General features: G+C 63.6%; 39 protein-coding genes, 1 rRNA gene, 4 other RNA genes and 15 pseudogenes (2 of these 59 cut by a window edge). 19 read left to right on the plus strand and 40 right to left on the minus strand.

What is annotated here, in order from left to right:
• Positions 1 to 29: ribosomal RNA gene (locus J5I97_RS19065) — 16S ribosomal RNA — on the minus strand (it extends 1,518 nt beyond the left edge of the window).
• A 715-nt stretch (positions 30 to 744) separates the two neighbouring features.
• Between J5I97_RS19065 and J5I97_RS19070 the strand changes: the two are divergent.
• Positions 745 to 884, plus strand: a pseudogene (locus J5I97_RS19070) (benzoate/H(+) symporter BenE family transporter); the annotation flags it as partial.
• A 173-nt stretch (positions 885 to 1,057) separates the two neighbouring features.
• On the opposite strand, the gene bphP reads toward J5I97_RS19070, so the two are convergent.
• The 7 genes and pseudogenes from bphP to J5I97_RS19100 form a co-directional block, all read right to left on the minus strand.
• The gene (gene bphP, locus J5I97_RS19075; RefSeq protein WP_208588185.1) at positions 1,058 to 2,962 is read right to left on the minus strand and encodes a bacteriophytochrome BphP; all 1,905 of its coding nucleotides are present in this window, start codon (positions 2,960 to 2,962) and stop codon (positions 1,058 to 1,060) included.
• Complete coding sequence (locus tag J5I97_RS19080; protein ID WP_208588186.1) at positions 2,959 to 3,552, minus strand: biliverdin-producing heme oxygenase; 594 nt, start codon at positions 3,550 to 3,552, stop codon at positions 2,959 to 2,961. The genes bphP and J5I97_RS19080 overlap by 4 nt, the downstream gene beginning before the upstream one ends.
• Positions 3,553 to 3,652: 100 nt before the next feature.
• Positions 3,653 to 3,904 (minus strand): annotated as a pseudogene (locus J5I97_RS20720) (tetracycline resistance MFS efflux pump); the annotation flags it as partial.
• 9 nt (positions 3,905 to 3,913) lie between these two features.
• Positions 3,914 to 4,389: pseudogene (locus J5I97_RS20725) on the minus strand (MFS transporter); the annotation flags it as partial.
• A 174-nt stretch (positions 4,390 to 4,563) separates the two neighbouring features.
• On the minus strand, positions 4,564 to 6,726 hold the full coding sequence (locus J5I97_RS19090; protein ID WP_208591833.1) for a lytic murein transglycosylase: 2,163 nt from the start codon (positions 6,724 to 6,726) through the stop codon (positions 4,564 to 4,566).
• Between the two features lie 383 nt (positions 6,727 to 7,109).
• A complete protein-coding gene (locus J5I97_RS19095; RefSeq protein ID WP_208588187.1) occupies positions 7,110 to 7,316 on the minus strand; it encodes a hypothetical protein in 207 nt (68 codons plus the stop codon).
• A 235-nt stretch (positions 7,317 to 7,551) separates the two neighbouring features.
• Positions 7,552 to 7,941, minus strand: coding sequence for a YchJ family protein (locus J5I97_RS19100; RefSeq protein ID WP_208588189.1), 390 nt, complete (start codon positions 7,939 to 7,941; stop codon positions 7,552 to 7,554).
• Positions 7,942 to 8,126: 185 nt separating this feature from the next.
• On the opposite strand from J5I97_RS19100, the gene J5I97_RS19105 reads away from it, so the two are divergent.
• Positions 8,127 to 8,906 carry a sulfite exporter TauE/SafE family protein gene (locus J5I97_RS19105; RefSeq protein ID WP_208591835.1) on the plus strand — a complete coding sequence of 260 codons (780 nt, stop codon included), beginning with the start codon at positions 8,127 to 8,129 and terminating at the stop codon, positions 8,904 to 8,906.
• Positions 8,907 to 9,019: 113 nt separating this feature from the next.
• Here J5I97_RS19105 and J5I97_RS19110 read toward each other — a convergent pair.
• The 10 genes and pseudogenes from J5I97_RS19110 to J5I97_RS19155 form a co-directional block, all read right to left on the minus strand.
• Positions 9,020 to 9,857: pseudogene (locus J5I97_RS19110) on the minus strand (Wadjet anti-phage system protein JetD domain-containing protein).
• A 130-nt stretch (positions 9,858 to 9,987) separates the two neighbouring features.
• Positions 9,988 to 10,122, minus strand: a complete 135-nt coding sequence (locus J5I97_RS20320) for a hypothetical protein (protein WP_279631218.1) — start codon at positions 10,120 to 10,122, stop codon at positions 9,988 to 9,990.
• A gap of 207 nt (positions 10,123 to 10,329) precedes the next feature.
• Positions 10,330 to 10,405: non-coding RNA, sX9 sRNA (locus tag J5I97_RS19115), on the minus strand.
• Between the two features lie 133 nt (positions 10,406 to 10,538).
• A pseudogene (locus J5I97_RS19120) lies at positions 10,539 to 11,239 on the minus strand (DUF4194 domain-containing protein).
• Positions 11,223 to 12,694 (minus strand): annotated as a pseudogene (locus J5I97_RS19125) (DUF3375 domain-containing protein). The pseudogenes J5I97_RS19120 and J5I97_RS19125 overlap by 17 nt, the downstream one beginning before the upstream one ends.
• A gap of 285 nt (positions 12,695 to 12,979) precedes the next feature.
• Entirely contained in the window at positions 12,980 to 13,579 is a 600-nt protein-coding gene (folE, locus tag J5I97_RS19130) for a GTP cyclohydrolase I FolE (RefSeq protein ID WP_371885866.1), read from the minus strand.
• Between the two features lie 203 nt (positions 13,580 to 13,782).
• On the minus strand, positions 13,783 to 15,144 hold the full coding sequence (locus tag J5I97_RS19135) for an MFS transporter (protein WP_208588193.1): 1,362 nt from the start codon (positions 15,142 to 15,144) through the stop codon (positions 13,783 to 13,785).
• Between the two features lie 136 nt (positions 15,145 to 15,280).
• Positions 15,281 to 15,356, minus strand: a non-coding RNA gene (locus tag J5I97_RS19140) — sX9 sRNA.
• Between the two features lie 48 nt (positions 15,357 to 15,404).
• Entirely contained in the window at positions 15,405 to 15,752 is a 348-nt protein-coding gene (locus J5I97_RS19145; RefSeq protein WP_238135587.1) for a hypothetical protein, read from the minus strand.
• A gap of 173 nt (positions 15,753 to 15,925) precedes the next feature.
• Positions 15,926 to 17,059, minus strand: a complete 1,134-nt coding sequence (locus J5I97_RS19155) for a hypothetical protein (RefSeq protein WP_238135588.1) — start codon at positions 17,057 to 17,059, stop codon at positions 15,926 to 15,928.
• Positions 17,060 to 18,076: 1,017 nt separating this feature from the next.
• Here J5I97_RS19155 and J5I97_RS19160 point away from each other — a divergent pair.
• The 3 genes from J5I97_RS19160 (at position 18,077) to J5I97_RS19170 (ending at position 19,783) form a co-directional block, all read left to right on the plus strand.
• Positions 18,077 to 18,153, plus strand: a non-coding RNA gene (locus tag J5I97_RS19160) — sX9 sRNA.
• 324 nt (positions 18,154 to 18,477) lie between these two features.
• On the plus strand, positions 18,478 to 18,684 hold the full coding sequence (locus J5I97_RS19165) for a hypothetical protein (RefSeq protein ID WP_208588197.1): 207 nt from the start codon (positions 18,478 to 18,480) through the stop codon (positions 18,682 to 18,684).
• On the plus strand, positions 18,671 to 19,783 hold the full coding sequence (locus tag J5I97_RS19170) for a type II toxin-antitoxin system RelE/ParE family toxin (protein ID WP_208588198.1): 1,113 nt from the start codon (positions 18,671 to 18,673) through the stop codon (positions 19,781 to 19,783). Before J5I97_RS19165 ends, J5I97_RS19170 begins: the two co-directional genes overlap by 14 nt.
• 39 nt (positions 19,784 to 19,822) lie before the next feature.
• Here J5I97_RS19170 and J5I97_RS19175 read toward each other — a convergent pair.
• From J5I97_RS19175 to J5I97_RS19185, 4 genes and pseudogenes are all read right to left on the minus strand, one after another.
• A pseudogene (locus J5I97_RS19175) lies at positions 19,823 to 20,236 on the minus strand (IS3 family transposase); the annotation flags it as partial.
• A gap of 68 nt (positions 20,237 to 20,304) precedes the next feature.
• Positions 20,305 to 20,460, minus strand: a pseudogene (locus J5I97_RS20730) (transposase); the annotation flags it as partial.
• A 136-nt stretch (positions 20,461 to 20,596) separates the two neighbouring features.
• Complete coding sequence (locus tag J5I97_RS19180) at positions 20,597 to 21,874, minus strand: HipA domain-containing protein (RefSeq protein WP_208588199.1); 1,278 nt, start codon at positions 21,872 to 21,874, stop codon at positions 20,597 to 20,599.
• Positions 21,871 to 22,071 (minus strand): helix-turn-helix domain-containing protein, encoded by a 201-nt coding sequence (locus tag J5I97_RS19185; protein ID WP_208588200.1) that lies wholly within the window; start codon positions 22,069 to 22,071, stop codon positions 21,871 to 21,873. The genes J5I97_RS19180 and J5I97_RS19185 overlap by 4 nt, the downstream gene beginning before the upstream one ends.
• A gap of 476 nt (positions 22,072 to 22,547) precedes the next feature.
• Between J5I97_RS19185 and J5I97_RS19190 the strand changes: the two genes are divergently transcribed.
• Entirely contained in the window at positions 22,548 to 24,155 is a 1,608-nt protein-coding gene (locus J5I97_RS19190; RefSeq protein WP_208588201.1) for an alpha/beta hydrolase, read from the plus strand.
• A gap of 83 nt (positions 24,156 to 24,238) precedes the next feature.
• Here the strand turns inward: J5I97_RS19190 and J5I97_RS19195 are convergent, their stop codons facing one another.
• Positions 24,239 to 24,643 (minus strand): antitoxin Xre/MbcA/ParS toxin-binding domain-containing protein, encoded by a 405-nt coding sequence (locus J5I97_RS19195; protein WP_208588202.1) that lies wholly within the window; start codon positions 24,641 to 24,643, stop codon positions 24,239 to 24,241.
• Positions 24,644 to 24,956: 313 nt separating this feature from the next.
• Here J5I97_RS19195 and J5I97_RS19200 point away from each other — a divergent pair, with 313 nt between their 5' ends.
• From J5I97_RS19200 to J5I97_RS19210, 3 genes are all read left to right on the plus strand, one after another.
• Complete coding sequence (locus J5I97_RS19200; protein WP_208588203.1) at positions 24,957 to 25,412, plus strand: hypothetical protein; 456 nt, start codon at positions 24,957 to 24,959, stop codon at positions 25,410 to 25,412.
• Between the two features lie 349 nt (positions 25,413 to 25,761).
• The gene (locus J5I97_RS19205; protein ID WP_208588204.1) at positions 25,762 to 26,307 is read left to right on the plus strand and encodes a hypothetical protein; all 546 of its coding nucleotides are present in this window, start codon (positions 25,762 to 25,764) and stop codon (positions 26,305 to 26,307) included.
• Between the two features lie 2 nt (positions 26,308 to 26,309).
• On the plus strand, positions 26,310 to 27,197 hold the full coding sequence (locus tag J5I97_RS19210; RefSeq protein ID WP_208588205.1) for a hypothetical protein: 888 nt from the start codon (positions 26,310 to 26,312) through the stop codon (positions 27,195 to 27,197).
• A gap of 105 nt (positions 27,198 to 27,302) precedes the next feature.
• Here the strand turns inward: J5I97_RS19210 and J5I97_RS20735 are convergent.
• From J5I97_RS20735 to J5I97_RS19240, 6 genes and pseudogenes are all read right to left on the minus strand, one after another.
• Positions 27,303 to 27,461 (minus strand): annotated as a pseudogene (locus J5I97_RS20735) (DUF2306 domain-containing protein); the annotation flags it as partial.
• A 254-nt stretch (positions 27,462 to 27,715) separates the two neighbouring features.
• Entirely contained in the window at positions 27,716 to 28,618 is a 903-nt protein-coding gene (locus J5I97_RS19220) for an RluA family pseudouridine synthase (RefSeq protein WP_208588206.1), read from the minus strand.
• Between the two features lie 174 nt (positions 28,619 to 28,792).
• A pseudogene (locus J5I97_RS19225) lies at positions 28,793 to 29,918 on the minus strand (IS3 family transposase).
• Positions 29,919 to 30,105: 187 nt separating this feature from the next.
• Positions 30,106 to 30,911, minus strand: a protein-coding gene (locus J5I97_RS19230; RefSeq protein WP_208588207.1) for an IS5 family transposase whose coding sequence is annotated in 2 segments (ribosomal slippage) — positions 30,106 to 30,581 and positions 30,581 to 30,911 — 807 coding nt in all. Because the reading frame shifts where the segments join, the coding sequence is not laid out codon by codon here.
• A 226-nt stretch (positions 30,912 to 31,137) separates the two neighbouring features.
• Entirely contained in the window at positions 31,138 to 32,043 is a 906-nt protein-coding gene (locus J5I97_RS19235) for a hypothetical protein (RefSeq protein WP_208588208.1), read from the minus strand.
• Between the two features lie 62 nt (positions 32,044 to 32,105).
• Positions 32,106 to 32,633 carry a hypothetical protein gene (locus tag J5I97_RS19240; RefSeq protein ID WP_208588209.1) on the minus strand — a complete coding sequence of 176 codons (528 nt, stop codon included), beginning with the start codon at positions 32,631 to 32,633 and terminating at the stop codon, positions 32,106 to 32,108.
• Positions 32,634 to 33,072: 439 nt separating this feature from the next.
• Here J5I97_RS19240 and J5I97_RS19245 point away from each other — a divergent pair, with 439 nt between their 5' ends.
• The gene (locus J5I97_RS19245; RefSeq protein ID WP_208588210.1) at positions 33,073 to 33,405 is read left to right on the plus strand and encodes a hypothetical protein; all 333 of its coding nucleotides are present in this window, start codon (positions 33,073 to 33,075) and stop codon (positions 33,403 to 33,405) included.
• Between the two features lie 541 nt (positions 33,406 to 33,946).
• Here the strand turns inward: J5I97_RS19245 and J5I97_RS19250 are convergent.
• The 5 genes from J5I97_RS19250 to recC all read right to left on the minus strand — a co-directional run bounded on the left by J5I97_RS19250 (position 33,947) and on the right by recC (position 44,431).
• Positions 33,947 to 34,237, minus strand: a complete 291-nt coding sequence (locus tag J5I97_RS19250; RefSeq protein ID WP_002803896.1) for a HigA family addiction module antitoxin — start codon at positions 34,235 to 34,237, stop codon at positions 33,947 to 33,949.
• A gap of 18 nt (positions 34,238 to 34,255) precedes the next feature.
• A complete protein-coding gene (locus J5I97_RS19255; protein ID WP_016902142.1) occupies positions 34,256 to 34,537 on the minus strand; it encodes a type II toxin-antitoxin system RelE/ParE family toxin in 282 nt (93 codons plus the stop codon).
• Between the two features lie 461 nt (positions 34,538 to 34,998).
• Complete coding sequence (recD, locus tag J5I97_RS19260) at positions 34,999 to 37,134, minus strand: exodeoxyribonuclease V subunit alpha (protein ID WP_208588211.1); 2,136 nt, start codon at positions 37,132 to 37,134, stop codon at positions 34,999 to 35,001.
• Positions 37,131 to 41,030 carry an exodeoxyribonuclease V subunit beta gene (gene recB, locus J5I97_RS19265; protein ID WP_208588213.1) on the minus strand — a complete coding sequence of 1,300 codons (3,900 nt, stop codon included), beginning with the start codon at positions 41,028 to 41,030 and terminating at the stop codon, positions 37,131 to 37,133. The genes recD and recB overlap by 4 nt, the downstream gene beginning before the upstream one ends.
• On the minus strand, positions 41,027 to 44,431 hold the full coding sequence (gene recC / locus J5I97_RS19270; protein WP_208588215.1) for an exodeoxyribonuclease V subunit gamma: 3,405 nt from the start codon (positions 44,429 to 44,431) through the stop codon (positions 41,027 to 41,029). Before recC ends, recB begins: the two co-directional genes overlap by 4 nt.
• Positions 44,432 to 44,835: 404 nt before the next feature.
• Between recC and J5I97_RS19275 the strand changes: the two genes are divergently transcribed.
• From J5I97_RS19275 to J5I97_RS19300, 6 genes are read left to right on the plus strand one after another with little or no spacing between them, the layout of a single operon-like run.
• Entirely contained in the window at positions 44,836 to 45,630 is a 795-nt protein-coding gene (locus J5I97_RS19275) for an ABC transporter ATP-binding protein (protein WP_208588217.1), read from the plus strand.
• Entirely contained in the window at positions 45,630 to 46,379 is a 750-nt protein-coding gene (locus J5I97_RS19280) for an MlaE family lipid ABC transporter permease subunit (RefSeq protein ID WP_208588219.1), read from the plus strand. Before J5I97_RS19275 ends, J5I97_RS19280 begins: the two co-directional genes overlap by 1 nt.
• A gap of 11 nt (positions 46,380 to 46,390) precedes the next feature.
• On the plus strand, positions 46,391 to 46,924 hold the full coding sequence (mlaD, locus tag J5I97_RS19285; protein WP_208588221.1) for an outer membrane lipid asymmetry maintenance protein MlaD: 534 nt from the start codon (positions 46,391 to 46,393) through the stop codon (positions 46,922 to 46,924).
• Positions 46,921 to 47,583 (plus strand): MlaC/ttg2D family ABC transporter substrate-binding protein, encoded by a 663-nt coding sequence (locus J5I97_RS19290; RefSeq protein ID WP_208588223.1) that lies wholly within the window; start codon positions 46,921 to 46,923, stop codon positions 47,581 to 47,583. Before mlaD ends, J5I97_RS19290 begins: the two co-directional genes overlap by 4 nt.
• A complete protein-coding gene (locus tag J5I97_RS19295; RefSeq protein ID WP_208588225.1) occupies positions 47,573 to 47,872 on the plus strand; it encodes an STAS domain-containing protein in 300 nt (99 codons plus the stop codon). Before J5I97_RS19290 ends, J5I97_RS19295 begins: the two co-directional genes overlap by 11 nt.
• A gap of 10 nt (positions 47,873 to 47,882) precedes the next feature.
• Positions 47,883 to 48,968 carry an MlaA family lipoprotein gene (locus J5I97_RS19300; protein WP_208588226.1) on the plus strand — a complete coding sequence of 362 codons (1,086 nt, stop codon included), beginning with the start codon at positions 47,883 to 47,885 and terminating at the stop codon, positions 48,966 to 48,968.
• 529 nt (positions 48,969 to 49,497) lie between these two features.
• Here the strand turns inward: J5I97_RS19300 and J5I97_RS19305 are convergent.
• The 3 genes and pseudogenes from J5I97_RS19305 to rmuC all read right to left on the minus strand — a co-directional run.
• Positions 49,498 to 49,808 (minus strand): annotated as a pseudogene (locus tag J5I97_RS19305) (glutathione peroxidase); the annotation flags it as partial.
• 210 nt (positions 49,809 to 50,018) lie between these two features.
• Positions 50,019 to 50,096: non-coding RNA, sX9 sRNA (locus J5I97_RS19310), on the minus strand.
• Positions 50,097 to 50,265: 169 nt separating this feature from the next.
• Complete coding sequence (gene rmuC, locus J5I97_RS19315; RefSeq protein ID WP_208588227.1) at positions 50,266 to 51,852, minus strand: DNA recombination protein RmuC; 1,587 nt, start codon at positions 51,850 to 51,852, stop codon at positions 50,266 to 50,268.
• A gap of 251 nt (positions 51,853 to 52,103) precedes the next feature.
• Here rmuC and J5I97_RS20740 point away from each other — a divergent pair.
• From J5I97_RS20740 to J5I97_RS19330, 3 genes and pseudogenes are all read left to right on the plus strand, one after another.
• Positions 52,104 to 52,478 (plus strand): annotated as a pseudogene (locus J5I97_RS20740) (glutathione S-transferase); the annotation flags it as partial.
• Positions 52,459 to 52,671 (plus strand): annotated as a pseudogene (locus J5I97_RS19325) (hypothetical protein); the annotation flags it as partial. The pseudogenes J5I97_RS20740 and J5I97_RS19325, both read left to right, overlap by 20 nt.
• A 139-nt stretch (positions 52,672 to 52,810) precedes the next feature.
• The gene (locus J5I97_RS19330; protein ID WP_208588228.1) at positions 52,811 to 54,226 is read left to right on the plus strand and encodes an amino acid permease; all 1,416 of its coding nucleotides are present in this window, start codon (positions 52,811 to 52,813) and stop codon (positions 54,224 to 54,226) included.
• 186 nt (positions 54,227 to 54,412) lie between these two features.
• Here J5I97_RS19330 and J5I97_RS19335 read toward each other — a convergent pair whose 3' ends face one another.
• The 3 genes and pseudogenes from J5I97_RS19335 to J5I97_RS19345 form a co-directional block, all read right to left on the minus strand.
• On the minus strand, positions 54,413 to 56,161 hold the full coding sequence (locus tag J5I97_RS19335; protein WP_208588233.1) for a sensor domain-containing diguanylate cyclase: 1,749 nt from the start codon (positions 56,159 to 56,161) through the stop codon (positions 54,413 to 54,415).
• A 126-nt stretch (positions 56,162 to 56,287) separates the two neighbouring features.
• Positions 56,288 to 56,518: pseudogene (locus J5I97_RS19340) on the minus strand (helix-turn-helix domain-containing protein); the annotation flags it as partial.
• Positions 56,519 to 56,647: 129 nt separating this feature from the next.
• Positions 56,648 to 57,671 (minus strand): annotated as a pseudogene (locus tag J5I97_RS19345) (glycerate kinase); it runs 100 nt beyond the window's last position.

The following is a 57,671-nucleotide window of genomic DNA, read 5'->3' on the forward strand; positions in this document are numbered from 1 at the left end:
CTCTGAGCCAGGATCAAACTCTTCACTTAAAATTACATGTCCGAAGACAAATTACTTTAGCTGCAGAAGTTCAACCACTGACAACTTATCGCTTGCAAAGCAATTAATATGTTGCTTTTTGATTAAACGTCTGCAAGATGGACAATCATCCTTCCTGCAGGCGTCCGCACAAATTACCTGCGCACACTGTCAAAGAACATGGGGAGTGGCCTCAGCGCCGTTCCCGTCAGCTTCGTCGTTTCCGTCGAAGCGAGCCGCCCATTATAGCGGGCTTTTTCTTGCCGTCAACACCTTACATCCACACCTGGTTGACGCTGCTTTGTTTACCACCCGAAGCCTTTCAGCGTACCGAGCCGGCCATACTAGCAGGCTTTGCATCTCTGTCAACCCAGCGAAGAGACTGTTGACGCTGCTGCACTTCAGTCCGCTAACACTGCTCTCCGTGCACCTAACCTTCATGCGTTTCGTCAATATCTTGTGATATTTCCGATTTGTACCGTTCGTTAATTCCAATGCCGTGACAAGCACCGACCTCACGAGCGAGGGCGCGAATTCTATCGAGACTGCGCAAAAGTGCAAGCACTTTTTGTCAATGACATGACATCAGGCGTCACTTCGGCTAATTGCGGCGCACCGGTGGGCTAAAACGTTAGGGCCACACCTCAGACAAGCGCTGCAGTATCGGATGCGGATGGCCGGCACGAAAATGCTTGGGTCAGATAGAGCGATCAGGATGCACGCAGCCTGCTCCGCAATCTGTCCCTGCCTGCGATTGCCGCAGGCTTCGTCAACGTGCTGGCAGGGTTTGCCAACTCTGTGCTGTCGTGTTCAAGGCGGCGCGGCATCCAGGCGCCGATCAGGCACTGATTGCGTCGTGGATGTGGACGCGGCACCCTGCCTAGGTGTACTGCGACGTTGCACTTGGCACGGCGCCAGATGACGTCGCAGCCGTCGGCGACTGATGCTCTGGCTTGATGGCACTACCACGCGACCACTGCGGTTGTGCGTGCAGCCCACACCTACCGGACAACGGCCCGCCCACTGTGGGCAGCCATACTTATTCAGGATCGCGTAACTGCAGCAACCAGTGGGCAGTAACACCGCTGGGAGTGGGGAGCGGTTCGAGGTGGAACTGGCGATAGGCCGGCGCGCCGTCCTGCGCGCGCAGCGGCAAGGTGACGTAGGCGGCACGGCCGAGACGCAGCGCGTCTTTGAGCAATTCCACCTTGGAGGCAGCGGCGTCGTCGGCCAGCAAAGTGAGGATGTCGCAGCCGATCAGGTCGGCGACTTCGACTTGGCTGAGTTCGGCAAACGCCAGATTGACGAACATCAGCCGGTGCGCGGCGGCGGTTGCGCCGCGTTCGATAATGGCCACGCCGTCGCGCAACCGCGACAGCGAGGCTTCAAGCAGGGTGAAATCCTGTTGGAAGCGCTTGCGCTCCATCAACTCGATCAACACGCGCAGGCTGCGCGCCGATTCCAGATGCAGTGGCGACCAGCGGCGCGCGCGGCCGCGCACGGTCTGCTGCCAAAGATCGAAACTCTTGCGCGGCGACAAGCGTGAGTTGGGGATGTCCTGCAGTTTGGCCAACTGTGGGTTGCCGGCCCATTTGACCTGCTGCACCTGCTCGCGGCGGGTCCACAGCAAGGCGCTGCGCGATTGCGGCATCAGCGGTACGAAGACGAAGCCAGCGGCCAGTGGCGCGAGATCGGCCAGCTCCGGGAACATCTCACCGATCGCGTCCACATGCAGGGCGCCGACGGCGTCCTCGCGCAGGGCGTCATGGTGCGCGGATTCAAGATGGTCGCGGATGCGCCGCAGCGCAGCGACATCGGGGGTGCTGCCATGGCGGCTGATTTCTTCGCCATGAAAGACCGCAACACCGTCGGCATCGACCACATCCATCAGGTCCGGTGCCATGTCGGCGAGCATGTCCACGGTCAGGTGCTCGGCGTCGTTGAAATCGGTGATCAACTTTTCGCGGATGGTGAGCAGCACCGATTCCATCCGCGCGCGCGCGACTGCCTGCAGCGCGCCGATGCGACCGGCCAGCGAGCGGGTGACCGCATCGGTGGCTTCGCGCATGGCGTGGCTGGTGAACTGCGGGCTGTAGTGGTGGCAGGAAATCAGCCCCCACAGCGCGTCGTTGACGACGATCGAAGACACCAGTGTGGCGCTGACGCCCATGTTGGCCAGGTATTCCAGATGCACCGGCGAGACGCTGCGCAGACTGACGTCGCTCAGGTCCACCGGGGTGCCCAGGCGCGGATGCAAGATGGGTTCGATCGGCGACGGCCGATAACTGACATCGGCGATCTGGCGGACGCGATTGCGCAGGTACAGCGCGCGCGCCTGCGCCGGAATGTCACTGGCCGGGTAATGCAGGCCGAGATAGGCCTCCAGCTCGGGTTGACGGGCTTCGGCGATGACGTCGCCGTTCCATTCTTCGTCGAAGCGGTAAATCATCACCCGATCGAAGCCAATCATGCTGCGCAGGCCCTTGGCCGCGCGAACTGCAGCTTCTTCGATGCCGGAATCGCGCTCGATGCAGCGCAACAGGGGCAGAGCTTCGCGCAGGGTCACGTCCCTCAAGCGCGCGTCGCGTGGTTCGATTTCGACCAGCCATTGCTCCGGATACAGATGCCAGGCGGCGACCCAAGGGTGATCGGTGGGAGCGCTGCGCTGCGGAAAGCGCACGTCGGCATGCAGCAGGTGCTGAGCTTGTTCGGCGACTGCGAACGGCTGCGCGTCCGGCAGTTCCAGCACCTGCGCGTAGGGCATGCCCAGCAGCGTGTCCATCGGCACGCCGAGCAGCTCGGCGGCGGAGCCGCTGGCCTGCACGATGCGGCCATCGGCCGGTTCGATCACCAGCAGCACGCCATACGGCTGGATCAGGCCGGGGATGTGGATCGGCTCACGCGCGCAAACATTCATATCCAGGGGTTCGGTAGGCTGATTCACAAGTGCGGCTCCGCTGCGAGGCAGGTATGGAAGTGGGCAAACATGGCCTGCGCCCCGTCGATGGCGGCAGCGCGCGCGGAAGGAGTGTCTAGGCGTTGGTCAAGCACCGCCTGGAAGCGACGCCAGCCGGCCGGATCCTCGTCGGCCAGCTCGAAATAGCGCAATGCATCGGCCAGAGCGGGGTGGTGCTTGCGCACGCTACGTGCGATGACACGTCCACCCAGTTGCGAGCCTTCGATGACATAGAGCATGCCCCAGCGTGCAGCGTCGTTATCGGCTACGGGCGCGGCGACCGGGGGGTCTGGCTGCTGACCGAGCATGCGCAGATCTTCGCGCAAGGTCGGCACGCGGTGGCGATACTGCCAGCCGCTGCCGACCAAGGTGCTGAGCCAGTCGCTCAGTTGATGTTCGAGACCGGCCAGCAATGCGTGATGCCGACGCAGGATCTGCGCGTAGGCAGTGCGATCGACCCGCCCCTGCCCCAGCGCCTGCATCAGCGGGACCGCTTCGACCAAGCGATGGGTGTCCTGGGTGGCGTGGCGCAGCGCGAGCGCAGCCGATGACGGCACAGCCAAGGCGTCAGAAAACATAAGGGCTCAAGGCGGTGCCGCGGCACGAAGGGCATCAGCCTAGCAGCGCCTGCGCAAATCAGATAAGGCGGGCGCGAGCGTAAATATGAATAGTTTGGAATCATCCCAGCGCCGCGGGCGCACTTACGCCGGCCCGCCCTGCCCGTTTCCAGGCAATGATCCAACCTGTGGCGAACGACACCCCGGCCAGCAGCCAAGGCGCGCCGGGCAGAGGCAGCGGAGCGCTGCGGCCGATGAACCAGGCGAACGCGTTGGCGAACAGCAACGGACCGGCGATGCCAGCCAGGCTGACCAGGCTGGTCAACGCGCCCTGCATGCGATCTTGCGCATAGGCGACGACCTCGCGGGTGGAGCGAACAGTGCGGCGATCGCCCAGCCAGCGCACCAACCAGCCGACCAGCACCGCATTGACGATGATGCTGCATACGCCGGCGCCGGCCAGCACCCAGCTCACCTCGCGCGGGCCCTAGTCGTGATGCTGGGATAGACGTGGTGCGCCAGGTTGGCCAGAAACACCACCGAGGCCAGGTCGAACACCTGCGGATAACAGCACAGCAATTTGAGTGCGCCTGGCGGGTTGGCATGCGACCAGTCCAGCAGCGACGTGCCACGTTGGGCGGAAAGCGACTCGAGCAGCACGAACCAGCCCTACAGCACATTCAACAGCGCCAGCCCCACGGCAAACCAGAACGGCCAATGCAACCCGATGCTGCCCAGCCAACCGCCGATCAACAGGCCGGCGACAAAGCCAATGCCGAATGCGGCACCGAGCATGGCGAACGCACCGGCCCGTTTGTCGGCGGGGGTGACATCGGCGATGCAGGCATTCGCGGCGGCCATGATGGTGCGCGATCAAAAAATCTTTGACGCGACCCTTCACCGGGCTTGATGCCAAACATAGTTGCTCATCCGCCCTGAGAGACGCCTTTGCCCCCGTGTAGGGGCTGTAGGGGCCAATGTCCCGGTAGGAGGAGAAAGTCTGGGTGCACAAGCCAGAGGCGATTCTTGTGGCTATTCGACACTGATGGTCTGAGTCAGCGTGTGGCTAGCGCCGGGGGCCAGTTCGATCACGTCCGGGCCGGCGTTGGCTGCTTCCAGGCAGACATAGTCGCGCCAGCCCTCGCCGACGTCGGCCATTTTGGCGGCCGCGTCCTCGCCCGGGTTCCAGGCAACCAGCGCGCGGCTGCCTTTGGTGGCGATGACGATGCGGCGGCCGAGTACCGGGTCGGTCAGGGTGTAGCGGCCACCAGCGTTGATATAGATGCGGTCGCTACGGCCTGGATCGCGTGGGTCGCGCAAGGTCCAGTCGCCTTGCTGATGGTGCACGTTGGCGTAGTTTTCGTATTTGTCGATGTAGTCCAGACCATCCAGGCCCTGCACGCTGACCTTGAGCGCGTCGCCGACGCGGAAATAGTTGTGCAGTGCCTGGGTGAAACGCACCGGGGCCTGGCTGACGTTCTCGGTGATCAGGCGTTGTTCGAGGGTGCGGCCGATGCGCACGGCCATGCGCAGGCTTAGCGCCAGGTCATCGAAGGTGGGCGGAGTCAGCGTGAGCACCATGGTGCCGTCGTCTTCGCGGTGGCTGGCGGTCAACTGCCACGACACGGTGCGCACGAAACCGTGTGCGGGTACGTCGCCGGTCTGGTCCTGGCGACCGAAGTACGGCCAGCACACCGGTGTCCCGCCGCGGATCGGAGTGGGCGGCTGCCGGGCGCTGGGCGAGAGCCACATCACGTCCTGCCCGCCCTTGGGCACGAACGACAGCAACTGGGCGCCGAACAGGCTGATGGCCGCAGTGGAGAACGCGGTGTCGATCAACAGCGAGGGGAAACCGTGGAAATCGCCTGTACGCAGGCCGGTCAGGTCGGACATGGGGGGTGCCTTCTGGACGATGGGGGATTGAGCAAATGCGGGATAGGCGGCCGGCAGCTTGAACGCGGTCGCACGGATGGCGGCGGCACCGGTAACCGGCCGCACGGCACGTAAGGCGCTGAGGATGCGTTGGCCGGGGCGGCCATCGGCCGGTTGCAGACCCAGCCGGGTCTGCTCGACCTGAATGGCACACCGGGTGGCGGTGCCGACCATGCCGTCGGCCTCGCCGATCAGATGACCGCGGGCGAGCAGCAACTGCTGCAGTTCGCGTCGCTCTGAGCGGCCCAGACCGGGGTCGTCGGTCGGCCAGGCTCCGATCAGGCCGGCGCCACCGCGCAGGCGGTCGGCAAGCAAAGCGATCGACAGCGCGTAGCTTTCGGCTGCGTTGTAGGCGTAGATCGCGTCGTAGTTGCGCAATACCAGAAACGCCGGGCCGGTTGCGCCGGCCGGCAGCAGCAAGGCGGCCGGGGTCTCGGCAGGCAGACCGCTCGGCGCCAGCGCTTTGCCATCGGTGCCGAGCAGGCCGGCGTTTTGCCATGCCTGTAACGGTTGGCGCCGGGTGCGACCGGCCTTGCTGGCATCGAAACCGGCGGGCAGATGCACTTCCATGCCCCAGGCGCGCGCGCGCTCCCAGCCAGCCTTGACCAGATAGTTGGCGGTGGAGGCCAGCGCGTCGGGAATGCTGGCGACCAGATCGCGGCGGCCGTCGCCGTCGCCGTCCACCGCGATGCGGGCGTAGGTCGAGGGCATGAACTGGGTCTGCCCGAACGCGCCGGCCCAGGAGCCGGTCAAGCCGCCCGGGTACAGGTCGCCTTGTTGCAGCAAGCTGAGCAAGGCGAGGAATTCGCTGCGAAAGAAGAGTTGGCGGCGGCCTTCGCACGACAGCGTGGCCAGCGACACCAGCAGCGGGCGCTTGCCGGTGACGCGACCGTAGTCGCTCTCTACGCCCCACACCGCCACGATGGTAGCCGGGTCGACGCCGGTCTGCTCGGACAGTCGGGTGAGCAGGTCACGATGGGTAACCAGCATTGCTTGGCCATCGGTCACGCGCTGGCTGTCGACCAGACTGGCGAGGTAGTCCCAGATCGGGGTGGTGAACTCGGGCTGCGCATCCAGCAGCGGCAATACGCTGGGATCGGGCGCCAGATCGGCGGTAAAACGCTGGAAGCTGGCGGCCTCCACACCCTTGGTGGCAGCCTGGATCTGCAGGCCAGCCAGGCAGCGGTCGAAGGCCGGATCGGCGCAGGCGACCAGCGGCGGCATTCCAATCAGGAAAGGCAATACGCGCCGAGGCAGCGTCATAGGGCGGTGGCCGGCGTGGAGGGAGGTCATGCGGCGCAGCGCTCCTGTCGCGGCAAGTCGAGCCGGGAGCATAGCCAATCTGGCCGGTTGGAGGCGTGCAGGTGAGGGTGACGCTGCGACGCCGTGGGCCGCTGCACGTGATCGGGCGTCGAACGCGTAGCTTGGCGGAAATGCCGAGGGCGGGCTCATCTGATTGGAGCGTTTGAGACCAAGCGGCGAACTCGTGCGGGTGGCCCGACCGATGCGCAGCGAATGGACATGATCGAGCGCTTCCAAAAGTACATGACGAATGGCCAGCAGGCTGGCATCAATGATCGTGCGCGAAGGTGTGCAGCACCGATTCGGCCTGCCTGCTGGCGGCACAGGCCATCGGACAGGCGCGCTTAGCTGCCGTCGCCGCTGATGCCCGTGAGCAGCGACAACGTGGGTGTCGAGGGGCTGGCGTCGGCGACGCGGCGGATGCGTGCGGGGCGCGGGGCGTCGTGGCGCGGGCCGAACCAGATCATTGCGCTGGCCAGGCAGGCCGGCAGCACGATCGCAAAAACGGCCACCGCCAGGAGCACCCATTGCCAGAGATTGAAGGTTGCCATGATCCGTGTCCGCCCCTGCGGCGAAGTTCGCAAGCGCGACAAGCTTCCGGGATCGGCTGCGAACGTGGCGTCGACAAACCGCATGCAGCGCTGTCGTTGGGCGGGCTGTACGGCTTCACGGGCTGCGCTCTGGCGGTCGGGATCGGCCGGGTCTGACTGGATCACGCGCCAGCCACGCCCGCCGGTCGGCCGGCACCATGGCGTGACGCCATCCTGTTTCGAGCCCGAACGATGCTCAGCGCGCGTCGAGGTAGTACCAGTGCCCATCTTCGCGCACGAAGCGGCTGTGTTCGGTCATGCGTACCGCGCTGCCACCGCCGATGCGATAGCGGGCCAGGAACACGACTTCGGCGGTGTCGGCGCCAGTGACGATGGCGCGCTGCACGGTCAGACCGAGCCAGGTGGTGCGGCCGCCCTCGTCCAGCGACAGTTCGGGCGGGCGCGTGGATGGATGCCAGCTTGCGAGCAGGTAGCCCACATCGCGGCGCACGTAGGCGCTGTAGCGCGCGCGCATCAGGGTTTGGGCATCGGGCGCAGCGGCACCGGCGTGGTACTTGCCGCAGCACTGGGCGTAATCGCCGGTGAGATCGCAGGGACAGGGTTCGGTGGGTGCAGGGTTCGGCATGAGGCGATTGTGCCTGAGGGGATTGGGGATTGACGAGGCAGCAAGCAAGCGTCGACGGGTTACTCGGTCGGAGCAGACAGGCGCATTTTCAATGCCAGGCAAGCTTGGCACTTCTCCATCCGCCGCTGCTCTACGCACGCGCTATGTCGGTGCGGCCGCTATGCTGTCGCCCCGTCGTGCGGAGCGTGGCCTTGCTGGAATTGATTCCCACCCAATTGCCGTGGCTGCTGTGCATCGCGTTTGTCGCCGGGCTGGTGGATGCGGCGGTCGGCGGCGGTGGCTTGATCCAGCTGCCGGGGTTGTTTGCCACCTTGCCGCAGCAGGCGCCGTCGCTGATTCTGGGCACCAACAAGTTCAGCGCGATGTTCGGCACCGGCGCCTCGGCATGGCGGTATGCAGGCAATGTGCGCTTTCCGTGGCGGCCGGTACTGTACGCGACCGTGGCGGCATTTACGTTTTCGTTTCTAGGCGCGACCGCGGTCAGCCTGATGCCCAGGCAGGCGGTGCGGCCACTGATCCTGGCGCTGTTGATCGCGATGCTGATCTACACGCTGATCAAGAAGGATTTCGGTGCGCTGCATCGCCCGCGCGCGATCGGTCGACGCGAACTGGCTACTGCGCTGGCGATGGGCGCGGCGATCGGGTTCTACGACGGGTTCTTCGGTCCGGGCACCGGCAGCTTTCTGATCTTTTTGTTCATCCGCTTTTTGGGGCTGGATTTTCTGCGTGCTTCGGCCGCGGCCAAGGTGGTGAATTTAGCCACCAACGTCGCGGCGCTGTCGTTCTTCCTGCCCAGCGGCCAGGTGATGTTGGCGATAGGCATTCCGATGGCGGTGGCCAACGTGGCCGGCGCAGTCGCGGGGACGCGGATGGCACTGCGCGGCGGCACACCGCTGATCCGCACGTTGTTCCTGGTGCTGGTGGTCGTGCTGATCGGCAAGATGGGATGGGATCTGCTGCGCTGAGCGCGTGCACACACGCGTGTGCTCGATGGGTAAGCCAATCATGCAATGCAATTTATTTAGCCGCGCTAGACATCTCATGCTCAATATCGATCGCGCACCTGCACGACGACCGCTCAATCGGCCAAGGCGGCCTGGATGCACGGCCAGGCGTAGTCCCAGGCGATACGCTCCTGCTCCAGGCGAGGAGAAGGCCCGAACCGGCCGCTGCGCAGCCCTGCGTACAGGCGCTGCTCCTCGTCGTTGAGCGCATCCAGGCGCTGCGCCCGATGCTGTTTGCATTCGTGCCCCCACAGGGAACGCGGGGTAGCCTTCAGAGTGGCCTGATCCATCAACACAGCGACGGTCGGTGGCGCATACGTGCGCAGGCGATGCAGGATCGCCAGGCCGTGGGTGTCGATGTCGCCCCAGTAATACAGCGGCAACACGCGTAGCCAGTCGATGCTGCGCACTACTCGATGGCGTAGCCGCGCGCCGGCGGGCGCCGCGCGGCGATCTGCGCGATCGGTGCGGTGATGTCTTCCAACCCACCCACGTGTTGACGCAGCGCCGGATCGAGCAAGCGCAGGCGCACGCGATCCGGCGCTGCGCGCAGCCCAGAAAGGCTGGCCAAGCTGCGCGGCCCGGCGATGCCGCGCAGGCCTCGCCAAGCGCGGCAGCGGCTTGGGCCGCATCGTCCAGCACCCAAACTTGCGGTGGACGTTGCGGCCCCAGTTGCGGCCAGGCCACCTCGCGATAGTCCACACGGCCCGGCAGTTCATTGCGGTTCCAGCTCTGCAGCCAGTGGCCGAAGGCGTCGAACCTTGCGATGGCCTGGGCCTGGGTCGGCACCCGCAGCGAGATGGGTTGCGGCGTGCCCTCGCCGATCGGCCACTGCCCGCGTGCGCGCTGCCATTGCCCGCGCAAGGCGTGCAGCGCGGCGGCAGGCAGCAGCATGGGCGAGGCTGCGGCCATCAGGGTGCGTTTGCGGCGGCGCGCTTGCGACGCGCGTGCGCACTACGCGTGAGGGCATCCGCTGCCGGCACGCATGCACTACGCACCAGGCCCAGCGCTGCAAAGGCGCACTGCACGCGGCCTGCACCGGTCATGGGGTGGCCGGTGCGAGGCCGTCGTCGGCAGACGGCTCGACCGCCGCCGCCGCAGGGACAGGGGCAGGCACTGCGCTGCGCGAGCGCTCGCGCAGCTTGAGCCGGCGTGCCTGTTCGTCGTATTCGATCACAGGCCGTTGAAGGTGCCCCAGTTGTGGACCTGCAGGCGGCGCATGCGGAACTGCTGCAGGCGCGGGTCGGGCAGATCGTCGGCAAACAGGCTGGCAGGCGTGGAAGAAGAATTCATTGCGACAGTTTAGGCCGTGTCATGCATCTGAGAAGCAGCGCGGTGTTCGTCGGCAAACCTCGATCGACGTTGCCTAGCGCGGGCTTAGAGCGGCTAAAAAATGTAGCGAGCAGTCGCCAGGTGGGTGCGGGCGGCGCGGAGGAACCGCGGCGATAGGAGTGGTACATGCCGATTCCGAGCACCGGCCGCGCCCGCCTGGCGGTGAGCGCAGTCGTTTCGTCAGCCACTCTTAGCCGCTGCAAGCGCCGACACCGTGCCCGATAGCCGGCACTTGCAGATGTGCGTCATCGCACGGCGATGCTAGGACTGGCCCACCTCGACGACGCTACCGGGCTGCTCGCGCAATTGGCGATAAACCTGCGCCAGCGCGGACACGGCCTCTGCGGAGAACAGCAGCTTGAGCGTCGGCGAGACCTCATAGCGATTGTCGTCGCCGCGCAGGCGGGTAAGCACGTGGTTATCCTTCATTTTCTGGATGGCGTTGCCGACCCGGCGCATGAAGCCGGCGCGGTCGGTGGACAGGTTTTTCTCGTACACCGCCAGTGCTTCGCTCAGCGCTGCGTCCTCGACCACCGCACGCACGCCGCGCGCATCGGCTTCGGTCAGTTGCTGGCGCAGATGCAGCAACAGCACTGAGTCGATGAAGGTCAGCGGCGAAGAACGCAACAGCACCGGCGCTTCCAACTCGCCGGTCTCGGCCTGACGGGTGAACGCGACGCCGGCTTGGCGGTCCAGCACCAACTCAAGGAACAGGTCGGCCAGACTGCTGCGCACGGCCGCTTCATGTCGCAGCAACGCCGGCCACAACGTGCTGTGGCGCTGCACGTCCACGCTGGGCCCGCTGAGCAGCTGGCACAAACGCGTCGGGCATCTGGCGCAAGCCGGCCGCTGTCGCCAGGGAACAGACCGGTGCCGGTGTCCGCACCGCTGCCTGCAAGATCATCAGCATGGTCGGCCTGTGCCTGATCGTCTGCCGCGGCGTTGTCAGCCTGCCAATTCATTGCGTTTCTCCTGGCTAAACCACACTAACGGGATACGCGCGCGCCGCCATTGACCATCGCTGCCGCGCCATTGCGCGGTCTCGCTTTGGTGTGCGTCGACCTGACCATGCCGCGTGCCCAGCGACAAATAGCCGATCACGCTGCCCAGGCCCTGCTCGGCATACCGCTGCGCCAGCACCTGGGCGATCGACAGCTGCGCGTGATCGCCCAACAGCGCGTACAGGTTGCGGCGCAAACTGCGGAAATCGATCTCCGACTGCGCGACCAGATCGCCCACGCTGTCCAGCGAAATGGTGGCCGCATCGTTGCGCTGGATGCTGCCATCGACCTGCGCCTGACGCGGATCGTGCAGGCGCCATTGCGACAACGAGCGCAGCCGGCTGGTGGTCAGGCTGAGATCGCACCCGATCAGGTGCTGCGCGCGCAGGTGATCGCGCAGGCCAAGCGCTTCGGCCTGGGCCTGCTTGAGCAACCGATTGAGCCGGCGCTGTTCCAGATAACCGCGGCTCTGCACGAAGCCGCGCAGGCTGCGCGCGAAATGCTGCATCACATCGTGCACCTGTCCGCCGCGTTCGAGCATGGTGCCGGTAAGCCCGCGCAGGAAACTGCGCTCGCGGCGATCGAGCTTGCGCGCGAAGGCGCGCCCCAGCACCGTCTCCAGCGCCGCATCCAGCTGCGCACTTTGTTCGACATCGTTGAGCAAGGCCCAGAAGGCCTGAAAACTACGCCCGGCCTCGCTGTCGCCGATCACGTCAACACCCTCGAACAGCTTGGTCAGCACATCGCCGCGTTCGCCCTCGTCGTCGATGATGCGCTCGCGAAACTGCCGATTGAGCTGCTCGAAATCATCGCGCACGCGGCGGAAGTCCTCGGTCAGCTCGTCGGCCAGCGCAATCACTTGGCGCGCGCGCTCCAGTGCCCGCTTGCCGTCCAACGAAGCGGCCTTGCCGGAGGACACGCGTGCGATTTCCGCATCGATGCGATCGCGTTCGTCGCGCAGCGCCGACAACCGGGCATGAGGGTTGGTCTCGGTCAGCGCGGCCAGTTGCGACAACTGTTGCATCACCAACGCCAGGCGGCTTTCGGTGGCGGCGCCACGGGCGTGCTCCAGACCATCGGCAAAGCGAATCGCCTGTATGGCCTGGTTGGACAGTTCGTATTGCTCTTGCTGTGCGCCCTCGGGCAGACGCCGTTCCAGCCAGCCTTGGGTCAACCAATGCGCGATATAGGCCTGTGCGGTACGTGGCAGTTCGCGCGAAAGCTGATCGACTTCAGTTCGTCGAGCATGCGTTGCAGGCGCTCGTGCAGCACTGATGCCGCCAAGCACCGCTCGCTATCGAGCAATAGCGTCTGCAGCAGACCGATCACTTCCGGCGCCTGGTCGGCCGCGAGCAGTTTCCACAGTGGCTGCTCACGCAGCGTGCGATAGCGGGCGATGCGTGCGCGCTGTTTCATGCCGGTGCGCGGCCGTCCGGCTCATTGATCAGCCGCTGCATCACACAGGCACATCCAACGCTTCGAAGCGCGCTTGGCGCAAGTCAGACATCCTCGACATGGCTGCATACCGTGGCGGCGCGCATTGGGCGATACGCCGTGGTGGTTGTGCCATGCCGGGCTTGCCGGTCAGGCCGTAAGAAGTGCCTTGATCCATCGAGTGCATCTGCATGCGGTTTCTTGCAACCGACGTTCTTAGAGCGGTTTTCGACGCAATCCATCCGCCGCTCAAACGCCCTGATTGCCTCAACGCTTGCCCGCCACTTCGATGAACTGCAGGAATTCGGCACGGGTGCGGGCGTCTTCGCGGAAGCTGCCCAACATCTTGGAGGTCACCATGCTGACGCCGCGCTTGTGGATGCCGCGGGTGGTCATGCACTCGTGCGCGCCCACCACCACCACGCCCACGCCGCGCGGTTGCAACACTTCCTGGATGCACTGGGCAATCTGCGCGGTCATCTTTTCCTGCACCTGGAAGCGGCGCGCATAGCTTTCCACCACGCGGGCCAGTTTGCTGATGCCGACCACTTTGCCGCGCGGCAGATAGCCCACGTGCACCTTGCCGATGATCGGCGCCATGTGGTGCTCGCAGTGGCTTTCGTAGGAGATGTCGCGCAGCACGATCAGTTCGTCGTAGGAGGCCACTTCTTCGAAGGTGCGTTCCAGATAGGCGCGCGGTTCCTCGCGATAACCGCTGAACCAGTCGCCATAGGCTTCGGCCACCCGACGCGGGGTGTCCAGCAGACCCTCGCGGGCCGGATCTTCGCCAGCCCAGCGCAGCAGGGTGCGCACGGCATCTTCGGCTTGGGCCTGGGTAACAGAGGAATCGGGCTGGTCGTGGCTCATGCTTAGGTGCACCCAAAAGAGGACAAACATGGTACCCGAGGACAAGCCGGCCGCCCCAGTGGCGGTTGCGCCAGCTTGCGCAGGTTCAGTGACTAAGAGCGGCTGACAAACCTACTGCGCTCACCGCCAGGTGGGCACGGCCACTGACTCCCTCTCCAATGGAGAAGGAACAGCGAATGAAGCCCGCGATTGTTTCGATACCCTCACCGCTTGCGCTGATGCATCGCCGCTTCATCATCAAGCCAATTGCTGCCCTTGTTGGTCAGGAAGAACAGGTAGACCACCAACGACACCGCAATCACCGCCGTCGCATAGATCACGAACGCATTCACGTGACTGGTCTTCAACGCGGCCTGATACAGCAGCGGCGCAGTACCGCCGAACGCCGAATTCGCCAGCGCATACCCCAAACCAACGCCCAGTGCGCGCACGTGGGTGGGGAACAATTCCGCCTTCACCACCGCATTGATCGATGTGTAGCCAGTCAGGATTACAAAGCCCACGGTGAGGATCGCAAAGGCGGTCAGCCAATCGGTTTGCTTGGGCAGCTCCATCACCAGGAACCAGGTGTAGAGCACGCCGCCCACGCCGAAGAACACCAGCAAGGTCTTGCGGCCCAGGATGTCCGAGAACCAGCCACCGATCGGCTGCATCAGCATCAACACGGTCAGCGCAACCAGGTTGATGATGGTGCCTGCCATCACGTCGCCACCGGCGAATGCGGTCTGGATCATCTTCGGGCCCGTCACCGAATAGGTATAGAACGCGATCGTGCCGCCAGCGGTGATCAGGAAGCACAACAGCAGCGGACGCCACTGATTGACGAACAACTCGCGCATCGAACCGGACGCCTTGGCCTTGCCGGTACGCGAGTCGGCGATGGATTGCAAGCTCAGCGATTCGTCCATGGTCCGGCGCAGCCAGAACACCACCAGCGCACCGATGCCACCCAGCCCGAACGCCACGCGCCAGCCCCATTCGGAAATCTGCGGCACCTCGAAGAAATGCAGCATCACCAGCAACGTGGCCTGCGCCAACACATGCCCACCAACCAGCGTGACGTAATGAAATGACGACAAAAACCCGCGTCGGCCCGGAATCGCCGCTTCGGACATGTACGTCGCACTGGTGCCGTATTCGCCCCCAGTCGCAAAGCCCTGCAGCAGGCGCGCCAGCAACAGGATGATCGGCGCAGCGATACCGATCGTCGACCCGGTCGGCGTGATCGCGACGACGAACGAACACAGCGCCATCATCGACACCGAAACCGTCAATGCCAGACGACGGCCGTAACGGTCGGCGACGCGGCCGAAGTACCACGCACCGATCGGCCGCATCAAAAAGGTCATCGCAAAGATCGCCCACACAAACATCGTGGCGTTCTTGTCTTCCTTGGAGAAAAACTGCGATTCGAAGTAGACCGCAAACACCGAGTAGACGTAGACGTCGTACCACTCGATCAGATTGCCGGCCGACCCCTTGAGCGTGTTGGACACCGAGCGGCGAAGGCTACCGGGAGCTGCGCCAGAACCGGCGGCGATCGGAAACGATGGGGGTGCGCTCATGCAATCAGAAACTCACGGGTGGACATGGCCGAAGTATAGGTGCGCGCTTGTATGACGCATGTAAGCATTTCGGAGCATAGAGCTGTGTTGTAAGCGGGCTTGGCGCAGTTTCTTCAGCCCGCTTTTGGCTAACAGCGGCTAACGAAACATAGCGAGCAGTCGTCAGGTGGGTGCGGACGGCGCGTAGGAACCGGAGTGTACGGGTGGTACATGCCGATTCCGAGCACTGGCGGTGAGCGCAGTCGTTTTGTTAGCCGCTCTTAGGTGCAGCAAGCCAGGAGCTGTACATGCCGGCCGATCGAGATCGAGGCAGCACACAGGTCGCTTGTCGCAGCCAGCATGGCGCTGGCGCTGGTGATGCGCTTGACCGGCGTTTCGGCTTTTTTGCCTGACCCACCGCCGATCACCGTGCAATTCGAAGGTAGAGATTCCGACCTTTCACGGTGCCAGGGAATTGGATTGGGATCCGTCATTTCGAGCTCATTCTTCACGGGTTTTCCATGCCAGTGCACGGTGGGGTCGCTCCACGTTATAGAAGCGTCGCCACCCTTCAATGTCACCTTGATCGCTGCGTACGCGTCGCTGGGCTGCGAGATCGACATCAACATCTTTACAACGCACGGCGCATGCACCGCAACGGTATGCTGTTTTTCCTGGCAGATAATGGCGTGTGGCTCACCGCGCACCTTCCGGCAGCGTTGTTCCTGCCGCAGGCATCCACTTGACGAACGCTGACGACGGCTTGACGGCTCAGCCTATTGCCCGTGCCGCAGCCCACCGGTCATTCGCTCTTGATCTTACTGCCCAGCCATTTCAAGAAACTCTTGGGCGCTGGCTTCTCAAGGCTCTTTGCTTGCCGTAAGCGTCTCTTGTTGTTTACCTCAACCTCCACTGCCTCTTCGTATCGCGCCCTCGTGTTCTCAAGAAAACGATCTGATGTTGGCGGTGTGGGCCCTTGCGCGAACTCGAAATGCTCCAGATTCGGCGACGCCCGCCTTGACGCGTCCTCAAAATAATCCCGAACTTGCGGAGCTGATGTTGGTAAGCCCTGAGACGACTCCGAATCTGGCGCAGCAGACTTTGACGCCTCTCGAAAACGAGACACGAGCGCTACTAACGACTCAGGCATTTCCCGCGGCCTGCGAAGCCTACGGATATCGTTATCCTGATATTTTCGAAGCAAGTGATCCTCCATATGTTCCATGAGTTTTACTTTTTCTAAAAATTTTTCCTTTTCGGAGCTAGTAGCGATGCTTGGATTTTCAGTTCCTTGACTGAGCGCGTTACTGGCGTCAGGATTTTCAACACCATCCATGAGCGTGAGTTTATCAAATATTCCGATGCCGAGCAGATCGTTTTTTTCGGAAAATAAATTGAAAATATGCCGCTTATGCGATTCATCGATATTCTGCCATAAAAGGTTTTTTGGGTTGGCGTCATGCGCCCAGGGTATCGAGAGCTCATCACCTGGCTTCCCGATGTCGCCTTGTTCTGCTTTGCCGCTTTCTTCCTCAATGGTCGCAAGTCGTTTGGGCGCAATTGTATTTTCTTTCGTCTCGTCGAGCTCTTCGATTTCGCTGCGTGTGCCGCTGCCACCGACGTCTTCGACATGCATATGAACATGTGAAGCAGGCTTGTCTATGGCATCAGTGAAAGCAGCGAGTGGCGCATCAGCTTCGTGCATCTCTTTTGTTTCTTTGAACAGCTCTTCCAGCGTTTTGCGTTTTCTTGTTACCTGCGCGCCGCTTACCGAGCTTTGGCCACGCGTTGCCAGCCTAGCCGGCGTTTCAGCAGGCATTTCACTCGCCAGGTAGAATGAATGGGCGGCGGCCCTCCTGTAAGAAGCCGATCCGGCATCGGAATTGCGCTGCTCTGACCTTCCATCCCCAACGTTGGGAATGGCTTTATTCGACATCCTGCCATCAGACTTGATACTGATTTTCCGTGGCGGGTTTGCCACAGAATTGAAGCATAAGCTATTCAATAAAAATTTCTCTGGCTTGAAGCTGGGTTTCTGGGATGTTTTCCGGTTAGGAGGCCTGCGCGCAAGCGGGCTCTCAGGGTCCGGGCCCCGATTGATCGACGGCCGGTGCGCATCCACAGTCGTGTCGCTCGGGCCTTGGGCAACAGGTTTGGGCTGCTGTTTATGAAAGTTTGATATGAATGGCAACTTCAAGGTAGTACCTCATCCGGATCGGCGACCAGAGCACTTACAATGCCTGGCGGATTGACAAAAGTTATGAGCAGTTCCTCGTGACGGAAGTCTTAACCGAGTCCAGTGCTCTCTGGTCTGCGCGCAAACCGCGTCATGGCATCTGCGAATAACTCGCGGCAGACACTGCTGCGTTTGCGCGTCATCCTAAAAAGCGGTAATGCGCATAACACCGGGTTGGCCATTTGCGCTTTGCCTCGATGGCCTCGCTCGCCGCTCGAAAGCCCATGATTTACTGGATCAGGCGCTGCCTGATGCGAGCGACAAGATGCTTGCCACCATGCCAGTGTCCGGCCGGCCGTGAACCGCAGCTCCGGGCCGGGGTTTCTGGATAATTTTTGGTGTAGGTATTTCATGGCGCTAATTATTGTTATTGCGACGAATTTATTGTTGCCTCCAACGTCTCACGGACTGCACCGTCAATTCGCGGCAGAAGGCGAAACGCTAGAGCCTTGTGCGAACAACTCAGCCGACGCGCGGCGCGAGTTACTTCAAACTTTGGGATTTGTTTAGTTTTATTGTGGGGTTGTTTTTTAGGCGTATGCAGTTGTGTAGAACGTATTGATCTGTGCAGCCGGGCAACTACCCGGACTTTCTCGCTACGCATCGCACTGCGGCGGCGACCTTCGACCAGCGGCTACGCCAAGTCAGCAGATAGGAGTGGCTAACAAAACGGCTGCGCTCACCGCCAGATGGGCACGGCCGGTGCTCGGAATCGGCATGTACCACCCCTATTCACTGCGGTTCCTCCGCGCCGCCCGCACCCATCTGGCGACTGCTCGCTACATTTTTTAGCCGCTCTAAAGCGCTCCCGAAAAATTAATGGCGACCACTGCCCGTATTCAGGCGCGCAAGCCGGGATCGTACTGAACCTGCGCCGGCCTGACGGCCTGAGCCGTCGGGAAAGTCTGCAACCGCGGCAGCGACGCGCCGGAGACGCTGCTTGCCGATTTTCACTGACATGCGTTGGTGAAGGAATTGGCATGTCCGGCGCACGCACAAGGAAAGCCGCCTGACGCCGCCACACTCCCGCACCCGCCGCACTTACCGGCAGGTAGCCACGAATGCATGCGCCAAGCGAACCGGTAGACTCACCGGCACAGATCCGCCACCGCAGTGCCATGTCCGCCATCAAGCAAGAAGCTCACGCGCTGATCGACAGGCTGCCCGAAACGGCCAGCTGGCAGGATGTGGTGCGCGTGGCGGACACCGCCAGGTTTGAGGCCGCCGTACTGGACGGCATTGCCGCAGCGGATCAGGGCGCCTTTGCCGCTGCGGCACAGGTGACGGCACTGTTCGCTAGATGGGGCGTTGATGTTGCGGCGTGACTGGACCGTCCCGGCCGCCACGCAGCTTGCACATGCCCAGGATCACTACCACGCGCTCAACCCGACCGCCGCCGCCGCGATGGCGCGGCAGATACTGGAAGCCACCCGCACCCTAGCCGAGCAACCCGGTCGCGGTCGCGCCGGCCGGGTCGCCGGCACCCGCGAATGGGTGGTCAAGCAAACGCCCTACGTGCTGGTCTACCGCGTGCGCGACGACGCGCTGCAACTACTGCACGTCCAGCTCGACGCCCAGAGCTGGCTGCCGCCCACCGAACCGACGATCGAACGCTTCGAGCCCTGGATCGCCTCCCTGATCAGCGCGCTGCTGCATGTGCTGATGCTGCTGATCCTGCTGTCGGCCTCCACGCCCACAATGACCCCGCCGCAGGGCTCGGCCAGCGGTGGCCGCACCAAGGTGGATTTCGTCGGCGACACCGGCCGGCCCGAGCCATCCACGCCCTCGCCGATGCCGACCCCGCCGTCGCAAAAGCGCGCCCCGGAGCAGCCGCCGCCGGCCGCCTCGCCGGTGCAGTCCACCCTGGTCAAGACCGCCAAGAACCCGACCCCGCCCGCAGGCAACACCCGGCGCGGTGGACTGGTCGAGCAACGCCAGACGCAACCCGTGCAGCGCCCCACCCCGCCGCAACCGCCGGCAGAACCGTCATCGCCGCCGCAGCGCCGCGCCGAAACCTGGACCGGCCGCCCACCGGGCATGCTCGAAGAAGAAGCCGACGCCACCGAAGACGGCCTATCCAACGCGCCCACCATCAGCGAAGGCCGCCGCCGCGACCGCAACAACGCCCAACCCAGCATGGATGTGGGCGGCTACCAGGTGTATTACGAAGTGCGCAGCGAAACCCAGCTACGCAACTGGCGCGACCAGGGCATGAAAGAAGTGGCCATCGTCCTGCCCGGCACCCAATACCGCATGGTCTGCCTACTGGAAGTCGCTCTCAAACGCGGCTCCAGCAAATGCCGCCTGCTGCCGCCGGACTCCCCGGAACTTAAAAACATCGGCGATGCCCGCGAGGTCATCAACATGATGGAGGTCTACAAGCAGGGCGAACCGGTATGGCGTGGGCCTGGGCCGTATCGGTGAGTGTGGAACTAGGTGATACGCTCAGGGTTCCGTAGACACTCAGGACCCTCGTCGCGCGTAGCCCCGTTCGAACTCTACAGGGGACAGGTCGCCAGTTGAACCATGGCGGCGTTTTGGGTTGTAGAACATCTCGATATAGTCGAATGTGTCGGCGTGTGCGGCGTCTTTGGTGGAATAGACTCGCCGCCTGATCCGCTCGCGTTTGAGCAGACCGAAGAAGCCCTCCACCGGTGCATTGTCGTGGCAGTTGCCTCGCCGACTCATGCTGCATACCAAGCCATGGGATGCCAGGAAACTCTGCCAGTCATCGCTGGTGTAGACCGATCCTTGGTCCGAGTGAACCAGACAGCAGGATGCGGGTTTGCGCCGCCAGACCGCCGACAACAGGGCCTGCACGACCAACTCGGTATCGGCCCCATCGCGCATCGCCCAGCCGACGACCTGCCTGGAAAACTACACGCGGCCTTCAGACGCCGAACCTCGGCGCTCTGATCCAACTCGACGCGCTGCACCACGCCAGGCTTACCGAACCTGCGCAGCCAGGCGTACAAGCTGTGCGTGGTGACCCCCAGCCGCTCGGCGACCTTGAACCCGCGGTCGGTCACTTGACGGACCGCCTCGATCTTCAACTCATCCGTATACCGCTTGCTACGCATGGACACCTCCGAATCAGCCATTTTCTATGGCCTTGAGATGTCTAGGAAACTCTGCGCGTATCAACATGCCGATTCCGAGCACCGGCCGCGCCCGCTTGGTGGCGGCGCATTAGTTTGTTAGCAACTCTCAATCGTATGAGAACGATGACACGCGGCTTCAACGCAACAACGCAACCGCCCCCAACGCATCCACTACTAGCCCGAACACAATCTGCCGCAACAAGCGCGCCTCACCAGGATCTACCGCATGTGTGGCGCCTTGCTCATAGGTCTGCAGCACCGCGTGTGATTCCCGCCTGATCGCGATCGCCAGTTCATCCAGATGCCGCAATGCCAGCTTTCGCGGCACCCCAATGGAGTCGCCGAATGCGGCGACATCATCGCGACCGATGGCGGCGTAACGGCGAGTATTGCCCATTGGGAAAACCAATTCGTCCAAGCCCCAATCGGGAGCCTTGTAGACGCTGGTGCTGAGCAAATCGTAGTGCGGGGCGAGTTCCCAACCGTTGGCGCTGCGCAGGAAGCTCAGGTTCTTGAGGTGGGCGTCGCTGTTGCCGATGAAGAAGTTGAACAATTGCCAGCGCAGCAGCGCGATGCGGGTGGCCGCGGGCATGCGGCTGATGCGTTCGAGCGCACGCAAGGTGTCGCTGCTGGCCTGTTGGTATTTGTACAGGCGATCCAGCGAGAGCAATTGGCAGCCGTCCAGCGCGTAGCGGCGCTGAGCCTGGAGCCCATCGCCAAGGCGGTCGAAGCGGCGGACCAGATACACCGGTTCCGGCACGCGGCGCATGGCCACCTGAGGCACGGGCAGTCCGCAGGCAGCGGCCAGCCGCATGCAGAACCATTCGTTGACGGCGCTATGCGGGTAGTCGTCCACATGTTCGTGGTCCGGCTTGAGGATGTGGGTGGACGCGGCCGTGCCCACCGGCTCCCACAGCTGCGCGTCATCCAGCAGCACCGCCAGCTTGTGCTGGGCGCCTGCCAGCGACATGCGCTTGGGTGCGCCATGGGTCAGCGGCTGCCGAGGCAAGGCGCCAATACGCTCGGAGAGATCCGCATCGGTCAACGGCTGCAGCGCAGGCGGCGGCAGTTGCTGACCTGGTCGCAGTAAGGTCAACGCGCCTGCCGATTCCGGGCCGAAGCGCTGCAACAGGCCGAAGGCATCCGCCGCGTCGATGCCAGCATCGCTAGCGATCAGCCGACGCCCGCCTTCTTCGGGCAGCAGATTGTCGAAGAACCACTGCACCGGGCGGTGACTGCCACCATCGACGATCTCCCCCGCGCTGCGCGGTAATGCGGGAGAGAGATCGAAGCCGTCCATGCGCCACGCCGGGTCATACGCGAGCACCCACAGGTTGTCCTGCTCGCGCAGCTCGCCGACGCGGCAGTCTTCCAGCCACAGCTCCAGGCTGCGTGGCGTGTCGGCATTGCTCATTTGGGCTGCTCGGCCACTGGGGCCGCCAGCTCCAGCGGCAGGTCCAGCTGGACCTGGATGCCCAATTGCCGCAACACCTCGAACACCCGACCCAATTGCACGGTGTCTTTGCCGCGCTCGACATTGCCAAGCACCACATGGCTGGTGCCGGCCAGCGCAGCCAGGTCGTCCTGCCGTAGGCCTTGTGCTTTACGCACAGCGCGGACATACGCACCGATGTCGGATGCTTGGCTTATCGGGACTCGCATAAAATGACCCAATCTAAAGCAGGCTTTAGGTTATCGCGGCAATTCGGCGACAGCAAGTCTAATCTAAAGCAGACGTTAGATCGGTTGCCCGTTACGCCCGCACCGTGCTGAAACTAATGTTTGCTTTAGTTTTTAACCCTTACCTACTGCCACTATGGAGGCGCGCAAAGCAGCGCACGTCCTTACCCATTGAATGGCCGCAAGACACAAGATGCGTTGACCTGCCCCACTTCACGTTGTCGCTTGCGCTGCTCACGACGCCAGCCGGATCGGTGTCGCGTCCGATGGATGGTCGTCATCCCCATAGGCAGATCGGTTACGTTGACCAGATACCGTAACTGAGGCATGCGCTCAGCCGGGAACTGGCTACAGTCTGCGCAGGGCGTGTGCGCCCACTCCATCCACCTGCACTTCAAAGGATCTGCATGTTCCTGCATCGTTTTGCCCCGCGCGTGGGCCTGACCATTGGCCTGCTGTGCGTTTGCTGCGCGCATGCCGCCGAACCGGCACCGCCTCATCGTCTGCTACGCGTCACGCTGGACGGGGCGAGCGATCAGCCCACGTCCGGTCGCCTGCTGGTCTTCGCCACCTTGGCCAAGGACGCTCAGGCCGCGGCCAAAGGCGGCAAGGTCGAGGAGGTGAACGCGAACCCGTTCCGCCCGACAGCGGTGGCCGTGGCGGCGCAGGAAGTGACCGCATTCAAGCCAGGCGACAGTGTCCAGATCGACCTGGACAACATCGCCTTCCCCAGTGCGTTTTCGGCGCTGCCCGCCGGCGACTATCTGCTGCAGGCGGTGCTGGATCCGGACCACAGCTACGGCTATGACGACCGCGATGACAGCGATCTGGTGAGCGCCGTCACCCCGGTGAGGCTGGGCAAGGGCACATCGCTGCCCACGCTGACACTCACCAAGCAGGTACCGGACTCGGACGACCCGTGGGAGGTGTCGCCGCGAGCGCCGCAGGCATTGCGCGATGCTATCCCCGACGCCAAGCTGCACAGTGCCGATGCCTCGATGGTCAGCCCATCGCTGAGCGCCTTCTGGGGCCGGCCGACTTCCCTCCGCGCACGCGTGCTGACCCCGCCGGGCTACGACTCCAAGGCAGCCACGCGCTATCCCACCGTGTATGTCACGCATGCGTTCAGCGGCAACTACAACCGGTTTGCCGGCAGCATCGCGGCGACCTGGAGCGCGATGGCGGCCAAGCAGATGCCGCCGATGATCTGGGTCTTCCTGGACCAGGCCACGCCCACCGGCACCCATGAGTTCGCCGACTCGGTCAACAACGGCCCCTGGGGCACCGCGCTGACCGAAGAGCTGATCCCCGCGCTGGAGCGGCAATACAAGATGGACGGCAACGCCAAGGGCCGGTTCTTGACCGGGCATTCGTCCGGCGGCTGGGCGACGCTGTGGCTGCAAACGCGCTATCCCAAGCTCTTTGGTGGTACCTGGTCCACCTCGCCCGATCCGAGCGACTTCCACGACTTCACCGGGCCGGATCTGTATGCGCCCAATGCCAACGTGTATCGGCGCGCCGACGGCAGCCAGTTCCCGCTGATCCGCGACAAGGGCAAGGTGGTTGTCGATCTGGAAACCTTCGCCAAACTCGAGCGCGTAATAGGCCCTTACGGCGGCCAGATGACCTCGTTCGACTGGGTGTTCTCACCGCGCGGCGCCGATGGCCGCCCGGTGCCGATGTTCGACCGCGACACCGGCAAGGTCGATCCGGCCGTGGTGGCCTACTGGCGCACCCACTACGACATTTCTGCGCGTGTGGCCGCGCAGTGGCCCACGCTCAAGCCGGATCTGGACGGCAAGATCCACCTCATCGTCGGCACCGCCGACACGTTCTACCTGGATGGGGCGGCGCGCAGGTTCCAAGCCGTGCTGGACGGACTCGGCGCCAGGAGCGACTTCCGCTACCTGGAAGGACGCACCCACTTCGACCTGTATAAGGAGGGCGACGACAACCGCGCCCTGATGAAGAAGATCGCCTGGGAGATGTACGCAGTGGCGCGACCGAAGCGGTAAGCGCGCCCACGCACGGCCGGCACTGTCGATCGACGGGCCGACCGTGCGCACGTCAAAGCGCGACGGTCGACAGTGTCGATGTTTTAGTAGGCCGAACGCTTCGGAAACTCCCACTCCAGCTGCTGCCTGAGCACCAGCAGCAACACCTGCAGGCCGCCGCCACGGACCAGGGCGGCGGGCGTCTGCCCGTCCAGTGCGTTCATGGGTTTGCGGAACCAGCCGATCAGCGCCTCGTTGTTGCCACCGTTCAGCGCCCAGGCGTGGCAGACGATCTCGCCCAGACTTTCGATGCCGGCGCTGCCCAGCAGCTTGAGGTGCTCCGGCGTGAACGCGAACAACGACAGCACCAACTCGGCATCGGCGGCCTTGCCGTGTTCGGTCTCCATCTGCTCGCTATGCGCGGTGCTGTAGATCGATGCCTGCGCACGGAAATCTTCGGCGCGCCGCATGCCGGTGAGCAGTGAGGCAATGAGTTCGGCGCGTTCCATGGGCAGTCCAACAATGTGATAGCGCGCACGCTAACCGGGTCACTGCTGCCGCTCAATCGGGAGACTCCTGACAGCGCAGATGGGCGTCAGCGGCCGTTGCATTACGCGCCGGCCGGCCTGTGCGGCGTTGGTGACCCGGCGGCGGCTTCGGTGGCCGATTCCCGCTTGAGCGCCCCCACCCGGAAGCGGCGCCGACTATTGGCCGTGCTTGACGTCCGCCTTGCCAGGATTCGGGCGCGTCACTGGCAGCAGCCTGCGCCCGCAGGGCTGCAGTATTGGAATGTCATCTCATGAGGACATGAGGAGTTGTCAGATGCCCTGGAAATCCGCTCTCACCGTGCTTGCCCTGTCCGCCGCCGCGCTGCCGGCGCTGGCCCAGCCCGACCGCCAGGTGGTCGAGGACATGCTCACCCGCTCGGCCAACGTCTGCCACGGCCACAGCACCGACCGCACCTCGCCCACCGTCAAGGCCGTGCCCGTCGGCGCGCTGCGGGTGATGCTGGAACGCAGCCTGGTCATGTGCCCAGACCGCTGCCTGGATGCCGCCGCGCCGGCGGTGTTCTACGGCTGCCTGGGCGTGTTCGCCTGGAACCCGGAAGTGCCCACCGCCAAGCCGGTGATCGTCAAGCAGATCGACACCATGACCCACAACGAGGAATACCCCACCGACACCCTGGTGTGGGATGCCACGGGCATCGTGCTCAATCAGCAGACCGTGCCGATGTTCGAGCCCAAGCCGGGTGCGGCGGTGTTGTACAAGGTGCGTTGAGGCTCGGGCAGGTCGAACCGTGCTCCGTCGCTTCAACAGCCTATCGGCACGCTTTCTGGCTACCAATGTGCCGGCCGATTGCCGCATCGGCGTGGCGTAATAAGCCGGTTATCACGATTTTCAACAGTGGCTGGAGCGTCGGACCGGCTAGCGCCAGCTGCGCGTCAAACGCTGTGCGCTTCTTGCAACGTACCTCGTAGTTCCGATCACGCTCATTGAGCTGGAGCAGCCAAGCGCCTGTCTGTCTCCTTCAAATGGCGCTTTAAGACGCTTGGGATGTTGACAGCAGCTTGGGAGGTGGATAGCGTCGGTCAGGCAGCAGCGCCCTTCTTTTTGATAGGAAATCGAGATGAAAATTAGATCGCTGCAAATGTGGGTCGCCATCGCAGTCGCATCCTGGTCCGCAGCCGGCAACGCCCACTCCGCAGAAAATGCGCTTGCGGATGGCTCAGCGACCCTCGCAGAGGCCATGCAAGCACAACGGCGGCTTGCCAAGCAAAATGCACCCATCCGTTCGCAACAACTGTTGGCGGAGTATCTGGTTTCGCAGGGTTCCCGTGGCGCCTCGCCAATCGACGGGCTGTCACCATCAAGTCGGGAGCGTTTCATTCGCTCGCTGCAATTCAATGCGAACGGCCTTGCGTCCTTCTACTACGCCGATATCGAGCGCGAATTACCGTTGGCCGAGGCATGCCGGCTGCTCGCGCTATTTGGCGTACAGCATATCGTGGGCCTCTTCGACAGGCCGCGTATCGTCACCTTGAGCGACAAAGACATTCAAACAGCATTCTCGACCACACCACAGATGATGAAGGAGGACCACACGCAGTACTGGTGCTCCGGCCGGGCCACATGTAGCACGATGGCTGGGAGCATCTGCATGAGCGGCTGCTGACGTTGGCTCATCAATCGATAATTGGCGGCGTTTACGCGCATCCATTTGCCGTCATCGCCGTGATGGCGGCGCTTTTGCTGCCGCTATCAACCTTGGCACAGACGAGTTACGACGATCTCGTCAACTACAACAGCTCCCTGCGCGAGGCCAGTGGCGTAGGGCGCGCACGCGCCGTCATGGCACGATATGACACGCTCCATGCTGCGCCTGCCAACGCGCTGCGCGCGGCCTCGGACGCGGCGCTCGAAGATCGCTTCAGATCGACAACGTTGGTGTTTGTCTATTCTCTATCGAAGAAGCACGCAGAGGACCTCAAGCGCATTGGCATGGAACTGGAACGGCGCGGCAAGCTGTCGCCGTGGCATGCCGGAGAGATCGCTGGCGCTTTTGTCGCCGTGCGCGATATCGAAGGCCTGAGGTGGGCACGACGCCGTTGGCCGGCAACTCAACTCCCAGAGTTCCCAACGTTGGCAGGGCTTGGCGGCAACGTGATCGAAGTGAACACGCTGACGCAACTGACGCGCCGGCAGCTGGATCTGCACCGCCTGCAGGTCGTCGCCGTCGTCCATCCGTCCTGCGGATTTTCCCAACGTGCTTTGCAGGATATCGCGACGCGCCCGGAATATGCCTGGCTCCGCGCCAGGCTCATCTTGCTGGTGCCGCCAGAGACAAGCCTTCCGATAGTTGGTATCCACGCATGGAATGCCGTGCATTCGGACCTGCCGATGCGCTTGATGAGCAGCCGCGAAGAATGGCGCATGCTACCCAGCCTGGATACGCCCACCTTTTATCCTGTGTCCGACGCCACTGTGCGAGACAGCACCGAGGGCTGGCCGAACCCAATGCTGGCGCGCTTGGCGACGGCGGTTGCGGCGGACGCTGGCGATTGAGGGGCAAGCCCCGCATTGCGGGATGGTGTAACTGAGCAAGCCCTGGTATCGCAGCCGTACCATTCAGCAGTCCGGTGCCAAAGCCGCGTCATTACCTCCAACCGGCCGGGTAAGAAACATGGCGTATGCAGGGAACTCCAGCGCGGCGTACTTCAGGTACACATGACGGTCGAACTCGGCCGCGAAGGCGGCCAGCGCCAGCCATAGCAGCGCCCACGCCACGCGGGCGACGGCTTGCACAGATACCTCGACACCATCGCGCATCGGATCGACCCGCAGACCCCGCTCCTTTGCCCAGCCTGCGCCCGGCAGCGGCACGCTAGCATGGACGCGCATTAGGAGCGTTGGCGACGATCGTAGGAGCGGTGTGGGAGGAAGGCTCACACGTGGCGCTGCACGCCTTGCGAAACCGGGGCCAAGCAATCGCCGCGAGCTCACGCTAACGCGTTATTTCGGATATCTGAAAATCAAATAGTGCGGACTGTTTCAACGGTGCGCATCGTTGTGCTGCCATCGCTTCAAGCTGATTGCATCGGCCCAACGGTCGCGGTGAAATATCTCGGCTCGCCGGTGATCGGGTCATCGAATGCCAGCGTCTGCGCGAACAGCTGCAGCGGGCGTCCCGGGTCGTCGGGCCGCCGATCTTCCAGGTCGGGATAGAAGCGGTCATGCAGGATCGGCGCGCCCAGCGCGGCCATGTGCACGCGCAGCTGATGCTTGCGCCCGGTGACCGGCTCCAGCCGATACGTCCACATGTTTGCGCCGCTCGCGACCACATCGATCACGGTCTCGCTATTCGGCTCGCCCGCGCCCGCGCCCTCGCGCATGCGGAAGAACGGCTTGCCCGGCTCCAGCCGGCTGCGATGCACATACGGAAACGTCAGCCCCGGCAGCGGCGGTGCCACCGCCAAATAGTGCTTGCGGATACGCCGCTCGCGGAACAGCGCCTGGTAGATCCCGCGCGTGGCCGGGTTGGCCGAGAACAGCACCAGCCCAGCGGTATCGCGGTCGATGCGATGCAGTGGCACCAGCGACGGATTGTCGAAGCGCCGCACCAACCGGGTCAGCAGCGTTTCGCGCACGTAGATGCCAGCGGGGACAACCGGCAGGAAGTGCGGCTTGCAAGCAACGATCAAGTGCGCATCGGCATGCACCACCATTTCCGTCGCCGCAATGACCGGCTCATCCACTACCTCACGGAAGTAATAGATCTCCGCGCCGAGCCGATAGGGCGCGGAAACCTCCAACACCTGCTGCTGTGCATCCAGCACACGTCCGCACGCGAAGCGGTCACGCCACGTGGCGGCATCCACGCTCGGGAAACACGCACATAGCGCCTCCAATACCGTGCGCCAAGGGCCGGACGGCAGCTGGAACTGGCTGGCGGGAATGCCATCGTGGATCGGGCGGGGAGCAGACATGGCAACAGCAAAAGCACACTCAAGCAGATGGCCTGGGATCGTACCTTGTCGCGTCGATTCTCTCCGGTGCATCTGCTCTCCGATCCGAGACTGAGCCGTTCGAGCGATACCCATGCCGTGCGCTATTGGACCGACGTCCCCCCGACGTCCCCCCGCCCTGAGTAGCGGCCGGGTTTAGAGTCCAGTGCTAATGATATCGGTGTTTGCCAGATGTTGGGCATAAGCAGCCGGTGTCATGCCGCCGATTGCTTTCTTGGGTCGATCCTGGTTGTATTCGCGCCGCCAGCGTTCGATCTCGGTGCGTGCATGCAGCAGTGTTGGGAACCAGTGCTCGTTGAGGCATTCGTCGCGTAGTCGGCCGTTGAACGATTCGACGTAGGCGTTCTGGTTTGGCTTGCCGGGTTGGATCAGCCGCAACTGCACGCCACGGGCATGCGCCCAGGCGACCATTGCCTTACCGCAAAACTCCTTGCCGTTGTGCCCCGAGGGCAGGCTTCGCGCTCAGTGCGGATCACCTGCGGCAAACCGCGACTGTGGGCCAGTCGGTCCAGCACGCGCGTCACCCCGTGGCCCGAGATTGCGCGCTCCACGTCGATGGCGACCGCTTCGTGGGTTGCATCGTCCACGATCACCAGACACTTGAGTACCCGCCCTTCGGCAGTGCGGTCGAACACGACGTCCATCGACCACACCTGGTTGGCCTGCGATGGCCGCAGCAGCGGCTGACGCTCGCCCACTGGAACCTTTTTCCGCTGGCGGCGGCGGACTTGTAACTGCTGCTCGCGGTACAACCGCTCCACCCGCTTGTAGTTCACGATGCGTCCTTCCTGTCGCAATTTGAGATAAATCATCCCCACGCCATAACGGCGATGGCGATGCGCCAACGCACAGATGCGTTCACGCAGTTCGACGTTGCGATCTTCGCGGGGGCGATAGCGCAGCGCACTGGCGCTCATACCGATCGCTGCCAAGGCCCGGCGCTCGCTGGCACCGCACCCGATCCACTCGCGCACCAGCGCACGACGCGCCGGTGCGCTCACCACTTTTTTCGCAGCGCATCCTTGATCAGGTCGTTCTCGAACAGCTGCTCGGCCAGCAATTTCTTCAATCGAGCATTCTCTGACTCAAGGTCCTTGAGCCGTTTGGCATCGGGCACGCTCATCCCGCCGAACTTGCTGCGCCACAGGTAGTACGAGGCCTCGCTGAAGCCATGCCGCCGGCATAGGTCCTTGATTGCCACGCCCGCTTCGGCCTCACGCAGGAAGCCAATGATCTGTTCCTCGGTAAAGCGCTTCTTCATGTCCAATCTCCTCGGGGTAGGGAATTGGACTCCAAACTGAGGCGCTACTCAAAATCGGGGGGACGTCGCACTCGCAACAATTATTAGAATGGTCGAACGACCTTAAGCAAGCAATTATCCAGGAGCAATGAAGATGGAATCGAAGTTTCCAAAAAGAGTAGAACTGGAGCGCAAGTGTTTAGAGCCGCTAACAAAACTCAGGAAGAAGCCGTAAGCAGATGATCGAGCAAGCAAGCGATAGCAACGCCATGTGGGTATCGATGCGGCGTTCGAAGCGAATGCGCAGCTTGCCCATGCCAGCGAACCAGGCATGTGTGCGCTCCACGACCCAGCGATGACGTCCCAACCTGTCGTTACGTTCGGTGCCCTTGCGTGCGATCCATGCAAGGATGCCGCGCTGCTTGAGAACGGTGCGACACTGTTGGATGTCGTAGGCCTTGTCGGCATGCAGTGTGTCTGGCCAACGTCGCGGGCGCCCTGGTCTTCCGGAGATTGGAGGCAGGGCGTCAATCAACTCCTCAAACACCACCGAGTCGTGCCGATTGGTGCCGGTGACGCATACCGCCAACGGGACGCCGTTGCGATCGACGATCAGATGCCGTTTGCTGCCGCGTTTGCCGTGATCGGTCGGTTTTGGCCCGGTGTAGGCGCCCACCGGGGGGAGGCCACACTGGCGGCGTCCAGACTTGCCCGGCTCAGATCCAGCCGATCGGTGCGACGTCGCTCGGTCAGCAACACCTGATGCAGACGATGCCACACACCTGCGGCCTGCCAATCACGCAACCGGCGCCAGCAGGTCATGCCGCTGCCATAGCCGAGTTCCATCGGCAGGTCTTCCCATGGAATGCCCGTCCGCAAGACATAGACGATGCCGTTGAGGGCTTGTTTATCACTGATACGTGGCCTTCCACCTTTGGGGGAACACGTCACTTGTGGAATCAGTGGCTCGATACGCTTCCACAGCGCAATGGGGATCTCTTTGCGACGTGTCATGCCCTAATTTTTGCCAACAGCGAGACAACATTCAAGGGGTTTTGTTAGCCGCTCTTAGTCACCTTGAAGAGTGCGCCATGCGCGCACCTTCTTCCACAGCATGATGCGCCAAGCGATTGATCTGGAAGTAAGAAATGTGGGGATACCTAAGAACCTGACCCGTTTTTTACGCGTTTTTAATCCGTGGGCTTCCCTGCAGTGAATCCGGCCAGCCCTATATCGGACGTCAACCTAGGTCGGAAAACTCCTTGCTGCGTATCACTTTTCTGATTTCGCTTAGATTTTCCTGATGCGAATTCCATCCATTTATTATTGCAAATAATTTCCCGGCCTTGAAAAAATAGAACCTTGGTATCGAGTAAAATTCGATTTCCGGCCAATCCGCGTTGTCAAACGCCACTTTTAATGGTTGTCTCGGATGATCGGTTTTCCAATTGAGAAAGTCGCTAGAAATTAGCTGCGTGTCTCCGGATGCGATCCATATTGCATTTGCCTTGTTGAATGCACTGGAAATCTCCTTGTCGCTGTCAATGGAAAATGCCGCATCGCTCGCGAAATGGCAGCCAGAAATAACGATGATCTGCAACCCCGCATTGATATGCTGGAATGCGGGCGCAAACTTCCCTTTGCTTTCGTCAAAAATTATTACCCGGCGTGAGCCTTTTTCGATTCTTCCCTGTTCCAAAAGTACAACGTTTTCGTTTATTCCTTGTAGGTCCGTCTTGCCGGCATTTGGCATGAGTGCTTCAGCACGCCGAAAATCTCGGTACGATTCGAACGCCGTGCGCATGGCATCAACATCGCTTTCTTTCAGCTGATGCCTTGCCTTCAAGGCAAGATAAGAGACCTCCATATCATCGACATACTCCTGTCCACGCAGTCCTTCATAGAGGTTTGCATAAAATGCAAGTTGAGCGGACGCTTCGAATAAGGCCCTCAAGTCTTCTGTAGGCAAAGAGTAGGCAAATCTCAAGCTTGGACGTATGCGTTGGTTATAGCTCACCGACAGATACTTGAATCTTTGTCGCGGAGCATCGCGAAATTTTGCACCTTCCTGTATTACGTCCCGGACAACTTCTGTTATCGATCCATTTCGATTCATGGCATCGACATTCGCAAAGAGGGTGGACATAACCAATATCCACCCTAAAAGAGATCTAGTTACGAATATATTCATGCAGAATCTAGTGCGGGCTATTGGCAAGCGCGTGAACACATGCTGCCGTATTCTGGCCTACATTGGCTTGATGAACCATTGATGATGCAGATATTGCCGGATCGAGGAGTTGGAGTGTATGGGCTTTCCGACACGATAATATTTTTCTCCATTGGATTGCTTGCGGTTATCCCGGGAATGAAGGAAATTGTCTTTTGTGCACCAAATAGACTTAAGAGTTGGTATATCTGCTTTGTAGTTAAGTACTTGGTTAGCGATTCATAATAATAGGATGCAAGCCCTTTATCAGTAAACACAAGGCTGCTCTTAAAAGACTCTTGCGCGCTTGCAGGAAGCTTAAAAAAAACAGACGATGGGTTTGCTGAAAGGTATGAAATCAGTTTTTCTTGCGAGTTCACAGGCGCATTGGCCAACTCCACATCTTCTTGTAGCGCGAGCATTTGGTCGACATCATTCCCTTGATCTAACAAAGGAGCATGATCTGCTGCGTGCGCGTTGAAAAATGCAGCGAAAGCCAGAGCCGAGGCAACCATCTTTGTTTTCACGTTAATCCTTAATCAATTGAAATTTTTTCATACATAAAACGATTAGAGCACAGAATTTATGTCCTGCGTGAAGCAAATACTTCGCCCAGTGCTGACTAGCAACCCGCTTCGCAGAGAAGACGACGTTATTTTTCATACCAGGGATAACCATGAAATTCGTTTTAGGGTTATGTTTCGAAATCCGCGCGGTGTGCCGCGCCAGTGCGCTGCATCGGGCCGGCTGTTTCGCTGCCGGCCCGATGCAGCGCGGCGGGCGCAGGTGATGCAGGTGTAGAGCAGTTCGCGGGTGAGTACGCGGGCGTGGGCTTGACAGGGTCAACTTGAGTTATCCAATGGCCTCAGTCGCGCTTACAGTCGAGCAGCCGTTGCGCGGAATCCTTGACCTCCCATACATCCCACACCCGCCATCCTCGCCGCAGCCTCAACTGGAGAACACACGATGATGAAGTGGATGGGAACCGCACTGGCTGCGGCAATGCTGTTGGCCGGTTGCGCCAAGATAGAGGGCGAGAAGTTCGTGGGCCACTGGGTCAACGTGCAGACGCAGGACGAGACGATGGACATCGAGCGCAACGGCGAGACCTTCATGGTGCGCAGCACCACGCCCAAGTTCTTCAGCCGCACGCCCAAGACCGAGAGCTACCCGGCGGTCTACAAGGACGGGGCGCTGCAGGTCACCAACGATGGCGAGACGGTGAACTTCGCCATCGATGAGGCCAACGGCTACCTCAACACCGGCGGCGAGCAGTACCAGCGCGTGCCGGCCAAGTAAGGCCGCCGCTGTCGCCAGCGCCCGCGTGCCGGCCTTGACGGTCGCACGCTGGCGTTGTCTTTTTATGGTTTGCCCACAGTCCCGATGGCTTGCTGGGCGCCTGCCATCGCCGAGAAACACCGCGCCCGACGCACCACCCTTTGCCCAGCGTCGCTCTCCCCTGCCATTCCATCGCGCGCAGCCTTACAGTGCGCAGGCACGCCAGGGTCCTGGTGCTGCCCGACCGATCAATCCAGCAACTACGAGGGTGTCATGAGCAAGGGGATGGACCAGAAGAAGAGCCAGAAAAAAGAGCCGGCCAAGACGCTGAAAGAAAAGCGCGCGGCCAAGCAGGAAAAGAAGGGCAAGTAAGCCGCCCGGCCTGCCAGACGGCAGACGAGGTCAGGCGGAGGCCTGGCCTCGCGTTTTTTGGATGACACCAAGCGTTGGCGTGCGCTTTCCTGCCTGTTCACGCTGATGCTGCGCTGCTCCGCGATCGACAGGCCTTGCAAGTCACTGGGCTGACTCTATTATCAGCGTGACGTGTGAGACACCCTTCCTATCAAGCCGCCAGCCGCTTGATCCGCGATGGCAGGTCGCCCAGCGCGCGGTGCGCTTGTTCCAGCTCGTAATCGGCTTGCAGGCCTAGCCAGAAGCGCTCGGTCGTGCACAGCGCTGCAGCCAGGCGCACGGCGGTGTCGGCGGTGATGCCGCGCTTGCCCAACACGATTTCGTTGATACGGCGTGGCGGCACACCGGTGGCCCGCGCCAATGCGTTCTGGCTGATACCCATCGGCTCGAGGAACTCCTCAAGCAGGATTTCACCAGGGTGGATGTTGGGTAGGACTGTCATGGACAGATGCCTCGTGCTTCAGTGGTAATCGACAATTTCGACCTCGGCCACATCGCCCTCCATCCATCGGAAGCAGATACGCCACTGGTCGTTGATCCGGATGCTGTACTGCCCGCGCCGCTCGCCCTTCAACGCTTCCAGCCGGTTGGCAGGCGGAATGCGCAGATCGTCGAGGTGCGCGGCAGCGTTGAGCATGCGCAACTTGCGGCGCGCGACCGACTGGATGTCGGCCGGCAACCGGCGGGAGCGCTCACCCATCCAGATCTTTTCGGCTTCCTTGTCGACAAAGCTCCTGATCATGTGTCGACCATAACGCATGACGTTATATGACGCAAGCCGTTATGGATGAGTCGTCAGTTCTTGCTGCTGGGCGCTCAGATCGATGGCCACGCGGCTCATGACAAACTCCAAAATCCATCCAGCCGGAGATCAAGACAGGCTGCGTGAAGTAGAAGCACAAGCTCGCCAGAAGCAGTTCATCGAGTGTCGCAAAATGACAGCTGAAGAGGTCTTCCCTTGGTACAGCGACGGCTTCTCGGGACGTATCCGCCATCCACTTGAAGTGGATCGAGTGTGCGGTCGCCTCCCCGGCCGACAACAAGCGCGGTTTCGGAGCGGTGCGTGACGCGTAAGCCGCACTCCACCAGATACTTTTCAGATGCGGTGAGATTGTTTTCCATGACTCTTCCCGTAGGCGGCAGTTATCCGAAAACCTTGGATAACTGACTCTTGCTGTGACTCATTTCAGGTAAGGACATCCATCAGAACAACGAACCCTGCATGGGCATGCCAGTGGATGGTTCTGTTGCTCGCATGGCGGGTGCCGCCTGCTGCTGCGCACCCAAACGCCACGCCAGCCCCGAGATCCGCGCGGCGTGCCGTGCCAGCGCAGCGCGGATGACCGCTTCGCTGCCGGCCAGGTGCAAGGCGCGGCGGGCGCGGGTGATGCCGGTGTAGAGCAGTTCGCGGCTGAGCACGCGCGCGTCGCGGGTGGGCAGTTGCAGCCAGACTTCGTCGAATTCGCTGCCTTGGGCCTTGTGCACGGTCATGGCGAAGGCGCTTTCGTGGGCGGGTAGTGCGGCGGGGTGGAAGCCGCGCACCTGGCCGTCGCCGTCGCCTTCGAACCAGGCGACCAACGGACCTTGGGCACGGCTGTCTGTGGTTGGGTCGTGGCGGTTCGCGGTGCCGCCGGACTGGCTTGGTCCTGAAGACGGAGTTTCGTCGCTGCGCCCCGGAGAGGAACTTGCGTTGCTTCGCAAACAGATGCCGACGTCGCCGTTGAACAGGCCGTGGCGGTAGCTGTTTTCGTTGATCAGCAGCAGGCGGCCCTGGAACCAGGGCGAGGCGCCGCCGAGGCGGCGGGCGCCGGAGCCGGTTTCGGCCAGCAGCTGTTCGATGCGGGCGTTGAGGCCGCGGGCGCCTTGCGGGCCGGCGCGCACGGCGGTGAGCAGGCGCAGGCGCCCGGCGTCGCGCAGGGCGGCGGCCGGGTCGTGTGCGGCGGCCAGCGCGCGCCAGTGGGCGAGCAGTGCGTCGCGGCCTAGCGCCAGCGGGTCGTTGCCGTCTTCGTGGAAGTGCACGCCGGGCAGCTCGCCGCTGCGTAGCAGGGCCAGGGCAGTGTCGGCGTCGCCGGCGCGAATGGCGTCGGCCAGTGGGGCGAGTGCGAAGTCTTCCGCTTGGCGGTAGCCGCGCAGCAGGTGCACGCGGTGGCCGGCCAGACCGCCCGCGTGGGTGTTGGTGGGCGCGGTGTCGCAGGGCATGTTGCCGAGCAGCGGTTGCAGCGCGTCGGCGTCGTGCGGTTGCAGGGCGTCACCAGGGCCGGCGGCCTGCAGGATGGCGGCGAGCACGTCGCCGGCTTCCACAGAGGGCAGCTGGTCGGCGTCGCCGAGCAGGATCAGCTGGGTGCCATCGGCGACGGCTTCGACCAGCTTGCACATCAGCGGCAGGTCGACCATGGAGGCTTCGTCGACGACGATCAGGTCGAACGGCAGCGGGTTGTCGGCGTTATGGCGGAAGTGCGGGGAATCCGGAATGACGCCGAGCAGGCGGTGGAGGGTGCTGGCGCCGGTGGGCAGGAGCGATTCCCAATTGGGTGGCTCGCTCTCACCGGCCCTGCGGGCCCTCTCTCCCCTGAACGGCAGAGGGGAAGGGTCCGGGGTCGGTGGGAGCTGGATGCCGTCGGCAATGGCGCGGACAACTGCAAGGCGCAGGCTTTCAGCCATGCGCTCGGCGGCGCGACCGGTGGGCGCGGCCAGGGCGATGCGCGGGGCTGGGGTGCCAATCGCATGTGCCTGGGCGATGCGCAGCAGCAGCAGGCGCGCGATGGTAGTGGTCTTGCCGGTGCCGGGGCCACCGGTGACCAGCAGCAGCGTGCGGCGCAGGGCGAGGGCTGCGGCTTGGGCTTGGCGGTCTGGGGCTTGGGAGGAGTCGGGTGCGCTGGGAAACAACTGCGCGAACAGCGGCGCTAGCGTGGCTGCGTCGAGGGGCGGGGGCGATTGGGCGGCGATGCGTTGCAGACCTAGCGCGAGGCGGCGTTCGTATTCGCGGTAGCGGCGCAGGTAGAGCAAGCCGTGTTCGAGGACCAGCGGGCAGTCGGCAGCGGCGGGGTCTTCGGGCCGCGGTTGGTCGACCCAGCGTGAGGCTGCGAGGGTGCGCTGCCAGTGGGTTGGGTCTGGAAAGGACGGGGGCACACCGTCGCGTGGGTCTAGCAGCATGGCGGCGCGGGTGGGGTCGAGCCCTGCGTGGCCGCTGGTGACCGCAAGTGACGCTAATGCGGCACCGGCCAGGACCAGGGGGTCGGTGCTCGGGGCCAGGCGTTGCAGGCTCTGGGCGAAGGCCAGATCCAGCGTGCGCAGGGCGCCGGCCTGGTTGAGTGCAGTAAAGAGGTTCGGGTGGGTCATGGGATGCGAATTGCCATGGGGGACGTGCCCTCACCACAGCTCCTCCCCCGGGGGGAGGGGGGCTCTGCCCCATCGTTAGAACGATGCTCTGTGGGCGTGCCGGCGAACAGCGCGTCCAGGGCGTCCACCAGGGCTGGGTCGAAGCGCCAGGCGTAGATGCCGGGCCCAGGCGTGCCGGAGACGGATGAGCGGGTAGCGTCCAGGCCACGGCAGAACAGGTAACGCACGCCGCCGAAGTCGCGGGCGTAGTCGTAGGACTTGCCCAGGCGGAAGCGGAGCCAGCGATGCAGGGCGAGGGTGTAGATCAGCGCCTGCAACTCGTATTCGCTGTGCGCCATGGCGCGGGCCAGGGCGTCGGCGTCGTAGCTGGGAAGACGGTTGGATTTGTAGTCGAGCACGTACCAGCGGCCGTCGACGGTGTAGGTAAGGTCGATCAGGCCGGTCATCAGGCCCTCCAAGCGGTGGCGTGCGCCAAAGGCCTGGCGGTCGCCAACCACGCCAAAGCGATGCAGCAGTGCGAGCAATGCATCGACGCGGGTAGGCCGCATGGCGAAATGGAATTCCATTTCGTTGCGGCGCTGTGGCTCCGGCACGGCGGCCAGATGGGTGCCTTCCGGCAGGGTGACAGTGAGGGTGTGGCCGATCAGGGCGGTGAGCATGGCCAGGCCATCGTCCCATTCGTTATGGGCGTAGCCACCGCGTTGCAGGGCTTCGATGGCGGCGGCGGCCTGGCCCTGGGGTGCGGGTTGGCCTGGCTGCCAGGCATGCCAGGCGGCGAAGTCGCAGCGCTCGAACACCTCGTGCATCACCACGCCGAAACGATTGCCGGCAAAGCGCGGGTCGAAGGCGTCGGCATCGGTGGCCACCGCTATCGCCTCGCTACTGGACGGTTCGTCGCTGCCGCCGCTGCCGACGACGGTGGCGCTGGCCATCGGGTCGGTGGCGGCGCCGGCATCGGCGTTGGCCAATTGGGTGAAACTGTAGACCCACCACTCGGGCGCGATATGGCGCTGCGGGGTGCGGGCGGGCGGCACCTGCGCCTCGTCCGGTGGCGGCAGGCGTGGCAGGTTGGTTGGCGGCGTGGCGGTATCCACCACTACGGCGCCCTCCCCTGCAGCGCCCTGCAGCGCATCGAGTGCGCCCAGCATGCCGGACAAGGCGGTGCGTTCGTGCTGGTGGAATGAGCCGCTAGCGATCCACAGCGCGTGCTCGGCGCGGGTCAGGCCGACGTAGAGCAGGCGTGCGTCTTCGGCGCGTTGTTCCTGCTTCCAGGCCGCTTCGGCGGCGCTCCAGGTGGGGTCGTCCTTATCTGTCTTCCAATGCAGCTGACGGCCGCGACCCGGCGCATGCACCACGCAATGGCGGCCAGCGCCCTTATCGCTGCGGCCGATGCCGATATACGGCAAAAACACCAGCGGATATTCCAGGCCCTTGCTCTTGTGCAGGGTGACGATCTGCACGCGGCGCGCGTCCGATTCCAGCCGCAGTTGCTGGGCTTGGTCGTTGTCGTCGGCATTGGCGATGCGCCGCGATAGCCAATCGACCAGGCCGTGCGGGCCGAGTGCGCGCGCGTTGGCTTCCTGCAGCAGTTCGGCCAGTTGCAGGTAATTGGTGAGGCGGCGTTCGCCATCGACCAATACCAGCAAGCGTTGCCCGTGCGCGGCGCCGAGGTCGCCGATCAAGGCCAGCGGGCCGCCGCGTTGCCAGCGTTCGCGCCAGTCCAGTGCCTGCCGCTGCCAGCTGCGATGACGCTCGCCGTCGTGTTCGAGTGCGGCAATGGCAATGGCGTCTTCGCCGATCAACACGGTGGCCAATGCGGCGCGCAGGCGGCTGTCGTCGCCTGGATCGAGCAAGGCCTGCAGCAGGGCCAGCAGCTCCAGCGCTTCGTCGGTGGCGAACAGGCTTTGCTTGCCGGCGGCCACGGCGGGAATGCCCACTGCACTCAGCGCTTGCTGCATGCGCGTGGCCTCGCCGTGACTGCGCACCAGCACGGCGATGTCGCCGGCCTGCACCGGGCGGCCACAGACCGTGGCGCCGCCGTCGCGGCCATCGGCCAGCCAGCCGCGAATCGCCGCAACGCAGGCGGCGGTGGCCAGCTCGCGGGCGCGACCGGCGCTCCAGGGTTTGGGCTTGCCTGCTTGCTTGTTCTTCGCCGCTGGCGCGGCAGGCGGCGGTGGTTCGGGCGCGCGCCACAACGTCAATGCCGGGGCGGTGGCGCCTTCGCGTTGCAGGTCGGTGTCCAGCCGCTTGGTACCAGCCTGCACCGGGTGGAAAGCGATGCCGTCGGTGAGGAAGGCGTCGGTGAAGCCGGCCTGCGCGTACAGCGCGTCGATGGCCGCCAACACGCCTGGGCGCGAGCGGAAATTATGGCTCAGCGGCGGGGCAAGTTCAGCGGTGACCGCGGCATCCAGATACGCGCGCACGTCGCCGCCGCGGAAGCCGTAGATGGCCTGCTTGGGGTCGCCGATCAAAAACAGCGCCGGCGCAAGTTCGGCCGCGCGTGCGAGTGGGCCTTCGCCGAACACGTTGGAGAAGATCGACCACTGGCGGTCGTCGGTGTCCTGGAATTCGTCCACCAACGCGATGGCGTATTGCGCGCGCAGGCGTTTGACCAGTCCGTCGGCCTGCGCGCCTTGCAATGCCTGTGCGACGCCATCGACCAGATCGTCATAGGTTTGCACGCGGCGCTGGCGCTTGAGCAAAGCGAGCCGTGCGATGGCGTCGTCGCGCAGGGCGTGCAGCAGGCGGATGCGGCGGCGGGTGCGCCATTCTTCGACGCGTGCCAGCGCGGTGAGATAGCTGTCTATCTCGTGGCTCATCGGCGAGGCCGGTGTGCGGTCGACGAACTTCTTGTTGGTGCCCGATGCAAGTTCCGCAGCGGTCAACTTGAGCAACTTGGCATGGGGCGCGGTGCTGATCGATGGCGCGGCGGCGAAACGTTCGAACCAATGCCACAACGATGCCAACCAGTCGGGCTTATAGCTGCCCTTGCTCAAGATGCCGCCATCGATGGCGGACATGATGGCTTCGAAGAAGGCGGTGCCGTGGGCCTGGAACGCGGCGGCCAATGCGGCGCTGGCGTCTTGCACGGCCTGTAGCAGCGCGGCGGAATTGTCGGTAGTCGTTGCCACCTCCGGCAACAGCGTTGGATGACGCACCAGCGCGCGCAGATCGCTGGCCAATGCCTCGGGGCCGCCCGACCACAGCGCGATCAGGTCTTCGGCCATCACCGCATCGGCGGCACGCTGGCGCCACAAATCGGCGGCGACTTCGCCCAGCAATTCGCGGTCGTTGGCGAGCAGTTGCGGTGCGGCGAAGGCCTGGCCGCTTTCCAGCGCATGTTCGCGCAGCACGCGCGCGCAGAAGCCGTGGATGGTGAAGACCGCAGCCAGGTCGATTTCCTCCACCGCCTGCTGCAGGCGGCGGCGCAACGCAGCAGGGGTTTCGGTGCCGGTGGCCAGATGCGCGGCGAGGATGCTGCGGGTGAGGAGGGCGTCTGGCGGTTCGTGTAGGAGCGGACCCGGCCGCGACGGGTTGTCGGCAAGGTCGGTCGCGACCGAAGCCACGCCTACAGAGGGCGATGAAGTGTCGGTCGCCTGCGCTGTGGTCAGTTCGGTCGCGGCCGAAGCCGCTCCTACAACAGCCGACTGGTCATCCGGCACCAACGTTGCGGCCAGGACGAGGCGCTCGCGGATACGGCGACGCAATTGCTGCGTTGCGGCGTCGGTAAAAGTGACCGCGAGAATCTGGTCGATGCGCAGACCGCGCTCGACCAACAGCCGGGTGAAAAGCGTGGCCAGGGTGAAGGTCTTGCCGGTGCCGGCGCTGGCCTGGATCAGGCGCACGCCGTGCAGCGGCAAGTGCACGTACGGGTCGGTGACGGGCATGGCGCTCATTCGGCGTCTTCCTGCGCGCCGTGCCAGTGTCGCCAGCTGTCGATCAAACGCTCCGGGTCGAGCGCAGCATCGGTGTTACCGCGCTCGAGCAGGTCGTACACGCGATGGCTGGTGGTGGCGAACTCGGCGAAACGCTGCGCGTCGGCGAACGGGTCGCGGCCACGGTTGACCAGGCGCAGTTCCGGGCTGTGCGATTCGCTCCAGCCGAAGCTGGATTGCCACTGCCCGGCAGCGTCCTTGATGGCCTTGTCCAGGTCGTCGCTGCGCGCGGCCTGGTGATACTTCCAACTGCTGTACGGCGCGAAGGCCAGCGGCGTCTGCAGGCCATGCCGATACAGCCGCAACAGCTCGGCCAATGCGGTTTGCGCCTGCGTCTGCGACAGCGGTTCGGTATCCATGGGATGCGGGCCCAGGCCGTCGTCGTGTTCGAAGAAACGCACATACGGCACGTGCTTGCCGGCGGCGCGCAGCAGCAGCCATTCCAGGCCGTGGCGAATCGCACTGCGGCCGCTGGGCGGGCCGACTTGCACGCGCCCTACTCCGCTGGCATACCAACCGGGCACGCGACCGTGCATATCAATGCCATCGATCTGCACTTGCAGCCGGCGCGACTCGGCCGATGCCTCGCCACGCCACTGCCGGAACGCGTCGGCATACGGGCGCAGTTGCGCCACACGCTCATCGAGTTGGCGACGTCCCAACGGGCCGGAAGGCAGCATCGCGCGGGCACGCAGGCGCTCGTACAGGCGGTCGGTGTCGCCGGCCAACGCGGCGTCGAGAACATGCTGCTGCAAACCGTAGTGATCCAGTCCGCGCGTGGAGGCGAGCAACGGTTCGAGGTCGCTGTCTTCGCCGGCCGGATCGGGCAAGCGCATGCCCAAGCGATGACGCAGAAACTGCCCGGCCGGGTCGGCAAACAAGCGGCGCAGATCGTCGATGGACACGCTGGTGGGCAACGCACTCTCATCGGCCGGCATCGCACCGGCCACCCACGGCGCGAGCGGCTGCCGCTGGCCGACCAAACTGTCCACCGCCGGCCGCCATTGACGGCGATAACTGAAGCGACGCGGGTCGGCGCCGTCTTCGCCCAGCGCACCGAACGCGGCGGCGGCGAATGGTTGCAACGGGTGACGCACCACCAGCGTGTCGATCGCATCGGGGGCGGCATGATACTGCGCGGCGCTCGCCAACAATTCACTGACCAACACGGAAGGTTCGCGCGCGCTGCCATCGCGCGCATCGGCGCCGAGATAGCTCAGGTAAAACACCTCTTGCGCGGAGGCGAACAACTGCAGAAACAGAAACCGGTCGTCCTCGCGCGTGGAGCGGTCGCCATGCCGGCGACGCTCTGTGCCCAGTTCTGCGGTGAGGCGATTGAGCCCGGCGGCCGGGTCGCGACGCGGGAAATCGCCATCGTTCATGCCGAGCAGGCAGATCACGCGGAACGGCAGCAAGCGCATCGGCACCATGCGGCCGAAACTGATGCCGCCGGTGAGCAGCGGCGCGCGCGTATCCGACTCGCCCAGCATCGCGGCAAAATGCGCACGCACAACCTCGGCCGGCACGGTGCCGGCGTACTCGGCGCGCACCGCATCGCGGGCGAATTGGTCGATCAATCTGCGCAGCCGATCCAGCGCGCGCTGTGCACGCGGTGCCGATGGCGTGGTCGGGATCAGTGCCTCCAACAGACCGAGCAGACGCTCGCGCCATTGAACCGGCGTCATCGCTTCGGCCAGCATCGACTGATGGCGTTCGAGCACGCGCAGCAGCCGCAGCAGCGTGTCGAGCGCCGCCAGCGCGCTGCCTTCCAACTGCGGCCATGGCGCCACGCCATCGATGTCGTCATCGGCGCCGCTAGCGTGGCCGAGCAGCAGCCGGTCCAGCGCGAATCGCCAGGTATAGGCGTCGTCGCCCGGTGCCTGCAATTGACGCCGATGCGCCGCGTCCAGCCCCCAGCGCGCACCAGCCGCGTGCAACCAGCCACGCAGACGTTCCAACCCGGTTTCATCCAGGCCGGCAGCTTCGGCAATCGGCGCGCTGGCGAGCAGGTCGAGAATTTCGTGCAGGCCGAAGCGTGCGATCGGCAAACCGAGCAGGGTCAAAAACACCTCGGCCAGCGGCTCGCTCGCCAACGGGCTGGCATCGGCCAATGCATAGGGCAGCGCGTCGTCGTTGCCGTGGCTGCCGAACACCGCGTCCAGATAGGGCGCATACGGGTCGATATCCGGCGACAGCACCGCGATTTCGCGCGGTTGCAGCAGCGGGTCGAAGCGCGGGTCGTCGAGCAGGGCGCGCAGTTGGTCGTGCAGCACCTGCAACTCGCGCAACCGGGTATGGCAGGCGTGCAGCTGCAGGCTGGGGTCGTGCAGATTCACTGCCGGCAACAATGCAGGCACGCCCGGCGCGCGACGATGGAACAAGTCGCTCTGCATGCGCCGTAACAGGCTGTCGCCCAGGCCACCAGCGGCAAGCGCGCGGCGGCCGGATTCGAGCGGGTCGGCGTAGGCGGCGATTTCGGCTAGCGGATGCACCACCTCGTAGTCGCCGACCAGCGCCATGAAGTCGCGCCCGGCCGCACCCCAGGCCTGCAGTAACGGGTTTTCCTGCACCTGCTCGGCAAACAGCTGCACCGCCCCATCCTCGCGACGGCGCTGCCACAGGGTCTGCAGATCGCCCCAATAGCCTTGAGTCGGCGTAGGCAGATAGAAATGCAGCGTGCCCACGCGCGCCTGCGTGGCCAGCACGCGCAGCACGTCGGGCGAAATATTGAGAATGGCGAAGGCGAACAAGCGCTTCGGCAAGCCCTGCGGTAGCGGACCATCCGGGCGCGCGTAGCGATTCAGATACTGGCCGATGCGGCGCGCACGGTACTGACGACCGGAAGCGACCTTGCGCCACAGCCGAGCCTGCGGATCATCGGGATCGGCGCCGCTTTCCCAGCGCAGCAACCAGTCGCGTCGCCACGCCTGGTACTTCTCGAACACGCTGCCCAGCTCGCCGGCCAGTGCCCATGGCTTGAGCGCATCGCCATCGGCCAGATAAGCGGCCAGCGGCGCCAATGCGGCATCGCTGCCCAGATCGGCCTGCAGCGCCTCGTACAAGCGCCACTGCGTGGTCACCATGTCCAGATCGTCCTCGGCCGGACCGAGATTGGACTCCAGCGCGCGCGCGACGCATTCGCCGGGGGTGAGGAATTCCAGATTCGCCGCAACTCCGTGCTCGGCCGCCAGCGTGGATTGCAGCCAGCGCCGCATCGCTACCTGCGGGATCAGCACCACCTCCGGCTGCAGCAACGGCTGCTCCGGCACCGGGCGGCGCAGCTCTTCGGCGAGCAAGGCAGCAAGCGTATCCAGCGCGTTGGAAGGATAGAGACGAAAATCGGGCGCGGAAGTGGTGTGCATGCTTGCATGCATTGTGCCGGATTGAGCACGGCGCACGACGCATTGCATATTTGGTGGACAGCGGACGCGCTTCCATCAACACGAAGGGGATGTCACCGTCATTACATTACCGCCGAAAACCTAGCGTTGACCCTGCCCGCCAAGTACCCCAGGGCCAGTACCCCCGGTCCATGATATTAAGAGCGGCATGTAGGCTCGATCATCTGTTTCTGGCGTATCTGCCACAACACCGCCGCGCTTGAACATTGTCCAGCCTCATGCATGAGACGCCCTGCTGCAAGATCGACCACCGTCGGCAGTGAGCCAGGGACTGATGGCATGCGACAATACTGCACGCGCCGGTTCGGTTATATTCAGCGGTGTGCCAGCTACTCTATGACGTTGCAATTCTGTTAAAGGCCTCGATGACGGCGTCCGCATCTCCTGTCGTGCAGTTATCCGGTGTCCGCATCGATCGCGGCGGGCGGACGATCCTGGGTGAGGTTTCGCTCGACGTGCCGCGCGGCAGCATCACCGCCGTGCTTGGTCCCTCCGGGAGCGGCAAGTCGACGTTGCTGGCTGCGCTGACCGGCGAACTGCGTCCTGTCGCTGGCACGGTCGCCTTGTTCGGCAACCAGATTCCACGCGGTAGCCGGGCGCTGCTCGAGATGCGCCGCAATGTCGGTGTGCTGTTGCAGGGCAACGGCTTGCTGACCGACCTGAGCGTGGCCGACAACGTCGCATTGCCGCTGCGCACCCACACCCGTCTACCGGCACCGGTGCTGCAACGTCTGGTGCAGATGAAACTGCATGCTGTGGGCTTGCTGGCTGCGGCCGATGCCTGGCCGCGCGAGCTGTCCGGCGGCATGGCGCGACGCGTGGCGTTGGCACGCGCGCTGGCGCTGGACCCACCGTTGATGATCTACGACGAACCGCTCACCGGCCTGGACCCGATCGCCTCGGGCGTGATCATGAGCCTGATCCAGCGACTCAACGACAGCCTTGGCCTGACCAGCATCATCGTCAGCCACCACGTACACGAGACGCTGCCGATCAGCGACCAGGCAGTGGTCATCGCCAATGGCGGCATCGTGTTCGCCGGCACGCCCGAGCAACTGCAGGACAGCACCGATCCGCTGGTGCAACAGTTCCTGCATGGCCAGCCGGACGGCCCGATCGCTTTCGATGCCGCGCCGCGTCGCGACCGGAGTGCTGCCTGATGGCTGTGGTCGCTTCGATTCGCGCGTTCGGCCGTGCCGGACTGTTCTCGCTGACTGTGCTGCGCGGCTCGCTGCCCACGCGCGATTTCATCTCCGAGCTGGTGCGCGAGATCTACAAGGTTGGCGCGCGTTCGCTGCCGATCATCGCCGTCGGCGGCGCCTTCGTCGGCTTGGTACTGACCTTGCAAGGCTATCGCACCCTGACCACCTACGGTGCGTCGGATGCGTTGTCCACCTTGCTGGGCCTGTCGCTATACCGCGAACTGGCGCCGGTACTGACTGCCCTGCTGTTCATCGGCCGCGCCGGCAGTTCGATCGCCGCCGAGCTCGGTTTGATGCGCGCCACCGACCAAATCAAGGCGCTGGAACTGATGGCCATCGACCCGGTCGCCAAGGCCGTGGCTCCCCGGTTCTGGGCGGCGGTACTGACGGTGCCGCTGCTGACCGGCGTGTTCTGCTCGCTGGCGATCACCGGCGGCTATTTCGAGGCCGTGCACGTGCTGGGCATCGACAACGGCACGTTCTGGTCGGGGTTGAGCAATAGCGTTGACTTCTGGGAGGACTTCGGAGTGGCGATGCTCAAGTCGGCGATTTTCGGCGGCACCGCCGCGCTGGTCGCCGCCTATGTGGGCTTCCATGCCGAACCGACCATCGAAGGCACCTCGATCGCCACCACCCGCGCGGTGGTGAACGCCTCGTTGCTGGTGCTGATGTTCAACTTCGTTCTTTCAGCAATGTTGTTTAGGTGAGTGGAATAACTATGGCCATGCGTGGACCACGACTCGAATTCGCCGTCGGCGCCTTTTTGCTGCTGACCCTGGCCTCGCTGCTGGTGTTGGCGGTGGCATCGACCAACCAGCGCTGGGGCTTGGGTTCCAGCCAGTACACGCTAACCGCGCGCTTCAGCCAGATCGGCCAGCTGCGTGCGCAGGCACCGGTGAAGATAGGTGGCGTGACCATCGGCAAGGTGTCCGATATCGGCCTGGATCCGACAAAGTTCGACTCGGTGGTGACGCTGTCGCTGGACACCAAATACAAGGATCTACCCGCCGACACCTCGGCCGGCATCTTCACCAGTGGATTGCTTGGCGAAAGTTATGTCGGGCTGCAGCCGGGCGGCGACCCGGAAACGCTCAAACCGGGCGAAGAAATCGGCTTCACCCAGCCCGCAGTGGATCTGCTGCAGCTGGTCGGCAAGTACATGTTCAGTGGCGGTGGTGATAAATCCGCCGCAGACGGCCAGGCGCCAACGCCTGCCCAGACCGCTTCCCCCTCTACGGAACCGCACCAATGAAAACCACCCTGATTTCCGCCATCCTGGCCTCGACCCTGCTGGTATGTGCACCGGCCACCGTGCTGGCACAGTCCGCTGCCGCCAGCGCTCCTGCGCAGGGCGCGGCAACCAAGACCGTCATCGACAGCAGCACCCGCATCATGGGCACGCTGGAACAGCGCCGTGCCGAGTTCCGCAGCAATCCGGTCGCGCTGCGCCAGTACATCGACGGCGAATTGAGCAAAACCTTCGACCGCGACTATTCGGCCCGTCTGGTGCTGGGCGTACACGGCCGCGGCGCCTCGGATGCGGACATCAAGCTGTTTGCCGATGCGCTGGCCGACAACCTGATGCAGCGTTACGGCACCGCGTTGCTGAACTTCGAAGGCAAGCCGAACTTCCGCGCCAAGTCCGAGAGCGCGCTGCCGGGCAACCGCGGCGTCAAGGTCTCCACCGATCTGCTGCGCGCCGGCAACGACCCGACCCCGGTCGATTACCTGATGCGCAATACCGGCGGCCAGTGGAAGATCTTCGACGTGATGATCGAAGGAATCTCCTACGTGCAGACATTCAAGAGCCAGTTCGACGGCCCGCTACGCGAGAAGGGTATCGCCAAGGTCGCCGCAGAGCTGCGTAGCGGCAACCTGCAGGTCGGTGCGGCACCGGCCAATGGCAAGTAACAGTTCCGTGCAACGCAATGGCGAGGCGCTGGTGCTCACCGGTGTGCTCGACCGTGCGGCGGTCGTCACAGCCTGGCCGCAGGCGATCGCGCAATTGAACGGCGTGCGCACGCTGGACCTTTCCGGCATCCAGCGCCTGGACAGTGCCGGCGTGGCGATGCTGTCCGAACTGGCTGCGCGGTTGCGCGGCAACGGTTCCGGTCCTTTTTCGGTGATGGGCGGGGCGTCCGGTCTGGACGAATTGCGCGCCGCTTACCGTTTGTCCCCTACCCTCGATTTTCAGGCCTGAGCGCCACTCCATGACCCAGTTCCGCTGCTTTCCCCTGTTGGCCTGCCTGTTGCTTCTTGGTGCCTGCGCCAGTCAAGCGCCCAAATTCGCCCCACCGTCGGCCAGCGCCGGCACCGCACCGGCCCAGGCGCCGGTGCGCGACGACGCCGGAATGACCGCGCAGCCGACCGCGGCTGGTGCCGCTACGCCGGATACGCTGCCTGCCACCGCCGCGCCTGCCGACCAGGCCATTGCGGATGCTGGTGCTGGTGCTGGTGCTGGTGCTGGTGCTGGTGCTGGTGCTGGTGCGCAGGGTGCGCCTACCGCCGCCGAAGGCGACTTCGATGCGTTATATGGCACGACCACGCCGCAGACCGATGCCAACGGTGCGCCTGCACAGCCCGGTGCGGCGCCGTCCTACGATCCGTGGGAGCACTACAACCGTGGCATGCACCGCTTTAACATGGCGGTGGACCGTGGCGTGGCGCGTCCGTTGGCGACCGCCTACACCAAGGTGGTGCCGCAACCGGCGCGCCTGGGCGTGACCAACTTCTTCGACAACCTCGGCACGCCGCTGACCATGGTCAACCAGCTGCTGCAGGGCCACCCGGTGTTTGCGGTGCAGTCGCTGGGCCGTTTCGTCATGAACACCACGCTGGGTGTGGCCGGTCTGTTCGATCCGGCGTCTGCGGCAGGTATCCCGCGCCGTAGCGAAGACTTCGGTCAGACGCTGGGTGTCTGGGGTTGGCGCAATTCGCGTTACTTCGAGTTGCCGCTATTCGGGCCACGCACGGTGCGCGACACTGTCGGCCTGGGCGGCGACATTCCGCTGTCACCGTTGCGCCAGATCGACGACAGTGGCCTGCGCTTCGGATTGCAGGGCTTGCAGCTGGTGGATACGCGCTCGCAGCTGATGTCGCTAGATTCGCTACGCGACCAAGCACCTGATGAATACGCACTGACCCGCGATGCCTGGATGCAGCGCCGTAACTATCAGATCGTGCGCGACCTGCCCAGCCATCGTGAAAAGAAAAACGAGCTACCCGACTATCTGCGCGAAGACAAGGACAGCACGGTGCCGGTGGATGCGATGCCGATCCCGCAGTGGATTCGTTGAACGGATGAATTGGTGGGCTGCAATACACACAAAAGCTCGGGAACGATCTCGGGCTTTTGTGTTGATGAAGCCAACACTGCCACTTTGGCGCTGCACACTTGTTTGCATGTATCAGGGCTTGTCAGGCTACACGTAATGTTCAAGACGTGACCTGCCGCGAGTTGAGGACACTCTAAAAAACCCAAGAAACGAGACATTCGCATCGAACCTCTGGTAAACACAGTTAATTTTCATCGGGTGCAATGTCAGAAACCGAGGTTTTTAGAGGTTCCGTTGAATGGAGAGCGAACTGTCACCGCCCATTTAGCTCCCGGAATGCAAGCGTCTGCATAAGAGCTTATTCCGTACCAAAGAGCGAAAACGCATTGATTTTCATAGTGTCTAACTTACGTAAAAATCCCCCTCATGCCTGCTCATCGGCACCGGCTGCCATCGCTGATTCGTGGCTCTCGAAGAACCGTTGATCATCGCCCTTGGCGATATATGACGTGTACTCCGACTGCTGAATGAAGTGCCGCTTGTAGAGATCTGCTACAGATGCCAACGCCGCATTCACTGCATGACGCAGGTGTGCATCGTCGGCGGGGACATCGGGGGCGAAGCGATCGATGACCTGGCCGTCGCGGCCGATCAAGAATTTTTCGAAGTTCCACAGCACGCTCGGTGCCGGGTTGGGCGCGATGCCGTAGCCGGCCAGCTCTTTGCGCATCGGACCGTCGCCAGCAGGCAGGCGCTGGTCATTGCCTGGTACAGCGGATGGATGTCCGCACCGGTGATGGCGATCTTGCAAAACATCGGGAACGTGACGTCATAGGTGAGCTGGCAAAACTGAGCGATATCCGTAGAGCGCGCTGAGCATAACCGCGCTGGGCAGACGCGAGCGATACCGAGATTTTTCGCATGCACCGGATACGCGCAATCGAATGCGGACATGCGTGCAAGAGGCGCGTGCCTGTCGTGCCGAATGCGACGCGAACGATGCATCGCCATCATTGGCATCTACCATGCCAATGCCACGCAATTCAGCCGCGCAGCGACATTATTTAGAGTGGCTAAGAAACCCACTGCGCAGCCGCCAGGTGGTGGATGCGGACGGCGCGAAGAAACCGGAGTGTACGCGTGGTACATGCCGATTCCGAGCACTGACCGCGCCCGCCTGGCGGTGAGCGCAGTCGTTTTGTTAGCCGCTATATAAGGGCCTCATCGCGCCCGAGGGCGCTCCTACGTCGTCCTCTCTCCTCTGCGGTGCCGTTGGCACGCAAGTAGTGGCAGTGCCGCATTGCGGCACACAGCCGGATTACTCCTGCTCGTGATTGTTGTCTTCTTCGCTACTGCTAGCCGTGTCGTCGCTATCGGCATCGTCCAGCACTGCTTGCGAGTGCTCGCTGGACAAGGTTTCCACACCACGCAAACGGCGCTCGATGGTGCGGGTTTTGCGGCCTGCATCGCCCAGGGTCTTGCCGACGGTGTTGATCTGTCGTTCGGCCTTTTCCAGGATGCCGGCGAATTTGCCGAACTCGCTCTTGACCGCGCCGAGCACGCCCCACACTTCGCTGGAGCGCTTCTCGATGGCCAGGGTGCGAAAGCCCATCTGCAAACTGTTGATCAACGCGGTAAACGTGGTCGGGCCGGCAATCACTACGCGGTGTTCGCGCTGCAAGACATCGACTAGGCCGGGGCGGCGGATGGTTTCGGCGTACAAGCCCTCGGTAGGCAGGAACATCACCGCAAAATCGGTGGTGTGCGGCGGGCAGACGTATTTGTCGCTGATCGACTTGGCCTGGATGCGGACTGCGCGCTCCAGCAAATTGCCGAGCACGCGGATCTGTTCGATATCGCCGGCTTCCTGTGCGTCGAGCAGGCGCTCGTAATCTTCGCGCGGGAACTTGGAATCGATCGGCAGCCACACCGGGGTGTCTTCGTGGCCACGGCCTGGCAGACGCACTGCGAAGTCCACCGCCTCGTTGCTGTCCGGGCGCACCCGCACGCTGCGCGAATACTGCTCGGCGGTGAGGGTCTGCTCGAGGATGTTGTCCAGCTGCACTTCGCCCCAGCCACCCCGGTGCTTGACGTTGGTGAGTACGCGCTTGAGATCGCCCACGCCGGTGGCCAGCTGCTGCATTTCGCCCAGGCCGCGCTGCACTTGTTCCAGCCGTTCGGATACGAGTTTGAAGGAGGCATCCAGGCGCGTGTTGAGCGTGGTCTGCAGTTTTTCATCGACGGTGGCGCGCATCAGTTCGAGCTTGCTGGCGTTGTCGTTCTGCAGATTGGCCAACTGCTGTTCCAGCGTGGCGCGCATCTCGCCGATGCGCAATTCGTTGCGCTGGGTGAGCTCGTTCAAGCGTTGGCCCAAGGCGTCGGTGAAGCGCTGCTGCGACTCACCGGCCTCCTGCCGGCCCTTGCGGGAATCTTCGGCCAGCGCTTGGCGCAAAGCGGCCATATGGGTGTCGGTCCGCGCGATCAGTTCGGTCAGTTGCTGGCCGAACACGTGGATGCGGGTTTCCTGTTGCTGGTCGAAGCCTTCCAGTTGAGTGCGCAGTTCGGTCAGGCGCAGGGTGAGCAGTTCGGCGGTGCGTTGTTGGGCCTGGCCGCTTTCTGCGCGTGCCTTGCGTGCGTCTTCGCCCAGCGCGTCGCGTAGTAGGGCCAGGCGCTGATCGGTGCGCGTGGACAATTCGGTGAGGTTGCGCGCGAAGGTCTCCAGGCGGCCGTCCTGCTGCCGCGCCAGGCCTTCGAGCTGCTCGCGCAATTCGCCCCGCCCGTCGCGTTGCTCGGCGCGCAGTGCCAGCTCCAGGCCGCTGGTGGAGGGACGTCGCAACAGTGCGATCAGCTGCAACACGAGGACTACGACGAGTAGTCCGAGAAGGATCAGGGATTCGGATGCCATGCGTGCAGTGTAGCGGTGCCGGTCGCAACAGCTGCGTCAGTGACGCGCGCGTTGCGGTGTCGGTCGTCGATGCAGCGGTATGGCAATCGCGATGGTCACTCGGGCGTGGTCGCCTACGCGTTGGCCGAGTGGGCGATTGTGGGGGGCGCTGCTGCGATGATTCACTGAACCGGCGCGCAGCAGACGCATCGCAGTGCGCCGGGCAGTCGCGCATCCAGCTCAACTTGCCGCATTCATCAGCAAAGACCCACATGCTGGAAATTTACGCAAAGCCGACTTCGATCAACGTGCGCAAGGTGCTTTGGCTGTGCAAGGAGTTGGCGCTGGACTACACGCTGCACGCGTATGGCAGCGGATTGGAGTCGGTCGATAGGCCGTCGATAGGCCAGAGTTTCGCGCGCTCAATCCTGACAGGCTGGTGCCGGTAATCCGCGATGGCGATATGGTGTTGTGGGAAATCGAACACGATTTGTCGTTATCTCGCCACGCCCAGCCAACGCAAGGATCTGCTACCGAGCGCGCCGGTCGCACGTGCGGTGGTCGAGCAATGGATGGATTGACAAGCGACCGAACTCAACACCGCCTGGCGCCATGCATTCATGGCCAGCGTGCGCGGCAACGCGGCTGTGGTTCCGGATCGGCATGGCGGCCACCGCGCTGGTGCTGCTGTGGTTCAACTTCTGGGGCCACGACGCTAACGGCGCGGCGCCGCGCTTGCTTGACTGGACTGGCTTTGCTGCCGATATGGTTGGTTTTGGCGGTGCTTGGGCAGTGCAGTTGATCTATCGCAACGTGCGCCCGCCGCATCGTCCGTCCGTCCGTCCAATAAACGATGCGGCATGTCTGCGTTGTGCGGTCGACACGGCGGCGCGCTTTGGCGGCATGACCTTGCACAGATAGCTTTGCTGCTGCGCCTTGGGCGACACTCGCGAATTCTTCAGATTTCTACGAGGTCCGCATGTCGTCTTGGCTCAGGCGTAAATCCATCGATCAGGTCACCGTGCACGAAGCCGGCCGGCAGCTGGTCCGCAGCCTGAGTTGGCCGCATCTGATCGGGCTCGGCATCGGCGCGATCGTTGGCACCGGCATCTACACGCTGATCGGCGTGGGTGCGGACAAGGCCGGCCCTGCGGTGCTGTTGTCGTTCGTCGCCGCCGGCATCGTGTGCGCCTGCGCGGCGCTGGCGTATGCGGAAATGGCGACGATGATGCCGGCTGCCGGCAGCGCCTATACGTACAGCTACACCGCACTCGGCGAGAGCATCGCCTGGGTAGTGGGCTGGAGTCTGGTGCTGGAATACTCGCTGGTGGTGAGCACGGTGGCGGTGGGGTGGTCCGGCTATTTCGTCGGCTTCCTGCAATGGCTGGGTGTACAACTGCCACACGCCTTGATCGCCGGGCCGCACGCCGGCGGCATCGTCAACCTGCCCGCGGTGGTGATCACTTTCCTGGTGGCCGGCGTGCTGATTGCCGGCACCAAGGAAAGCGCCACGCTCAACGCGGTGTTGGTGGTGCTGAAGATCGTGGCGCTGGGCGTGTTCGTGGCGATCGCGCTGCCGGCGTTCGACAGCGCCAACCTGCAGCCGTTCATGCCGTATGGCTTCTCCAAGGCGGAAGGGCCCGATGGCGTGGAGCGCGGAGTCATGGCCGCAGCGGCGATCATCTTCTTCGCATTCTATGGCTTCGATGCAATCTCCACCGCGGCCGAAGAAACCAAGAACCCGGGACGCGATCTGTCGATAGGCATCGTCGGTTCGATGATCGGCTGCACGCTGATCTATGTACTGGTGGCGCTGGCGGCGGTGGGCTCCATGAGCTTCACCGTGTTCGGTAAGAGCCCGGAGCCGTTGGCGCTGATCCTGCGCGAACTCGGCCACGGCAAGGCGGCGTTGGTGATCGGTGCGGTGGCGATCATCGCGCTGCCGACGGTGCTGCTGGCGTTTCTGTACGGGCAGAGCCGCATCTTCTTCGTGATGTCGCGCGATGGCTTGCTGCCGCGTGGGTTGTCGAAGGTCGACGTACGCACCGGCACGCCGGTGGCGACCATGTTGTTCACGGCGGTGTTGGTGGCGGCGTTGGCGGGTGTGGCGCGAATGGATGAAATCGCAGCGTTAGCCAATGCCGGAACCTTGGCTGCGTTTACCGCAGTAGCCGCGTGTCTGCTGGTGCTACGGGTGCGCGAGCCAACGCGTACGCGCTCCTTCCGCACGCCATTGGCGTGGGTGGTAGGGCCGGTGGCGATCGGCGGCTGTCTGTATCTGTTCTGGAGTTTGCCGAGTAAGACGCAGCTGTGGTTTTTGGTTTGGAATGTGATTGGGGTGGTGGTGTACGTGGCCTATGGGCGACGCAATAGTCGGTTGGGTAAGGCTGGGTGAGATGGACTCCTTGAGTCTCGTCGGGACATTGACCCCAGCATGGAGTGGAGGTGGCGGGTAGCGCCGGATCAGCGTAAGGCAGTGGCGAGAATGCTGGCCTCCCCCCCCTCCCCCCCCCACCACTAAAAACGTTTACATGCTAGCCATCGGCTTTGGTCGTGCTCGGTTGAATGAGCCAGCGGGTTGCTAGCGCTGGTTGCTGGTACCGGTGCCGCGACGTGCGCGGCGCAGCGAATACAGCGAGTGGTCGGCGCGATCGACCACCGCCGCCAGCGCTTCACCCTCCTGGCGTAGGGCGGTGCCCAGGGTGAACTGGATCGGCGCAGCGTCGGCGGCCGCCATGTAGTCGCGCGCCAACGCGTCCAGCTGCGGCTGGGTGGGCTGATGCAGCAGTACCAGGAATTCGTCGCCGCCCAGGCGCACCAAGCGGTCCTGATGACGCAGCGGCTGGTTGAGGAACCAGGCCATCTGCACCAGTACCTCGTCGCCGCGCTGATGGCCGTGGGTGTCGTTGACCAGCTTGAACTTGTCCAGATCCACCACGATGCAGCCCCAGCGCATGCTGGGGTCACGCTTGTCCAGCTCGTCCAGGAAGCGGCGGTTATAGCAGTTGGTGAGCGGGTCGGTAAACGACCATTCCAGCAGCTGCTTTTCCTGCTGATGCTGGTTGGTGATGTCCTGAGCGTGCGCCAGCACGATGGTGGCGTCCGATTCCACATCGAGCACGTTGCGATACTGCCAGTGGCGCAGGCCGCCATCGCCGGCGATTAGCTCGATCACGCCCGCGTCCTGGCCATCGAGCACCATGCGCGACAGATAGCCGCGCACCGCGGCGTGGTGTTCCGGGCGCACGAATTCCAGCATGTAGCGGCCTTCCATGTCGTCCACACTGCGGCCCAGCGAACGCGCCGCGGCCGGGTTGACGCTGACCAGGCGGCCTTCCATGTCGTGGGTGAAGATCAAGCCCAGGCTGTACTGGAACATCTTGCGGAACTTGCGCTCGCTGGCGGCCAGTGCGTCGACCGCACGATGGCGGTCGGTGACGTCCTGGACGGCACCGATCAGGCGCATCCGCCCGTTCACATGCTCCACCGAGCCGGTGCTGTGCACCCATAAATGACGGCCAGTGGCACTGACCAGCGGCAGCTCCAGATCCCACGGCGTACCGTCGCGCACGCAGGCCTCGACCGCCTCGGTGATGACCGCCCGCGCTTCCAGCGGATAGAACGCAATCGCCTCGCCCAGGGCGGGCCGGTAACCGGGCGGCACGTCGTGCAGGCGGCAGGTCTGGTCCGACCAGCTCAGCGTGCCGCTGGCCAGGTCCACTTCCCAGCCGCCGACTCCGGCGACCCGGCCGGTGCGCTCCAGGAACGCTTCGCTCTCGCGCAGGCGCTGCTGCAGTTGGTCATTGGCGGCCTGGCGCTCCAGCATCACCCGGCGCTGCTCCAGGCCTTCGGCGGCAACCTTGGCCAGTTGCTGCAGGGCCTGCAACTGCGCCGGCTCCAGCGCACGCGCGCGTTGATCGATCACGCACACGGTGCCCATGCGCAGTCCGTCGGGCAGCACGATCGGCGCGCCGGCGTAGTAGCGGATGCCGGGCGCATCGGTGACCAGAGCGTTGTCGTGGAAGCGTGGGTCCGACGGTGCATCGCGCACTTCCATCACCGCATCGCCCTGAATGGTGTAGGCGCAAAATGCCAGCTCGCGTGGGATTTCGGAGACCCCTGGCAGGCCGATATTGGCCTTCCACCATTGGCGGCGTTCGTCCACCAATGAAACAAGCGCGATCGGGGTGCCCGCGATGACCTGCGCGGCAGCGGCCAGCGCATCGAAGAACGGTTCGGCGTCGGTATCGAGCACCTGCAACAAGGCAAGACGCGCTAAGCGCTGCGCCTCGGTGAAGGTGGATGACACGGCGGTATCGCACTGATTCAACGGAAAGCTCGCTCGTCCCCGGCCAGTCTGCCCAGTCTAGCGGACTGGGCATACGCGCTAAGCCTGCATTACGTGCGCCACTACGCAAGTTACGTTGCGCGTGCCATCGATGCGTACCGTGCCAGCTCAGTCGGCGCTGTGCTCCCCGGTTGCAGCAGGGTCGTCGCGCATCTGCAAGGCCAGATACAGGCGCATGCAATCGTCGGTGCGGGTCAGGTCCACCCTACATAGTTACTGGATGCGCTGCGTGCGGTCATCCAGCGTAGTGCGGTGGATCGCCAGCGCCTTGGTGGTTGGCGCCATGCGCATGCGGGCACCGAACCAAACCGACAGCGTCTTCAACAATTGGCCACGGCGTTAAACACCACCGGCCGATGCGCAGCGTGGCGCGCGTCGTTCGCGCGCACCAGGCATGCAAACCTACCCCGTGCCGCGTCAGGACGAGCAGCATGAGTGCGGCCCGTGCGACGCATCCGCGCGCTGTCGTCACTGCACTTGTTCAACTGCAGGCACTTGCGCCAACGCCCGGCCCACCTGCAGCGCCGCAGCGACGTTGCGCACGGCGATACGCACGTTGCTGGCGGCCTCGGTCAGGGCTTGCTCCAGCGTGCAGACACGATGCACCACCGCGAACATCACCGCGATGCCATGGCCATGCAGCAGCCAGGCGCCGTTGCGCAGGCAACCGGCAATGGCGATCACCGGTTTGCCGTGTCGCTGCGCCACCCGCGCCACGCGGACGGGGGGTCTTGCCGTGCAAGCTCTGGCAGTCGAGACGGCCTTCGCCGGTGATGACCAGATCGGCCTCGGCTACCAGCGCATCCAACCCAAGCGCCTGGCCGACGATCTGCACACCCGGTCGCAGCTGCGCACCCAGGTAGGCCACCGGCGCCGCACCCAGGCCAACGGCCGCGCCGCCACCGGGTAGGTCGTGCAAGCGCACTCCCAGGTCGCGTTGCAACACGTCGGCGTAGTGCTGCAGATTGGTATCGAGCTGGCGGACCATGCTCGGGGTGGCTCCCTTCTGCGGGCCGAACACCGCCGAGGCGCCGGTCGGGCCGATCAGCGGGTTGTCCAGATCGCAGGCCACCTCGAACTGACAATCCTGCAGGCGCACGTCCAGACACTCGGTGTCGATGCGCGTCAGTGCCGCCAGTGCACCGCCGCCCGGGCCGATCGCTTCGCCTTGCGCATCCAACAGTCGCGCGCCCAATGCCTGCGCCAGCCCGGCGCCGCCGTCGTTGGTGGCGCTGCCGCCGATGCCGGTGATGAAGCGCCGCGCGTCTGCATCCAGCCCGGCCAGGATCAACTCGCCCACACCTGCGGTACCGATGCGCAGCGGCGCGCGCTCGGCCGGCGACACCAAGGCCAGGCCACTGGCGGCAGCCATTTCGATCACCGCGGTGCGGCCGTCGACGATCAGGCCGAAGAACGCCTGCACCGGGGTGCCGAGCGGGCCGCTGACCGTGTAGTCGATCACCCGCCCGCCAGTGGCGGCGACCAGCGCGCC

Origin of the sequence: Xanthomonas fragariae (genome assembly GCF_017603965.1) — a bacterium.
Taxonomy (GTDB): domain Bacteria; phylum Pseudomonadota; class Gammaproteobacteria; order Xanthomonadales; family Xanthomonadaceae; genus Xanthomonas; species Xanthomonas fragariae_A.

Bases quoted from the DNA above. Each gene is read 5' to 3' on its own strand.
- J5I97_RS19080 (WP_208588186.1), bottom strand. From the start codon at position 3,552: ATGTTTTCTGACGCCTTGGCTGTGCCGTCATCGGCTGCGCTCGCGCTG.
- J5I97_RS19090 (WP_208591833.1), bottom strand. From the start codon at position 6,726: ATGACGCTGCCTCGGCGCGTATTGCCTTTCCTGATTGGAATGCCGCCG.
- J5I97_RS19095 (WP_208588187.1), bottom strand. From the start codon at position 7,316: ATGGCAACCTTCAATCTCTGGCAATGGGTGCTCCTGGCGGTGGCCGTT.
- J5I97_RS19100 (WP_208588189.1), bottom strand. From the start codon at position 7,941: ATGCCGAACCCTGCACCCACCGAACCCTGTCCCTGCGATCTCACCGGC.
- folE (WP_371885866.1), bottom strand. From the start codon at position 13,579: ATGAGCCACGACCAGCCCGATTCCTCTGTTACCCAGGCCCAAGCCGAA.
- J5I97_RS19135 (WP_208588193.1), bottom strand. From the start codon at position 15,144: ATGAGCGCACCCCCATCGTTTCCGATCGCCGCCGGTTCTGGCGCAGCT.
- J5I97_RS19145 (WP_238135587.1), bottom strand. From the start codon at position 15,752: ATGTTGATGTCGATCTCGCAGCCCAGCGACGCGTACGCAGCGATCAAG.
- J5I97_RS19155 (WP_238135588.1), bottom strand. From the start codon at position 17,059: ATGTCGAATAAAGCCATTCCCAACGTTGGGGATGGAAGGTCAGAGCAG.
- J5I97_RS19165 (WP_208588197.1), top strand. From the start codon at position 18,478: ATGTCCGCCATCAAGCAAGAAGCTCACGCGCTGATCGACAGGCTGCCC.
- J5I97_RS19170 (WP_208588198.1), top strand. From the start codon at position 18,671: ATGTTGCGGCGTGACTGGACCGTCCCGGCCGCCACGCAGCTTGCACAT.
- J5I97_RS19180 (WP_208588199.1), bottom strand. From the start codon at position 21,874: ATGAGCAATGCCGACACGCCACGCAGCCTGGAGCTGTGGCTGGAAGAC.
- J5I97_RS19190 (WP_208588201.1), top strand. From the start codon at position 22,548: ATGTTCCTGCATCGTTTTGCCCCGCGCGTGGGCCTGACCATTGGCCTG.
- J5I97_RS19195 (WP_208588202.1), bottom strand. From the start codon at position 24,643: ATGGAACGCGCCGAACTCATTGCCTCACTGCTCACCGGCATGCGGCGC.
- J5I97_RS19200 (WP_208588203.1), top strand. From the start codon at position 24,957: ATGCCCTGGAAATCCGCTCTCACCGTGCTTGCCCTGTCCGCCGCCGCG.
- J5I97_RS19205 (WP_208588204.1), top strand. From the start codon at position 25,762: ATGAAAATTAGATCGCTGCAAATGTGGGTCGCCATCGCAGTCGCATCC.
- J5I97_RS19220 (WP_208588206.1), bottom strand. From the start codon at position 28,618: ATGTCTGCTCCCCGCCCGATCCACGATGGCATTCCCGCCAGCCAGTTC.
- J5I97_RS19235 (WP_208588208.1), bottom strand. From the start codon at position 32,043: ATGTCCACCCTCTTTGCGAATGTCGATGCCATGAATCGAAATGGATCG.
- J5I97_RS19245 (WP_208588210.1), top strand. From the start codon at position 33,073: ATGATGAAGTGGATGGGAACCGCACTGGCTGCGGCAATGCTGTTGGCC.
- J5I97_RS19250 (WP_002803896.1), bottom strand. From the start codon at position 34,237: ATGACAGTCCTACCCAACATCCACCCTGGTGAAATCCTGCTTGAGGAG.
- J5I97_RS19255 (WP_016902142.1), bottom strand. From the start codon at position 34,537: ATGATCAGGAGCTTTGTCGACAAGGAAGCCGAAAAGATCTGGATGGGT.
- recD (WP_208588211.1), bottom strand. From the start codon at position 37,134: ATGACCCACCCGAACCTCTTTACTGCACTCAACCAGGCCGGCGCCCTG.
- recB (WP_208588213.1), bottom strand. From the start codon at position 41,030: ATGAGCGCCATGCCCGTCACCGACCCGTACGTGCACTTGCCGCTGCAC.
- recC (WP_208588215.1), bottom strand. From the start codon at position 44,431: ATGCACACCACTTCCGCGCCCGATTTTCGTCTCTATCCTTCCAACGCG.
- J5I97_RS19275 (WP_208588217.1), top strand. From the start codon at position 44,836: ATGACGGCGTCCGCATCTCCTGTCGTGCAGTTATCCGGTGTCCGCATC.
- J5I97_RS19280 (WP_208588219.1), top strand. From the start codon at position 45,630: ATGGCTGTGGTCGCTTCGATTCGCGCGTTCGGCCGTGCCGGACTGTTC.
- mlaD (WP_208588221.1), top strand. From the start codon at position 46,391: ATGGCCATGCGTGGACCACGACTCGAATTCGCCGTCGGCGCCTTTTTG.
- J5I97_RS19290 (WP_208588223.1), top strand. From the start codon at position 46,921: ATGAAAACCACCCTGATTTCCGCCATCCTGGCCTCGACCCTGCTGGTA.
- J5I97_RS19295 (WP_208588225.1), top strand. From the start codon at position 47,573: ATGGCAAGTAACAGTTCCGTGCAACGCAATGGCGAGGCGCTGGTGCTC.
- J5I97_RS19300 (WP_208588226.1), top strand. From the start codon at position 47,883: ATGACCCAGTTCCGCTGCTTTCCCCTGTTGGCCTGCCTGTTGCTTCTT.
- rmuC (WP_208588227.1), bottom strand. From the start codon at position 51,852: ATGGCATCCGAATCCCTGATCCTTCTCGGACTACTCGTCGTAGTCCTC.
- J5I97_RS19330 (WP_208588228.1), top strand. From the start codon at position 52,811: ATGTCGTCTTGGCTCAGGCGTAAATCCATCGATCAGGTCACCGTGCAC.